The sequence below is a fragment of the Undibacterium sp. MH2W genome, from assembly GCF_049340215.1.
Taxonomy (GTDB): domain Bacteria; phylum Pseudomonadota; class Gammaproteobacteria; order Burkholderiales; family Burkholderiaceae_D; genus Undibacterium.
Genome location: NZ_JBMPPA010000002.1, coordinates 519044 through 576714 on the forward strand (window position 1 = coordinate 519044; position 57671 = coordinate 576714).

The 57671-nt window shown below is 49.7% G+C and carries 48 protein-coding genes and 1 pseudogene (2 of these 49 running past the window's edge); 28 read left to right on the top strand and 21 right to left on the bottom strand.

Translation table 11 applies throughout. The annotated features are described in order from the left end of the window. From ACO0K2_RS06580 to ACO0K2_RS06605, 6 genes are all read left to right on the top strand, one after another. A protein-coding gene (locus tag ACO0K2_RS06580; RefSeq protein ID WP_423016992.1) for an SPOR domain-containing protein crosses the window boundary here: on the top strand, positions 1 to 438 show its 3' portion. 243 nt of this gene lie to the left of the window's left edge; only the last 438 of its 681 coding nucleotides appear in the window; its start codon lies off the left edge, out of view; the stop codon is at positions 436 to 438. A gap of 38 nt (positions 439 to 476) precedes the next feature. After that, on the top strand, positions 477 to 1127 hold the full coding sequence (locus ACO0K2_RS06585; protein WP_423016994.1) for an alanyl-tRNA editing protein: 651 nt from the start codon (positions 477 to 479) through the stop codon (positions 1125 to 1127). Positions 1128 to 1192: 65 nt separating this feature from the next. After that, the gene (locus tag ACO0K2_RS06590; protein ID WP_423016996.1) at positions 1193 to 1627 is read left to right on the top strand and encodes a hypothetical protein; all 435 of its coding nucleotides are present in this window, start codon (positions 1193 to 1195) and stop codon (positions 1625 to 1627) included. Positions 1628 to 2156: 529 nt separating this feature from the next. Continuing rightward, on the top strand, positions 2157 to 2921 hold the full coding sequence (locus ACO0K2_RS06595) for an IclR family transcriptional regulator (protein ID WP_423016998.1): 765 nt from the start codon (positions 2157 to 2159) through the stop codon (positions 2919 to 2921). A 99-nt stretch (positions 2922 to 3020) separates the two neighbouring features. Beyond that, positions 3021 to 3836, top strand: a complete 816-nt coding sequence (hutG, locus tag ACO0K2_RS06600) for an N-formylglutamate deformylase (RefSeq protein ID WP_423017000.1) — start codon at positions 3021 to 3023, stop codon at positions 3834 to 3836. Next, positions 3833 to 5200: a formimidoylglutamate deiminase gene (locus ACO0K2_RS06605; protein WP_423017002.1), complete on the top strand. Its 1368-nt coding sequence runs from the start codon at positions 3833 to 3835 to the stop codon at positions 5198 to 5200. The genes hutG and ACO0K2_RS06605 overlap by 4 nt, the downstream gene beginning before the upstream one ends. Before the next feature lie 43 nt (positions 5201 to 5243). On the opposite strand, the gene ACO0K2_RS06610 is transcribed toward ACO0K2_RS06605, so the two are convergent. The 4 genes from ACO0K2_RS06610 to ACO0K2_RS06625 form a co-directional block, all read right to left on the bottom strand. Beyond that, positions 5244 to 6638: a hypothetical protein gene (locus ACO0K2_RS06610; protein ID WP_423017004.1), complete on the bottom strand. Its 1395-nt coding sequence runs from the start codon at positions 6636 to 6638 to the stop codon at positions 5244 to 5246. A 106-nt stretch (positions 6639 to 6744) separates the two neighbouring features. Next, entirely contained in the window at positions 6745 to 7593 is an 849-nt protein-coding gene (locus ACO0K2_RS06615) for an ATP-binding cassette domain-containing protein (protein ID WP_423017006.1), read from the bottom strand. Then, on the bottom strand, positions 7586 to 8002 hold the full coding sequence (locus tag ACO0K2_RS06620; RefSeq protein WP_423017008.1) for a GntR family transcriptional regulator: 417 nt from the start codon (positions 8000 to 8002) through the stop codon (positions 7586 to 7588). The genes ACO0K2_RS06615 and ACO0K2_RS06620 overlap by 8 nt, the downstream gene beginning before the upstream one ends. Positions 8003 to 8207: 205 nt before the next feature. Beyond that, positions 8208 to 9263: a 3-deoxy-7-phosphoheptulonate synthase gene (locus tag ACO0K2_RS06625; protein ID WP_423017010.1), complete on the bottom strand. Its 1056-nt coding sequence runs from the start codon at positions 9261 to 9263 to the stop codon at positions 8208 to 8210. Positions 9264 to 9620: 357 nt separating this feature from the next. On the opposite strand from ACO0K2_RS06625, the gene ACO0K2_RS06630 reads away from it, so the two are divergent. Beyond that, complete coding sequence (locus ACO0K2_RS06630; protein ID WP_423017012.1) at positions 9621 to 10373, top strand: phytanoyl-CoA dioxygenase family protein; 753 nt, start codon at positions 9621 to 9623, stop codon at positions 10371 to 10373. A gap of 115 nt (positions 10374 to 10488) precedes the next feature. Then, positions 10489 to 11007, top strand: coding sequence for a superoxide dismutase [Cu-Zn] SodC (sodC, locus tag ACO0K2_RS06635; protein ID WP_423017014.1), 519 nt, complete (start codon positions 10489 to 10491; stop codon positions 11005 to 11007). 91 nt (positions 11008 to 11098) lie between these two features. Here the strand turns inward: sodC and lysA are convergent, their stop codons facing one another. Then, positions 11099 to 12346, bottom strand: a complete 1248-nt coding sequence (gene lysA / locus ACO0K2_RS06640; protein ID WP_423017016.1) for a diaminopimelate decarboxylase — start codon at positions 12344 to 12346, stop codon at positions 11099 to 11101. Between the two features lie 133 nt (positions 12347 to 12479). Between lysA and ACO0K2_RS06645 the strand changes: the two genes are divergently transcribed. Together ACO0K2_RS06645 and ACO0K2_RS06650 are read left to right on the top strand one after the other, a co-directional pair. Further along, the gene (locus tag ACO0K2_RS06645; RefSeq protein WP_423017018.1) at positions 12480 to 12926 is read left to right on the top strand and encodes an Lrp/AsnC family transcriptional regulator; all 447 of its coding nucleotides are present in this window, start codon (positions 12480 to 12482) and stop codon (positions 12924 to 12926) included. A gap of 127 nt (positions 12927 to 13053) precedes the next feature. Then, a complete protein-coding gene (locus tag ACO0K2_RS06650; RefSeq protein ID WP_423017020.1) occupies positions 13054 to 13575 on the top strand; it encodes a TlpA family protein disulfide reductase in 522 nt (173 codons plus the stop codon). Between the two features lie 76 nt (positions 13576 to 13651). Here the strand turns inward: ACO0K2_RS06650 and ACO0K2_RS06655 are convergent, their stop codons facing one another. From ACO0K2_RS06655 to ACO0K2_RS06675, 5 genes are all read right to left on the bottom strand, one after another. Then, a complete protein-coding gene (locus tag ACO0K2_RS06655) occupies positions 13652 to 14776 on the bottom strand; it encodes a beta-ketoacyl-ACP synthase III (RefSeq protein WP_423017022.1) in 1125 nt (374 codons plus the stop codon). A gap of 344 nt (positions 14777 to 15120) precedes the next feature. After that, positions 15121 to 15756, bottom strand: coding sequence for a YitT family protein (locus tag ACO0K2_RS06660; RefSeq protein WP_423017024.1), 636 nt, complete (start codon positions 15754 to 15756; stop codon positions 15121 to 15123). 169 nt (positions 15757 to 15925) lie between these two features. Next, positions 15926 to 20350 carry a hemagglutinin repeat-containing protein gene (locus ACO0K2_RS06665; RefSeq protein ID WP_423017026.1) on the bottom strand — a complete coding sequence of 1475 codons (4425 nt, stop codon included), beginning with the start codon at positions 20348 to 20350 and terminating at the stop codon, positions 15926 to 15928. A gap of 83 nt (positions 20351 to 20433) precedes the next feature. After that, positions 20434 to 22068, bottom strand: coding sequence for a ShlB/FhaC/HecB family hemolysin secretion/activation protein (locus ACO0K2_RS06670; RefSeq protein WP_423017028.1), 1635 nt, complete (start codon positions 22066 to 22068; stop codon positions 20434 to 20436). A gap of 438 nt (positions 22069 to 22506) precedes the next feature. Beyond that, complete coding sequence (locus tag ACO0K2_RS06675; protein ID WP_423017030.1) at positions 22507 to 24516, bottom strand: site-specific recombinase; 2010 nt, start codon at positions 24514 to 24516, stop codon at positions 22507 to 22509. A 391-nt stretch (positions 24517 to 24907) separates the two neighbouring features. Here ACO0K2_RS06675 and ACO0K2_RS06680 point away from each other — a divergent pair, with 391 nt between their 5' ends. Both ACO0K2_RS06680 and ACO0K2_RS06685 read left to right on the top strand, forming a co-directional pair. After that, entirely contained in the window at positions 24908 to 26206 is a 1299-nt protein-coding gene (locus tag ACO0K2_RS06680) for a hemolysin family protein (RefSeq protein ID WP_423017032.1), read from the top strand. 29 nt (positions 26207 to 26235) lie between these two features. After that, positions 26236 to 29886 carry a bifunctional diguanylate cyclase/phosphodiesterase gene (locus tag ACO0K2_RS06685; protein ID WP_423017034.1) on the top strand — a complete coding sequence of 1217 codons (3651 nt, stop codon included), beginning with the start codon at positions 26236 to 26238 and terminating at the stop codon, positions 29884 to 29886. A 543-nt stretch (positions 29887 to 30429) separates the two neighbouring features. Here the strand turns inward: ACO0K2_RS06685 and ACO0K2_RS06690 are convergent. Then, on the bottom strand, positions 30430 to 31302 hold the full coding sequence (locus ACO0K2_RS06690; protein ID WP_423017036.1) for an MBL fold metallo-hydrolase: 873 nt from the start codon (positions 31300 to 31302) through the stop codon (positions 30430 to 30432). 210 nt (positions 31303 to 31512) lie between these two features. Between ACO0K2_RS06690 and ACO0K2_RS06695 the strand changes: the two genes are divergently transcribed. Beyond that, a complete protein-coding gene (locus ACO0K2_RS06695; protein WP_423017472.1) occupies positions 31513 to 32307 on the top strand; it encodes a sulfite exporter TauE/SafE family protein in 795 nt (264 codons plus the stop codon). A gap of 22 nt (positions 32308 to 32329) precedes the next feature. Here the strand turns inward: ACO0K2_RS06695 and ACO0K2_RS06700 are convergent, their stop codons facing one another. Continuing rightward, positions 32330 to 32989 carry a GntR family transcriptional regulator gene (locus tag ACO0K2_RS06700; RefSeq protein ID WP_423017038.1) on the bottom strand — a complete coding sequence of 220 codons (660 nt, stop codon included), beginning with the start codon at positions 32987 to 32989 and terminating at the stop codon, positions 32330 to 32332. A gap of 261 nt (positions 32990 to 33250) precedes the next feature. Between ACO0K2_RS06700 and dctP the strand changes: the two genes are divergently transcribed. From dctP to ACO0K2_RS06750, 10 genes and pseudogenes are all read left to right on the top strand, one after another. Next, positions 33251 to 34327, top strand: coding sequence for a TRAP transporter substrate-binding protein DctP (dctP, locus tag ACO0K2_RS06705; protein WP_423017040.1), 1077 nt, complete (start codon positions 33251 to 33253; stop codon positions 34325 to 34327). Further along, positions 34324 to 34887, top strand: a complete 564-nt coding sequence (locus tag ACO0K2_RS06710; protein ID WP_423017042.1) for a TRAP transporter small permease — start codon at positions 34324 to 34326, stop codon at positions 34885 to 34887. Before dctP ends, ACO0K2_RS06710 begins: the two co-directional genes overlap by 4 nt. After that, positions 34884 to 36233, top strand: a complete 1350-nt coding sequence (locus ACO0K2_RS06715) for a TRAP transporter large permease (protein ID WP_423017044.1) — start codon at positions 34884 to 34886, stop codon at positions 36231 to 36233. The genes ACO0K2_RS06710 and ACO0K2_RS06715 overlap by 4 nt, the downstream gene beginning before the upstream one ends. Continuing rightward, a complete protein-coding gene (mdcA, locus tag ACO0K2_RS06720; RefSeq protein WP_423017474.1) occupies positions 36233 to 37897 on the top strand; it encodes a malonate decarboxylase subunit alpha in 1665 nt (554 codons plus the stop codon). The genes ACO0K2_RS06715 and mdcA overlap by 1 nt, the downstream gene beginning before the upstream one ends. Positions 37898 to 37905: 8 nt before the next feature. Next, a complete protein-coding gene (gene mdcC / locus ACO0K2_RS06725; protein ID WP_423017046.1) occupies positions 37906 to 38220 on the top strand; it encodes a malonate decarboxylase acyl carrier protein in 315 nt (104 codons plus the stop codon). Then, positions 38217 to 39086: pseudogene (locus tag ACO0K2_RS06730) on the top strand (biotin-independent malonate decarboxylase subunit beta); the annotation flags it as partial. The gene mdcC and the pseudogene ACO0K2_RS06730, both read left to right, overlap by 4 nt. A 114-nt stretch (positions 39087 to 39200) precedes the next feature. Continuing rightward, positions 39201 to 39893: a biotin-independent malonate decarboxylase subunit gamma gene (locus ACO0K2_RS06735; protein ID WP_423017476.1), complete on the top strand. Its 693-nt coding sequence runs from the start codon at positions 39201 to 39203 to the stop codon at positions 39891 to 39893. Between the two features lie 24 nt (positions 39894 to 39917). After that, positions 39918 to 40643, top strand: a complete 726-nt coding sequence (gene mdcG, locus ACO0K2_RS06740) for a malonate decarboxylase holo-[acyl-carrier-protein] synthase (protein WP_423017048.1) — start codon at positions 39918 to 39920, stop codon at positions 40641 to 40643. Positions 40644 to 40647: 4 nt separating this feature from the next. After that, a complete protein-coding gene (gene mdcB / locus ACO0K2_RS06745) occupies positions 40648 to 41667 on the top strand; it encodes a triphosphoribosyl-dephospho-CoA synthase MdcB (RefSeq protein WP_423017050.1) in 1020 nt (339 codons plus the stop codon). Beyond that, positions 41660 to 42625: an ACP S-malonyltransferase gene (locus tag ACO0K2_RS06750; RefSeq protein ID WP_423017052.1), complete on the top strand. Its 966-nt coding sequence runs from the start codon at positions 41660 to 41662 to the stop codon at positions 42623 to 42625. The genes mdcB and ACO0K2_RS06750 overlap by 8 nt, the downstream gene beginning before the upstream one ends. A 27-nt stretch (positions 42626 to 42652) precedes the next feature. On the opposite strand, the gene infA is transcribed toward ACO0K2_RS06750, so the two are convergent. Both infA and ACO0K2_RS06760 read right to left on the bottom strand, forming a co-directional pair. Continuing rightward, on the bottom strand, positions 42653 to 42913 hold the full coding sequence (infA, locus tag ACO0K2_RS06755) for a translation initiation factor IF-1 (protein ID WP_423017054.1): 261 nt from the start codon (positions 42911 to 42913) through the stop codon (positions 42653 to 42655). 562 nt (positions 42914 to 43475) lie between these two features. Then, the gene (locus tag ACO0K2_RS06760) at positions 43476 to 46712 is read right to left on the bottom strand and encodes a fibronectin type III domain-containing protein (RefSeq protein ID WP_423017056.1); all 3237 of its coding nucleotides are present in this window, start codon (positions 46710 to 46712) and stop codon (positions 43476 to 43478) included. Between the two features lie 249 nt (positions 46713 to 46961). Here ACO0K2_RS06760 and ACO0K2_RS06765 point away from each other — a divergent pair, with 249 nt between their 5' ends. Continuing rightward, the gene (locus ACO0K2_RS06765) at positions 46962 to 47867 is read left to right on the top strand and encodes a creatininase family protein (RefSeq protein WP_423017058.1); all 906 of its coding nucleotides are present in this window, start codon (positions 46962 to 46964) and stop codon (positions 47865 to 47867) included. Between the two features lie 32 nt (positions 47868 to 47899). After that, the gene (locus tag ACO0K2_RS06770; protein ID WP_423017060.1) at positions 47900 to 49156 is read left to right on the top strand and encodes a hypothetical protein; all 1257 of its coding nucleotides are present in this window, start codon (positions 47900 to 47902) and stop codon (positions 49154 to 49156) included. Positions 49157 to 49227: 71 nt separating this feature from the next. Here ACO0K2_RS06770 and ACO0K2_RS06775 read toward each other — a convergent pair whose 3' ends face one another. From ACO0K2_RS06775 to ACO0K2_RS06785, 3 genes are all read right to left on the bottom strand, one after another. Next, positions 49228 to 49704: a hypothetical protein gene (locus tag ACO0K2_RS06775; RefSeq protein ID WP_423017062.1), complete on the bottom strand. Its 477-nt coding sequence runs from the start codon at positions 49702 to 49704 to the stop codon at positions 49228 to 49230. Positions 49705 to 49933: 229 nt separating this feature from the next. Then, positions 49934 to 50467: a Spy/CpxP family protein refolding chaperone gene (locus ACO0K2_RS06780; protein ID WP_423017064.1), complete on the bottom strand. Its 534-nt coding sequence runs from the start codon at positions 50465 to 50467 to the stop codon at positions 49934 to 49936. A gap of 49 nt (positions 50468 to 50516) precedes the next feature. Next, positions 50517 to 51155, bottom strand: a complete 639-nt coding sequence (locus tag ACO0K2_RS06785; RefSeq protein ID WP_423017066.1) for a glycine zipper 2TM domain-containing protein — start codon at positions 51153 to 51155, stop codon at positions 50517 to 50519. An 842-nt stretch (positions 51156 to 51997) separates the two neighbouring features. Between ACO0K2_RS06785 and ACO0K2_RS06790 the strand changes: the two genes are divergently transcribed. Then, positions 51998 to 52585, top strand: a complete 588-nt coding sequence (locus tag ACO0K2_RS06790) for a hypothetical protein (RefSeq protein WP_423017068.1) — start codon at positions 51998 to 52000, stop codon at positions 52583 to 52585. Positions 52586 to 52755: 170 nt separating this feature from the next. Here the strand turns inward: ACO0K2_RS06790 and lipA are convergent, their stop codons facing one another. From lipA to ACO0K2_RS06805, 3 genes are all read right to left on the bottom strand, one after another. Continuing rightward, positions 52756 to 53751, bottom strand: coding sequence for a lipoyl synthase (lipA, locus tag ACO0K2_RS06795; protein WP_423017070.1), 996 nt, complete (start codon positions 53749 to 53751; stop codon positions 52756 to 52758). A 33-nt stretch (positions 53752 to 53784) separates the two neighbouring features. Continuing rightward, positions 53785 to 54450: a lipoyl(octanoyl) transferase LipB gene (lipB, locus tag ACO0K2_RS06800; RefSeq protein WP_423017072.1), complete on the bottom strand. Its 666-nt coding sequence runs from the start codon at positions 54448 to 54450 to the stop codon at positions 53785 to 53787. A gap of 146 nt (positions 54451 to 54596) precedes the next feature. Continuing rightward, the gene (locus ACO0K2_RS06805) at positions 54597 to 54920 is read right to left on the bottom strand and encodes a DUF2917 domain-containing protein (protein ID WP_423017074.1); all 324 of its coding nucleotides are present in this window, start codon (positions 54918 to 54920) and stop codon (positions 54597 to 54599) included. Between the two features lie 187 nt (positions 54921 to 55107). On the opposite strand from ACO0K2_RS06805, the gene gcvA reads away from it, so the two are divergent. Next, entirely contained in the window at positions 55108 to 55998 is an 891-nt protein-coding gene (gcvA, locus tag ACO0K2_RS06810) for a transcriptional regulator GcvA (RefSeq protein ID WP_423017076.1), read from the top strand. A gap of 18 nt (positions 55999 to 56016) precedes the next feature. Here the strand turns inward: gcvA and ACO0K2_RS06815 are convergent, their stop codons facing one another. Further along, on the bottom strand, positions 56017 to 56817 hold the full coding sequence (locus tag ACO0K2_RS06815) for a DeoR/GlpR family DNA-binding transcription regulator (RefSeq protein WP_423017077.1): 801 nt from the start codon (positions 56815 to 56817) through the stop codon (positions 56017 to 56019). 532 nt (positions 56818 to 57349) lie between these two features. On the opposite strand from ACO0K2_RS06815, the gene glpD reads away from it, so the two are divergent. After that, positions 57350 to 57671, top strand: the start of a protein-coding gene (gene glpD, locus ACO0K2_RS06820; protein ID WP_423017079.1) for a glycerol-3-phosphate dehydrogenase. It continues 1193 nt past the right edge of the window; 322 of the gene's 1515 nt are visible here — the first part of the coding sequence; the start codon lies at positions 57350 to 57352; its stop codon lies off the right edge, out of view.

Sequence of the window (57671 nt, forward strand, 5' to 3'; positions counted from 1 at the left end):
GCGCCAAAGATTGAAGAGAAACTGAAAACACTGGCTTTGGGTGATCGCCAAGCTCGCTTGAATGTCAGCGATTCTGCCAGCCACATGGTGTTTATCCCGTCCCAAGGAAGCAAGGAAGGCGCTGATAAAAAGGTCGCTGAATTACGCCGCATCAACGTGACTGATTTCTTTGTGATTCAAGATGCCGGTCCTTTACGCTGGGGTATTTCTCTGGGCGTGTTCAAAACGGAAGAAGCGGCTAAACAGCATCTTGCGGCGCTCAACACCAAAGGCGTCCACACCGCTCGCATCATGCCGCGGACAGTCACGACAAATAAATTTTCTTATCAATTGCGTGCATTAACCAGCGAAGAAAAAGCGAAATTTGATGCCCTCAAAGTCGAATTCCCGACCCATGATGAACGCAATTGCCAGAATACGGCTTATGGGAAGACCTAGAGTAAGGCGCACTGGACACTACTTTCATCTCCTCCCCGATGACCACACAAAAAACTTTCTGGCTTGATCCCTACGCCACGCAACTCACTGCACGTGTTGTCGCCGTCAGCGGTCCGCATGTTCAGGTGGATCAAACTATTTTCTTTGCGTTTTCTGGTGGACAAGAAAGTGACCACGGTACCATTCAAGGCTGGCCTGTTATATCTGCAGAAAAGCAGGAACACGACATTATCTACACCTTGCCAGATGACCATGATTTGAAGGTAGATCAGTCCGTGTTGATGGAGATCGACTGGTCGCGCCGTTATCGTTTGATGCGTCTCCATTTTGCGGCTGAGTTGGTATTAGAACTGTTTTACACCGCCCTGAACGGTGTTGATAAAGTGGGTGCCCACATTGCAACGCATAAAGCCAGAATTGATTTTGTCTGGCCCGAAAGTATTGCCCCGTTACTTCCTGAAATCACCGATAAAGCAAATCAGATTATTGCGGCCGATCTGCCGATTCAGACGGGCTTCGATGATGAAGAAAATGAACGCCGCTATTGGGAAATCGCTGGTTTCTCTCGCGTACCATGTGGCGGTACGCATGTCCGCAGCACAGGTGAAATCGGTCCGATTCGATTGAAACGCGAGAAGAAAGCGAAAGGTAAAGAGCGGGTGGAAATTTATTTGGAAGATTCGGAGTGAGTGGGATATGTGCGTTTGAAATTGCAAACTTTTTTCTGAATACATACGTAGTACGCTGAAAAAATATGACAAAAAATATCGTCGTGTGGGTATGCCTCTGGTGCGCATGTTGTGCCAACGCTGAGGCGCTTATCGATCAAGAACAAATCGCATGGCGTAACGCAGCAAAGTCGGCCTTGACGATCATTGGATATCGTAACGACCAAGTGATGACTTACGGCGACAATTTGTCTATTCCTGCGGAGAACGCGCTAAAACAATGGGGCAAGATCTTGCCCGCACAAGCAGTTCCTGCGCCAGGCGACGATCGCATATCACCTCCCATTTTGCGTGTGAACCGGTTTGAGAAACAGGGTGACGAGTTTGAATTTGAAGCTACCAAGGGGGTAATTGGTGGTGACAATCATTTACGATGCGGTACAACTACCCGATTTCGGATCAAGTATGTAAGAGGGAAAGGGTGGCGGCAGGTAGGACCGACTTGGAACCGCGTTTGTTAATCGGTCTTTCCATGTTGTGAGGATTGTTCGCAATTGTGTTGAAGACTCAATGTTTTGGTAACGATCGTGAGTTTTTATTGTTGTTCCTCAAACTACCACCGCATCACTGGATTACCCGCCTTCGCGGGTAATGACGATCTTAATGAGTCAGTGTATTTGCGGTGCAACTGGATTACCCGCTTTCGCGGGTAATGACGATCGTGTTGAATCAGTGTATTCGTAGTGCTACTGGGATACCCGCTTTCGCAGATAACGACGATTTTCATCTCTTACCTCCCTCCATTTCGTCGCTCCCGCGGAGGCGGGAGCCCAGTGCGCGACAGCGCTTATTGGTGGCATATCCCAACACTGGTGATCACCGACGATGCCGCTCAAATGCTGACGTCTGTGCGTGAGCAAAAAAAGCGATTTTTATCATTAAACCTCCCTCAATTCTCACTCATTGAGAAAATTTACTTGAGCTTTCCCCATGAACTGCTAGCATGAACAGCATATTCCCATCCCAATTTGATTGTTGATCCCTTTTTTTATGCGCATGACTTCTGTAACACCCGTTGCGACTAGTGAGCGTGTCTTGTACGTGCTCGCGTGTATTGCGCGCCATGGGAAGGCAATGGCCGCGCGTGATTTAGTTGAAGAAACCGGATTGCCACTTAGCACCATTTATCGTCATCTCGGTGTTCTAAAAAAATGGGGATGGGTACAAGAGCACGCGCACAGTGGCATGTATGAACCGGGGCCGTTGGCGGTGCAGTTGGCGCATGGTTTCGATCAGCACTCATGGTTAATGCAGGCTGCGCGTGGCGAGATTGAGCAATTGGTGGCGCGTTCTGGTGAAAGTGTGGGGTTGCTGTGCTATGCCGATGGTCAAGTAATTTGCCTTGATATGCAAGAAAGTAAGCAAGCATTACGCTGTTCGTTTGCCAAAGGGCGGGCCAACTCTACCGTACGGGGCGCATCAGCCAAAGCGCTACTCGCATTTTTGCCAGAGGCAACGCGTCAGCATTTATTGACGCAGCATAATGAGAGCAGCGATGCGACGCTGCACAATACCGATAATGACGCATTGGCGGCAGTGTTAGCACGTATTCGTCAGCAAGGATTTGCCACAAGCGAGAATGAAATCGATGACGGTGTTTGGGGCGTCAGTGCACCGATTTTTTCGGGGAAGAATCAGCTCATCGCCACGCTGTCGCTGATGGCACCTGCACAGCGGGCGACAACACGACACAATGATTTTATCCATATGACCGTCGCTGCAGCGCATCGTGTTAGCCAGCAGCTACAAGAATGAGCACTGGCTAGATGCCATAGGAAATCACCTGATATCGTCGACCAATCAAGTAAGCGATAACGCGGCAACACAATACAAAAGAAAAACGGAGAATTTCACATGACGAAGACGTTTCATTTTAAAGCGGGCACGGCACCGCTGCTGATATCGATGCCACACGTGGGCACCAGCATCGCGCCAGAGATCGCATCACATCTGTTACCGATTGCTAACCTCAAAGCGGATACCGACTGGCATTTGGATTTACTCTATAACATGGCAGAGTCGCTGGGTGCTTCAACCTTGGTCGCTGAATATTCTCGCTACGTGATTGACCTCAATCGCGCGCCGGATAATGCGAATTTGTACCCAGGGCAAGATACGACTGGTCTTTGCCCTATTGATACCTTTGATAAGCAAGCCCTCTACGCCGAGGGTGATTTGCCTGATCACGCTGAAGTACAACGCCGCATTGCCACGTACTGGCAACCGTATCACCAGCAACTCAATGATGAATTAGAGCGCCTGCTAGCGATTCATGGACACGTGATTCTGTGGGATGCGCATTCGATTGCATCCGTTGTGCCGCGATTTTTTGAAGGCAAATTGCCGGATCTCAATTTTGGCACTGCCGATCAAAAATCCTGCGCATTAGGCCTTCAAGCAGCGTTAGAACAATGCCTTCTCACATCTGCTCATAGCAAACCTTATACCCATATCTTCAATGGGCGCTTCAAAGGTGGCTATATTACGCGCCACTATGGTCAGCCGCATCGACGAATCCATGCCGTCCAGTTAGAGATGTGTCAGTCAGTGTATATGAACGAAACAGCACCATTTGCCTATCGCCCTGACCTCGCACAACAAGTTCAACCGCTACTACAGCAATTGCTTCAGACTTGTTTGCAGTGGGCCGCACAAAGTGAGGCTGTATGAGTGCAGGGAGCTTATTTGCAAGCAACGCTTATTTGCCGCACGGTTGGGAAAGCAATGTACGATTACATTGGGATGCCGATGGTGCAATGACTGAGGTCGAGAGGGCGGCACAACCACAGCAGCATGAACCGCAGGCGGTATTTGTATTGCCAGGGATGACCAATCTGCACTCTCACGCGTTCCAGCGGGCGATGGCGGGGATGACAGAAATGGCTGGTGTATCCAAAGACAGTTTCTGGACTTGGCGCGATGTGATGTATCGCTATGCATTGCACATCACCCCAGAACAGTTACAGGCGATTGCCTCCCAGTTGTACATGGAATGTCTACGTCAGGGCTATACCTCGGTGTGTGAGTTCCATTATTTGCATCGGAATAGCGATGGTCATTGGTACGCGCGACCAGAAGAGATGGCGCAACGTCTCATCGCCGCCGCACAACACACTGGCATGGGGATGACGATGTTGCCTGTGCTGTATAGCTATGCTGATTTCAATGACCAACCCTTGCGTCAAGACCAGCGTCGCTTTCATACTGGTGTGGATGATATTCTGAGGCTCGTTGATCACCTCGCACCGCAACGAAGTGCACAAGTGGAAATTGGTGTCGCGCCTCATTCTTTACGGGCAGCCAGTATCGATCAAATTCGTGCCGTACATGCGGCGTTACCGGCAGATCGCCCTTTACATATTCATATCGCAGAGCAAACCAAAGAAGTCGATGCCTGCCTTGCTGCAACGGGACGTCGCCCAGTTGAATTGTTGCTTGAGACAGGCTTGGTAGATGAACGTTGGTGTCTAGTGCACGCAACCCATTTAACGAAAGAAGAAGTCCGCCACATTGCGAAGAGTGGTGCCGTCGCAGGGATTTGTACCACCACGGAAGGCAATCTCGGTGACGGATTCTTTGATTTGCCGGCGTACATTGAAGCGGGCGGTCGTTTTGGTATTGGTAGTGACAGCCATGTCTCGCAAAGTCCGGTCGAAGAATTGCGCTGGCTCGAATACGGTCAGCGCCTGCGTTTGCAGGGACGTAATATCGCCAGCACCGAACAGCAACGTAACGTTGGTGATTTTCTGTGGCAACAAGCATTGTCGGGCGGGGCACAGGCGAGTGGTCGCCAAGTCGGACAACTCACCAAGGGCTACCGTGCCGATTTCCTCGTCCTTGATGAGCATCACCCCAACCTCGCAGGCTTGCCAAGTAAAGCGGTGCTCAATACGTGGATGTTTGCGGGCAACGACAATTTGATAAAAGATGTGTATGTCGCTGGCAAACGCGTTGTTCACAATGGACAACACAGTGCGCAATCGGAGATCCAGCAAGCGTATGTGGAATGCATGCGTAGTTTAAGGGCGTTGTAACGTGACGTTGTTCATAACGAGGCCAAGTACGCCTCGTTATTGATTAATTCTTTACACGCATCAGCAGTAATTCACTACTCCATCGGCGATTATTGACGCGCATCAGCAGATAACTCAGCACCAGTAAACATCCTGCATAAATCGGCCCAGCATGAAAAAGCTGCGCATCTTTAAAATGAATCCCGAAATAAATCGTGATACTGATCGCAATCATCAGCATCACCACCTGTGCTACTGAAAGTTTGTTTGGTTTATTAAAGCTTGCTAAGTAAATAGCGAAAACATTTGCAAACAGCCATTCAAAGGGGAATAGCCAATATTGCGGTAACGAACCAAGAAATTTGAATAAGTGATCGTGGTCTACCAGAAGAGCGACGGCTTGATAGATGACGATAGCCGCCACGAGTAAGCTAAGTTGTACCTCAATTGATGATCGCAGGATGTTATTTGCGAAGAGTCGGACTTGACGCTTGCCAGGCTGAAGGAAATAGCGCCAGTGTACATCTTTCACGATTAAGAACGATGCTAACACCAAGCTATACACCGTAAAGACATAGAGGCTGTATGGCGTTCTTACTGGGCGTTGGGCTTCGACAAAAATATTGGGAAGAAACAGTCCGAGTTGCAGTGCCCCTGTGATAAGACTACTCATTGAGGCGACAGCGCCTTTTTTGAATTGTGTTCCCATCATATTTTCGACAGCGGAGTACCGTTGAATACGCTTTGTTAATTCGTTCCAAAGCTGAACAACGACGACTTCACGGCACGTTGGAATTCGAATATTGAAGGCCTGATAGACAGCCATTAAACTAAGTGGCCAGATCAGTGATAATCCGACTAGTGCCATCACCGATAGTTGATTGATCTGAACCATGAGTAGTGGAACACCTTGCTTGAAAATAGCGGCGGCGATGAGCGCGAACAGGATTCCGCTGATCCACGTGTATTTGCCAGCGGAGAAAAATCCATAATGCAGCAATGAAAGGCCAAGGGTCATACTACAGACGATAGCGATGACCACTGCTGGTACCAAGCATTGCCAAGGTGAATAAGGGAATAAAAAGCCTGTCACCAAGATACCGGTGGCAACGGTCGTATGTCTGATTAATTCGACGAGGATGCCACGGACGTTATCACGCCATATCCTGTGCGGTGCTTGCCGGTTTCGTAATACCCGTGCCATCAACGCGAGATGCCCTACTTGTCTTCTGACTTGAATCGCAAAGAGAACCGCCACGACACCTGTCAGAATTTGGGAGAAATCATAGAGGTCATCTGTGTAACGCGATTGCTGTGTGCTGATGAGCGCCGTTAATGTAACGATAAGCACCATGAGCGCAAATAATGCATACAACACAAAATTGCCAACGCTATTATCGGGACGAAGGCGAACAGTGTCTGCACTCAATTGTGTGGTGGGGATCGCGAAACTTTTCATATTTTTTCTAAAAATACGGAGTTAATATGTTCGGTGTATCACATGATCGGGGACTTGTCTGAGACACCGTGCACGTTGGCTCTCATGTGCTTTCTTGTGGAATCTCTCATGTGTTCAATTCGAGAAACAAGGCGTCGAGTGTGAGTGCCTTACCCCGTTGTATTATTGTTGGGTAATGGCGGGTATCGACGATATACGTGGAGTTGATCTCGTTTTTATGTACGATCATCGATGGGTCAATGGACACATCTGCTGGTACTAAGCGATAAAACTCCTGCATGGCATCCCAACTATCAAATACCTGCAAATGGCCATCACGCATGAACGCAACATGACTGACGACACGTTCTAGATCGCTCAGCAGATGACTTGATAGTAATACGGTCCGTTGACGTTCTGCTTGTTGTTCATTCCTCAAGTCACCAAACATCGCTAGCATTAATTCTCGACGACTAATGGCATCGAGGTGCGCTACAGGCTCATCGAGGATCAATAAATCAGGGTCATGTACGAGAGCCAGTACGAAGGATAATTTTTGCTGATCTCCACCAGACAATTTCCCCACTTGAGCTGTCAAAGGTAAGTTCATTTGTGCGGCGAGTCGCAGACATCGATCTTCATCCCAGTTTGAATATGCTCTGCCAATTTCGTGCAGATGTTCGTAAACGCTCATCCATTCAAATACGTCAGCTGTTTGCGCAACATATCCCAGCCGTTCACGTACATCGTCGCTTAGCGCTAGCGAAGAGCAGCCAAAGAGTGACGCACTACCACGATCTGGTTCACGCAGCCCTACGAGCGTTTGCAATAGGCTACTTTTACCTGCGCCATTCCGTCCTACCAAACCAACGACCGCACCAGCAGGAATGGCGAGATTAATACCAGCAAATATTACACCGCGTGGGTGAAACAGACTGAGATCTTTGGCGTCAATAACGATGTGCTGATCATTCATGGGATTCTCGTTTTTCATCTTGGTATGCGTCGACGTGCGTGTTTTGTAGACAGGCCAAAAATAAGGCCTGCGCTTCGGTTCTCGATATTCCCAATTGCGCTGCGACTTGCGCCGCTGCTTGTAATGACGGTCGCAGTAAATCCAATTTATCTTCAGTGCTGGAGACGTTTTGTTGATTGGCCACGGTCATACCTACGCCCCGTTTGCGGACGATATTGCCCGCTGTTTCCAGCATGCTGTAGGCTTTACTGACCGTCATGGGGTTAATCGCAAAGTGCAATGCCACCGCCCTGACTGATGGCAGGTCTGTGCCTGGTGGTAGTTGACCACTCGCAATCAGCCGCTGCACCTGCTCGACGATCTGTCGATAGATGGGGACGGGGGAAGATGTTTGGATATCGTATAACATGGTGTACAAGTGTATCACTACAATAATACACATCACAAGACTATGTCATTATTAAAATAGCATTTCGTTGTTTTGATGTCTGGGGGGGGGGCGCAGTGCGAGTGGTAACGATAAATATCCCCTCGTCGCCACGCGCTTTCCAGCCTAAAAATCAGCCAGAAAACGCATGAACGCGAGGGGATGGATTGTTGTAGCTGCAGGGAGTTTATTGAGCGCGCAGTCGTTCGGCGGCTTCGCGGAGCATGTTTTCTGTTGTTGCCCAGTCGACGCAGGCGTCGGTGACGGAGCAGCCGTATTTCAGTTGTGAGAGGTCGGCGGGGATGGACTGATTGCCGGCGACGATGTTTGATTCAATCATCACACCGACGATGGCGTCATTGCCATTGGCGATTTGGTTAACGACGTCCGCCATGACCAACGGTTGCAATTCGGGTTTTTTGTAACTATTGGCGTGGGAGCAATCGACCACGATATTGGGTGGTAGTTTTGCTTTGATCAGGGCTTGCTGTGCCATGGCGACGGAGACGGTATCGTAGTTGGGGCGATCACCGCCGCCGCGCAATACCACGTGACCGTATTGATTGCCGCTGGTACGGACGATGGAGACGCGTCCCTGACCATTCAATCCTAAAAACGAGTGCGGATGTGATGCAGACAAAATCGCATTGATCGCAATGCTGATATCGCCATCGGTGCCATTTTTGAACCCAACAGGTGTTGATAAGCCTGAGGACATTTCGCGGTGTGTTTGTGATTCTGTGGTGCGAGCGCCAATGGCGGTCCAGGCGATCAGATCGCCAAGGTATTGCGGGCTGATCGGATCAAGGGCCTCGGTGCCAGTCGGTAATCCTAATTCACAGACATCCAATAAAAACTGACGCGCTTTTTCCATTCCTTCATCGACGCGGAAAGAGTCATCCATGTACGGATCGTTGATGTAGCCTTTCCAGCCCGTGGTAGTACGTGGTTTTTCAAAATACACCCGCATGACTAAAAACATGACGTCGCTGACTTCTTCTTGCAGGGCTTTTAAGCGACGAGCATAGTCGAGACCCGCTACTGGATCATGGATGGAGCAGGGGCCAACGACGACAAATAGGCGCTTATCTTTGCGTTCGAGAATATGGCGCAAGGTTTCGCGGCTTTGTTCAACGACGTCACCGGCGAGTTCGCTTAATGGCAAACGGGCGTGCAGTTCTTCCGGTGTCGGCATGGTGTCAAACGAGGTGACATTGATATTTTCTAAAATGGTGTGTGTCATAGTGAAGTCGGCAAATTCGGTATGCTGGGAATTCCGGAGGTTGATTGGCGGGTCAGTTGCAGAGTAGGGGTACTACCCGCAGGTGCGCCAGATAGTGGGCACAAGATGACAAACAGCAAGCTCGTGGTAACGAGGCGCTACGATGATCAACTCCACGGAATGGGTTTCCACGTCATTATGCCGTATTTTGCGGGATTTTTGATGCGCTGCAAAAACATGGGAGCGCCGGTCGTCCTTTTGCCTAGACTTTTTGTGCATCTGTTATGGTTGATGCAAGTCATCTGTCGCGGATCTGTTCTCCATCGAGTTTCCCAGAGCGTGGCACAATAGCGTTTTATGCTTTAACGAAACATCGTCATGCTCAGTGCTGCCCAGATTCATGCTTTTCAGACGCAGGGTTTTTTAATCCTGCCCCAAGCCGCTTCGGCTGTTTTTTGCGAACAAGTGATTGAGTTTGCACAGCAGCAACTCACGGCACATTGTTTGCCAATCGAGTATGAAGCCGATACCCGCTACCCAGGCGCACCTGCTTCCCGCGAGGCTGAAGGGGGGCAGACGGCACGTCGCTTGTTGCAAGCGTATGCCCGCGACCCTATGCTGGCGCAGTGGGCGACCGGCGAAACGCTCGCTGCACCGTTACGACAGTTACTCGGTGATGGCGCGTTGATGTCCCAGGTGCACCATAACTGCATCATGACAAAACAGCCGCAATACTCCACGGCAACAGGCTGGCATAGGGATAGCCGCTATTGGCAATTTGAACGCGCAGAGCTGATTTCATCGTGGCTTGCATTGCGCGATGAAACGGTTGAAAACGGCTGCTTGCTGGTGATCCCAGGCTCCCATCGCATGACGGTGGAGGGGGAACAATTGGATGCAGCCCAATTTTTACGAACAGATCTTCCGCAAAACCAGGGCTTGTTAGCGCAAGCGGTGCCAGTGGCACTGAAACAGGGGGACGTATTGTTTTTCCATAGCAATTTGTTCCACGCCGCTGGGAAAAACCAAACGAGTGCCACGAAATTCTCGATGGTCTTTACGTATCGCGCCGTTGATAACCTCCCGATCCCTGGATCGCGCTCAGCAAGTTTGCCGGAAAAAACGCTTTAATGAAAAACAGGTATAGTGATTGTTAGCAAAAAATCTGGAAGCGAAAGCGACCGATCATTGCATGTAGATCATGTCTCACGTTAGGTAATATCTCACCTCATTTTCAGGAGTAAGCATGTCAATTTCGTTCAAACTATGTATCGCGGCAAGTGCTTTTGTTGCGGCGTTCGCGCAGGCACAGACTGTCGAATTACAATTTGTTGATGCCAATGGCGTTCAAGGCTCAGCCGGTAAAGTGACGTTGGAAGATACGCCGTACGGTTTATTGATTACACCCGATTTAAGCGGTTTGCCTGCAGGTATTCATGGCTTTCACGTTCATGCAAACCCATCCTGCGCACCTGGCCTCAATAACGGTGTACCAACAGCAGCATTGGCCGCAGGTGGTCACTGGGATCCAGAAAAAACCAATGAACATCTCGGGCCTTACGGCAAGGGACATAAAGGCGATTTGCCAGCATTGGTGGTCAATGCCGATGGCAAAGCGACGTATCCATTGCTCGCACCACGTTTAAAGGCGGCTGATTTGACTGGTCATGCGATCATGGTGCATGCAGGTGGCGATAACAACAGCGATCATCCTGCTCCACTCGGTGGTGGCGGTATGCGGATGGCATGTGGCGTGGTGTCTTAATGGTGTGACGGCATTGCTGTTCATCGAGGTATAAAAAAAGAGGCAATCAAGATTGCCTCTTTTTTTGCTCAACGACATGAACTACGTTGGTTTATACCTCAAGCGCAATCAACTCTTGGATCGTCTGACGGCGACGGATTTGTTTGATCTGTTCGCCATCCACCAACACTTCCGGAATCAAAGGGCGTGAGTTGTAGTTGGATGACATACTCGCACCGTAGGCACCAGTGTCGTGAAATACGTATAAATCACCGACTTCACCCGCTGGCAAATCCTGACTAGTCAAAATACCGCCTTCTTCTTGCGTGAAGACGTCACCCGATTCGCATAACGGTCCGGCGACCACCGTTGCTTGTACGCCGGTTGTGCGCGGTGTGCCATCTGCAGCGTGGACGCTGATACGGTGGAAACTGCCGTACATCGCTGGACGGGCGAGGTCATTAAAGCCGGCATCGACCAACGTAAAAAAGTTACTACCGACTTGCTTTTGGGCGCGCAATTCCGAAATCATGACGCCAGATTGGGCAACGAGGAAACGACCGGGTTCAATTTCCATACTGATGGTGTGCCCCAGATGCGCCTCTATTTCTTTACGTGCTTTGTCCCAGATCTGGAAATAATGCGCTGTATCGACGAGATCATCTTCACCGCGATAAGGAATCGACAGACCACCGCCAATCGAGATCGCCTTGAGATCGCGTTGTGCGAGTTTGACTTGCGTAATCATGGCATCACACACGCTTTGCAAATGATCGTAATCCACACCTGAACCGATGTGCATATGCAGACCCACCAATTGCAATCCGTACTGATCGATTAACTTGTAAGCTTCAGGCAACTCTTCATGCCAGATACCGTGTTTGCTTTGTTCTCCGCCGGTATTGGTTTTGCGGCTATGGCCGTGGCCAAAGCCAGGATTGATGCGTAGCCACACAGGATGACCGGGATGCACTTCACCTAGCTGGCGCAACATGTCGGGAGAGCCGCAATTGACCGGGATATTGAGTTCAACGACTTTTTTCAGCGCATGACGGTCTAACAAATCTGCGGTGAATACGATCTGTGCGTGCGTCTGGTCGACGTCAGGTGTTGGCGTATATCCTGCGATTAACGCACGTTCTACTTCGCCCAAGGACACAGAATCCACCATGACGCCTTCTTCGCGCATCAGACGCAGTAAGTGCACATTGCTAGACGCTTTCTGTGCAAAACGGATCACATCAAATTGCTTTAACAGCGCGATTTGCTGACGAATAACGTCGGCGTTATACACCCAGCAAGGTGTCTGAAATTGTTGCGCAATGGCGGCGATCTGGGCGTTACTGATTGGAGTAGCCATAATGATTCTCTGATAGTCGGATAAGTTTGGTGTAAGCTCTACTTTAACAAGCTGTTTCTTGCGAATGAATAGCGTTTCATAAGCAATTGAGAAGCAGACGATGGTTTTCAATTGAAAATGACGATAAATCCTTATGAATCCCAAGATCGATCAATTTGATCAGAAAATCCTGCAATTATTGCAACAAGATGCACGGATGTCCCATGCTGAAATTGGCCGGCAGGTGCATCTCAGCCAGCCTGCCGTCTCGGAGCGCATTAAGCGCCTTGAGGCTGCTGAGGTGATTCGTGCCTATCGCGCCGATATCAATCCCAAAGCCTTAGGCTATCAGATCACTGCCATGATACGCTTATCAACGCAGCAGGGACGACCCTATGCGCAGTATGTGGCGACTTGTCCGGAAATTATCGATTGCTATACCGTAACAGGCGAAGACGGTGCGGTGATGCGGGTGTTGGCGACCGATGTCGAGCATTTGCAGCGCATTATCAATGAATTAAATGCCTTTGGTTCGACCTCAACGGCGATTGTCCTCACCACCCATGTGGCTGGCAAAACAATCACCGCCCCATCGAGCTGAGTGGATGCTGAGTGGATATCTCGTGCGTGGCATCGATGTTTGTCGATGCGCAAGCATCATCCGGTTTGAACTTTTATAATATGCTTCGGTTAGTTGGCGCTTGTGTGCCTTTGTCAGAAAGAAAACGATGCTAGAACCTGCTTCTCCCCGAAAATTCAAACTGTTTGCTTTTGTTGCGGCGATCGCCTTGATCACGCTGGCGGCTCTGTTCTATCAATCTCTTTCCGCCAAGACAACGATTCCTGATGTCACTTTCACGAATCTCAAAGGTGAAAAGATCTCAGCACAAAGCCTGCGCGGTAAAGTGGTGATGGTGAATTTTTGGGCAACATCTTGCGCGACTTGTGTCGCGGAAATGCCAAAGATGATCAGTACGTATAACAAATACCATGCGGCGGGTTTGGAGTATGTCGCTGTTGCGATGAGCTATGACCCAGCAAATTATGTACTTAATTACGTTGAAACACGTCAATTACCATTTCAGGTGGCCATTGATGCGGATGGTGGTCTAGCGAAAGCATTTGGCGATGTCAAAATGACGCCGACGACCTTTGTTATCGACAAACAAGGAAATGTACTCAAGCGTTATCTTGGTGAACCGTCGTTTGACGAGTTGCATGGTCTGTTAGAAAAAGCACTGAAAACCTAAGAACTCGCGCTTAGCAAGACAAAAAAAACGCCTTACACCAGAGTGGTCTAAGGCGTTTTTTTATGTGAGTTGCGTGTTAGCCTAATTTTTTCACCACGACACAACCGATCGAATACCCTGCACCAAACGAGCAGATCACACCGATCGCGCCTGCTTCTAAGTCATCTTGGTGTTTGTGGAAAGCAATGATGGAGCCTGCAGACGACGTGTTGGCATACGTGTCGAGAATCGTCGGTGATTCTTCTGGTGTTGCATCACGACCCAAAATCAGACGCGCGATGAGCAGGTTCATGTTCAGGTTTGCCTGATGTAACCAGAAACGGCGTACATCAGTCACCGCCAATGAGGCACCGGTGACGGTGCTCGTGATCGTTTCAGCAGCCATGGGGCACACTTCTTTAAACACTTTGCGACCCTGTTGACGGAAGAGTTTGTCTGGCTTGCCGATACCTGACTCGTCTGCACGATTCAAGAAACCAAAGTTATTGCGGATATTATTGGAGAACTGGGTTTTCAGTTTTAAACCAACAATTTCAAACTGATGCGCAGAGGTCGCCAAGTCAGCACGTTCGACCAGAATCGCCGTACATGCATCGCCAAAAATAAAATGGCTGTCTCGGTCACGCCAGTTCAGGTGGCCACTGGTGATTTCAGGATTCACGACGAGAACTGCGCGTGCCTGTCCGCTTTGGATCGCTGTTACGGCCGCTTGAATACCGAAGGTGGCGGAAGAACATGCTACATTGATATCGTAGCCAAAGCCATCAATTCCCAACGCACTTTGAATTTCAACGGCCATTGCGGGATAGGCACGTTGCATGTTACTTGCTGCGCAGATGACCGCATCCACATCTGCTGCCGTACGACCAGCGCGGGCTAACGCTTGCGTCGCCGCTGCAACAGCCATCTCGCACATGACGGAAGGTTCCTCATCACTACGCTCTGGGATACGAGGTACCATGCGATTGATATCGAGAACACCTGCTTTGTTCATCACATAACGTGATTTGATACCGGACGCTTTTTCAATAAACGCAACACTGGATTCTTCCAATGCACTGACTTCGCCAGCCGCAATCGCAGTTGCGTTTTCTGCATTAAATTGCTGGACGTAGCTATTGAAACAAGCAATCAGTTCTTCATTGGAAATCGATTCAGACGGAGTGAACAGGCCGGTGCCGCTGATGACTACTTTGTTCATCGTTTTACTTTCTGTGTTTGGCCACGGGGTTGCCATTTGTCGCGGACACAGCGGAATGCATCCGAAAAAAAGTGGTGGCGTCGTGCCCAGATGTTGTGTGTGAGTTGCGCAAAATGCGCGACCTTGTCGCTCGATTTTACACAATAAAGACGACCGTTTCTTATTTTTGCTTCAGAAATAGAGTGCTTATTCCACACGCTATCGTAAGCAATGCGCCTGTTGCAGTGCACACAAAACGAGGTCATGTTTTCTTTGCAAGTGAATAAAATTGATTGTAAAGAATATAAAAAAACTACCACCATGATCGCTCGTCTATACCGTGCTGATGGGCGTGACGCACCGCACTATGCGGACATGTATCTTCCAGGTCTGTGGTTGAGACTAATGGCGAGATTGAGCGCAAAGGCACCGAGGATAGAAGCAATGAGTGCCATTGGTGTGACCACTGTTAACGAGGCGAGAACGATGATGATGTCGAGACCCATTTGCAGTTTCCCAGCGCGAATTCCCCGCGTTTGCTGCAAATATAGAGCCAGAATATTGATGCCGCCCAGACTCGCTTGATGGCGAAACAGGACGACAAAGCCGACACCCATTAATAGTCCTCCGATGAGGGCGATGTAAAACGGTGTCCAGAGCGTGATATTGATCAGTTGCAGGAAATGAGAATGGTAGCCGGATAACAAAGAAACCAGTGCCACGCAACAGAATGTCTTGAGGGTAAATCGCCACCCCATACGGCGCCACGCCAACCAATAAAACGGAAGATTAATCAAAAAGAAAATTCCCCCAAAGCTGATGCCCGTTATGTAGTGCAACAAAAATGCGAGCCCCGCCGTACCACCAGTAAGAAGCCCGGCCTGATTGAACAGCGCAATGCCGAGTGACACAAACAAGGTGCCAGTCACAATGGCCAGTGCATCTTCTAACAAACTGTGCGGTACAAAACGTTTTGACAAAGAGGGCGATGGCTTGTTCATGGCAGGGTGTGAAAGCGGAGAAGGGGGTAATCATTGTACGCTCCCCCTACTGTGCTTTCACAACGCCGCTAAGCTTGTTGATGTGCATCAAACTGCGTTGGTACACATCCACAATGCGTTAAGTCATTACTAATCAGCGTTTAAATCAGCGTTTAAATCAGCGTTTAAATCAGAGTTTCAAGTTCACCTCGCTGGTGATCAATGCATCGCTCCAAGTCGCGTCCCCTTGGATCCAAGGCGTGGTTCCGTGGTCAATGGCATAGATGCCTTGTTGTACTGTTTTAAAGACATTCGTACTGACGTCAAATGCCAATGACAATCGATGATTTTTATCGCGGTGGGATGCCGTGGTGATTGGGGCACCGCCAAATTGTGCGCCACCTCCAGACAAGATTGTGGCGGCATCGACATCGACTTTGCCACCGACGGACAAGTTCAGCCTGTTCATACTCAGCAGACTTTTTTCGGTATGTAAGTAGTCAATCAATTGTCCATCAAATTTTGCATGCGGAGAAAAACCAAAAATATCACCATTGATAAGATTCAAGCGAACGGCATTGGCCCCCTTGATGAGTGTGTCAATTGGTTTGGATGACGCACCGATACCAAAATCAACAAGAAAACGGAACTTGTTATCACGCTCAACTGCGGACGCAATCATCATGTCTTTTCCAACGCTGCCCGATACCGTGTCGGCAAAGACGCTGGTACCTTGCAATGTCAAATTGTTCCCTGCGGTCATCGTGAGATTTTTTGCAGTAATTGTGCCGACATCGCTTGTATGTTCGTTCTCGAAATTGAGATCGACCCGCGCGCCCATTTGGACATTCTCTAAGCCTTTATTGGCAACGCCAATACCGAATTTAAATCCGCCGCCAAAATCAGCCACGTAGCCATCTCCTTGCGCAGCGGTGATGCTGATATCGCCGGCTCTATTCATGACAGAGACATTGTCTGCCGTGATTTTTGTTCCGGCTAATAACGCGCCACTTCCTTGCGCATTGGCAAGAATAGTCATGTTATGAGCAGTGACGGTACCACCATGACCGACAGTACTATTTTCATCGATGAAATCCAGATCGCCGCCAACGCCTACTTTAAAGTTTTTACCTATTTGAAATTGAAAGTCAAAACTACCATCGATCGCAATGCCATCTGCATGATGCGTGTCGAAATCGCGGTCGTACCAAGCACGAGCGCCGATGAGATTAACGTCATTGAGTGCATTGATATTGGCACCTTGTACCAGTGCTTCATTACCACCAGAAATCGTCACGGTGTTGCCAGTAATATCCGCAGCGACAGCTTGTGTGTCCGCGATTTTTTTATAGTTAAAGCCACCAGAAAGACCAATGATTGGTACAGGAATCACGCCACCAGGTCCGTCGAAATAGAGATCAACACCCAAGTCAATACTTGCATTAAACCCGCCATCGTTTTCCCACGAGCGGTTAGTAGCGAAGTTAACATTGGTCAAATTATTGGATAATAATTTGACACTGTCTTTGGTCGTGATATCCGCCGAGCTTTCGAGATTGTTAGAGGCATTGATCAAGAGGTTGTTGGCGTTGAAACTCGCTTTGGCTGCCTGTGCAGTCCCTTTGTCCGTATGGTTGAGTTGACCGGAAACGATGCCTTCAATCGCAACGTCATCAAACGTCGTCGTGTAGACCTGTAGCTCCAACTTTCCTCTGGCGAGGTCATCGGTGTGCAACTGCACGTTTTCAGCGGCTTTTGCGACATAGTTGACGGTATTGATCTTGATGTTGCCAGGTGCTTTGTAGCTGCTGCCGGTATCGGTGATGGCATTGTTTGCCGTCACGGTGATATCTGCACCTTCCATGCGACTTGCAATGGCGCGTGTATAGGCATCGCGCTTGATCTCGAGATCGCCAAATACGGCGGCGCGTCCACCGACCTTCGGATCAAGACTGGCAAACACTTCGGCCTCAAGTCCGAGATCTGCTAACACCTGCGTACGCAGGAGGAGATCATTGGCATTCGTGTTGTTGATCTCGCCAGCATTGATGGTCAGTTGATTCCCTGCGACGATGGCAGCGCCTTGATTATTGATACGTTGTAGGCCTGTGAGTTTCGTGTCACCACGACTTTGTATGACACTCACCTGCGCGTGATCATTTTCTTCTTTGGTATTATTTTGGAAGGTGACCATATCCACACCGACGCCGATGCGATCAAGACCAAAGGTGAAATAAGGGCCGATACCATTCGTCTTTTTATTGTCCTCATGGATCACGGTATCGTGTTCTGCGGTGAGTGATATGGTTTGTGCGGTGATTGTTGATTGTCCCGCATTGGCTTGTAGCGTACTACCAGCGACATTGAGTTGATCTCCGCTGTAGATATTCACAAGTTGATTTGCCACGATTTGGCTACGATGGCGGTTAATCGTTTTATCGACGACCTCATGGGTATTGCCGTCAAATCGCGCTCCGATGCGCCATTGCCATCCACCGCCTTGATTTTTTAGCATCTGCGCTAGCTCGGCGAATGTCGTTGGCATATCAGTAGAGACCTGTGGCGTTGCACCATCAGCGACGAGATAGGAATCAAATGAGGGTGACCAATCCGTCACGACTCTGCTATGTACTTCATCGGCACCCTGCATAGACGTCGAGTTGGAAGTGTAAATATTTGCCTGACGACCAGCAGTGAGTGTCGTTCCAGTTAGAGAAAATTTTGAACCATTCACATTCACATCACCACCAATCGATGTGATTTCCGAAGGCAATGCCGTTTCATTGAGTGTGTTCGTGGAATACGCATATTGCGGTGCGTTGAGCGAACCGTTAGTGTGATGTGCATCACCCGACTCGACGCGACTGACAGCTTGATCAAACGCGATAGTTGTTCCGGACAACAGCACTGCGCCGCCTTGCAATTTCGCACCAGACGCCGATATCGCATTGCGCCCATTGATCGCCAAAATGCCGCCCGCAGCAGTCAGTGAGGTGCCATGTTGGGTTGTCTCGCGATTTACATGCGTATTTTGTTGCTCACTATTGACGGCGAGCAAGAACATTGAATCTGCTTTTTGATCAGCCACATCCGATTTGTTGGTGGCCTCAGTGAGCAGGTTGATGTTCTCTGCGTTGACCGACATTCCTACACGAGACAACAGTTTCGCTCCCGCTAGCGTAACCGTACCGTTTGCGCTGATATCGATGTTGTCAGCGGTAATGATGGTAGCGCTATAACTGTCTTCGGCATGTGAACGAGTGATGTAGCCAGACAAATTATCTGCAGTTTCATGTTCAAATTTTTCTTCGTGTGATGCACTGTTGGTGGTCGTGATACCTTTCAGCTTGACTTGTTGCGCACCATCCAATATCAGGTGACCCGCATTGATAGTGGCGCCGCTGATTTCAAGGGTGCCGTTGCGTGCCCGCAAAGTGAGATCGCCCGTGGTCGTGATATTGCTATTGATCGCCGTTTGATTTGTTGCGCTTTCAGTGGTGTCGTGAGTCCAGTGCGTGAAAATATCACGATAGCCGTCCTGACGGTCTTGTGATTGATTCGTCGTTGTATTGATGATGGCACCAATCGCAACGTCACCAGCTTGTAAAGAAGCACTGCCCGCTTGAAGCTGACTACCTGATATCGCCAGCTTGCCATTGATATCTGTCGTGATGAATTCTCGACCAGTTAATTGCGCTTGAATGAGTGTCGTTGCCGCACTATCGAGGTTATACAAGCGGATACGACCCGCCTGCAGACGACCGAAGATACTTGCATCTAACACTTGTGACGGTACATTGGCGGGCGAAGAGACGGGTGCTGGTGTGGTGACGGTTTTGCAGAAGACCAGTAAGAAACATGTCGTTGTCGTTGTTGGTGCAGGTGCTGGTGGCGCTGGTGGCTCTGTTAGCGTTTTGATGGCGATCGTATCATCTGCATTGAGCGCGATGTTATTTCGGCCCGAGAAAACGTTGATCGTTTGGTCGGCATTGAGATTGGCAGAGATCTGAATTTTTGGTGCAACTAAATCGAGGATGTTGCCAGCGGTAACATTCCCTTCAACGGACAGTGTCGCATTTTTATTCGCACCAGCACCGACGGACATGTCATTCAGATTGCCGTTCGTCAGGTTGGCAGAACCAACGACCAAGGAAGCGCGTGGCGTGTTGATGAAGCCGCAATTGTTGCAGGTAATTCCGTTCGGATTGGCGAGGATATAATCCGCAACAACACCAAAGACTTCTTGCTTACCCAATAGTAATGAAGGGTTCTGGCTAATGACCTCATTGAGAATCACTTTGGCGGCGCGTCCGTTCAGATTGTTGTTGGATGCTAATTGTCCGGCTAATTGGGATTGTCCAGACTGTAATGCATTATTTAACACAGCCCCTTGTGTGCTGACGTTATATTGATTGTATTTGTTATGGGACAGCCCCTGATTATTTGGTGCTGCAATGTTCACGATATCTACGCCATTCTGGTTTCTGATGGATGTGTTTCCAGTAGGGACGATTTGTGCGGATGCCGGTTGCATACTGAGACAGGCGAGCCCCACTAAAATGGCGGCGCGACTGGCTGGGGATAATTTGCAAGGGACCCTCGATGTGGCTTTCACTGACTTACTCCAAGTTTGTTTTATAGTTAATTTACAACGGCTCTGAAATACCGAGTATCGACACGCGTATTGATGCGTCGATCTCAGAACGACCACGAGCCAGTGGCCGAAAATGTGTTGACAACGGTAGGCATGAGCGAGGCTTTTCCTCGTGCATAATCCAGATCGACTGTGAAGGTGTGCCACTGCACGCTGATGCCTACGCTGCTACTCACTGCTTTTTGATAGTGAGAGTGCGTACCGGTATTCCATGTGGCTCCCAGATCAAAGCCTAGGCGTGGCTGCATAGGGATGCCGAAGGTGGTGAGGGGCATCGAGAGTGTGTTGTGTAAGGTCACGCCATTGTCCCCCGCGACACCCCAATCACTGAGACCGCGAACACCAGAGCGATCTGTAACATTGAACTGTTCAATAGCGTATAAGCGTTGCCATGCATATTGCGTGGAGAGCTGATGCTCATGGATCAACCACTGATTCTGGACCGTGGTGTGACCTGTCCAATTGGCAGCGAAGAGCAATTTGTCGAATTGCGCATGAGGATAGTCAGGCGAGATGACCGCGATGTCGCTCGTTGCGTTGAAGAGATTGAGACCGTGCTGCCACTCCATGGTGGTTGTGAGTGATGCGTCATTGAATTGTCTTGTTTGTGAGATGCCGACATGCGACTTACTCATCACCGGACTTTGCACATCGATCACACTTCCTGAAAGCTCGCTGCGTGTGTTCGTGCGCGAGAGCTGTCCAAATAGTTGGGTGACACCCTGCGTGTCGCGTTGTATCGTCCGTTCAACGCGCCATGTAATCTGCGGCGTTTGACCGCGTTGTTGCGCACTGTTATTGGTGAGCTGCACGAGGGACTGATAGTGTGAGCGACTAACCGTGCCACTGAATAGCCAGTAGCCAAACGGGACGTTATAGGACAACAACGCACTCCGACTATGCTGCGACTGACTACCACTGACAACGACCGCGTCCGATAAGCCAAGAGGACTATCGATAGAAACAGTGGCATGGTGAACAATTTTGCCTGTACTCTTCTGACCATTGTCATCGATCGCGAAGTTGCCGTGAAGTCGGCTTTTTTCTTGGTTATTCAAATGGACGATGACGCTATGGGCTGTGCCAGGGTAGATCTCGATTTGTGCTTGGTTGCAAGCCAAGCGATTTATTTGTTCTAAGCCTTGGTCAAGATCATGGATGTTCAGAAACGGGTGCGTTTGATGACCAGGAAAAAGAAAGTCTGGATAGATGGTGGTGCTCGTGCCAGTGATACTCTCAATGCGCACCGGTTCGATATGCAATGCAATGACGTTCTTTTTATCCGTCGGGACTTGGATCATGTCGATATTCAGATAGCCGGCGTCGATAAATTGTGCCGTCACAAGTCGAGAGAATGCCGCTAGCTGCGTTTGATGCAGACATGTTGGTAAATGATTGATGATCTCTGCACGTGCCTTGGCAGATAACAATTCGAGTCCCGTTAATTGTAGTTGTCGGTGATCCGTACAGTCGCTCTCCTGTTCGCGAAAAGCAGAAGTGGTGATGGCACTTTCTTCTGTCGGTGCCGAAAGGGAGTCGTTGGTCTCAGCGATTTCCGTGGTGACGCCAGCGTGTGCTTGGTTGGCAATCAGAAAAACGATCGTAAAAATGGTTGAACGAATATTGCTGATGAAAGTGTTGTAATTCTTGGTGATCATATGTTGGGTGCTAGACTGCATTGAACGCACTCGACCGTACTTAAACGCATTTAAAAAATGGACATCCGATGTCAGATGTCGCGCAGCAAAGCGTTTCTTATAGAGAACAATCCCTACACGCATTGATCAGTGCGCTATTCAATGTCAGCTGCTGTACGTACGCATTGACGTGCGGATGAGGAGGAAGACGAGTGGCAAGCCATCGACATCGTTCGTTATCGATGGGCTGTGAGTGGTGCGGTCATTGAGTTGTCCATCGACGCATTTTCTATGCAGATGGAAGAGGTAAAAGACGTATTGTAGAGAGCGAAACTGTTGTAAAACACCACTATCAGTGACAACTTATCGTCTTTAACTGCCAAAAATGTTACTAGTTGAAAATGCTGCGAATCAGCGACGGGGGAGGGGAGAGAGAAGAAAGGGATTTTTTGCGTAGGACAAAAAATCCCTATTGGTGATTTAGGTGTGGGAGGATGAAGCCTTGTCATCGATTTTCGCTGGCAAGAAAAAATCACGCGTGCCAGATAAAAAACGACGCATAAGAAGCCGTACTAAATGGCTGCCGTAACCAAAACTGACGCGACGGGAGCGCAGCGCCACCAAGAGCGCAAGACTAAAACTGACGGTGAGATTCACGAGCCCAATGAGCAGAATGCCAAACAAAGAATAGGCGGCGAGTTGCCAACTCATGTGATTATCCATCCCTGCCAGTGCGAAGGCGAAGTTGGCGCTGGAGAAGGTGATATGGCGGATATCAACGGGTAATCCAAAAAATTTTCCGAGCTGCCCGATCGTGCCAAGCATGATCCCGAAAAAGAAATTACCGGCGAGTGCTCCTAAGTTATTGCCAATGTAGTCGGTCATTTTAAATAATCGCTGCTCACCAAGCAGCTTGCGTAACCAGCGCAATTGACGTAACCGCGCAGGAATATGTGAATAACTCGCTTTGTTATCGTAATAGCCCGAGATGAGTCCCGATAAGAATAAGCAGACACCAGCAATGGCGGCGTGTGGCAGAGCCAGACTACCAAATGGATCGAGTTCGTGTAACAGATGCTGGGCTTTTTCAGGGCTCACCAAATGTTTGCCGTCAACCGCGTACCAGACCCACGCAATTGCAAACGCGGTCGGCATTGCCAGCGCGATATTGCCCACAATCGCAATAAACTGAGAACGGAATACCCGCACAATCAATTCCACTAATTCATCGAGCTTTTGATGCCCTTGATCAATCGCCTTCGCGATGAGGGCAGCCGTCATGGCGGGTTGTTTTGTTGCAATCGTGAAATGCAAGACGTGCACGAGCATAAAGCCAAAGGAATAATTGGCGCTATACAGCAATGCGTACCCAAATGGCGCGAGCGCCATGGTGCCGAATAGGATTTTCACCATCGCCATAAAGCCAACGATAAAGCCCGCACCCAAGGCAGAATGCAGCATCTCAAACCATTCGCTGCGGGTGTTGGTCACGTAATGCTCGCCACTTTTTCCGGCGCGTTCCGTGACTTGCAATGACAGTAATTCGGTATTGCTCTGCATGAGCTGCCGCAGACTATGGCGCTTGTTGTCCGCCGCAACAAGATCCTTAAACAAGCCCGTTGCAATCTGAACGCTGACCGAGGTGTCGCGACTATCAAGCAGGGCTAACAGTGTCCGCATCCGCGCCATACTTTGATCAAGACGCAGAAGTAACCGCGTCAGACTGACAGAAACACCCTCTACGGCAGCCGTGCGGCGAATACGACTGGTAATGTCTTTGCATTGCTCAAGCAATACGTCGATGTGCTTACTGTCTTCGCGTTGTATGTCTTGATCTGTGAGCCATTCGCGATACCGGATCACGTACTCATTGATGCTATCGTTTTGGCGCAAAAAGGGTGATTCAAATTTTTCGATATCAGGATAATTGCGCACTAGTTCTGCTTCGAGACCGATATTGGTGATCCTGTAAGACAGTACTTGAATTGCATTCAAGACTTCGTTCGCGAGTGTTGCATGGGTGTGGCGTGCTCGTTGGATGCGGAACCCAATGGCGCGCGCCAAGTCATGCCAAATCTCATCGGCAACAGCATTCACCCAGAGATGGTCGGTGGTCTTATCAAATACCTGACCAAACACATCTTTCACATAGTCATCATTGACGAGGGGCGGCAGAAATTTACTCATCAAACGTTCAGCACCCGCGCCCCAAAAGCCATTATTGAGTGTGATACCCGTGTCTGTGAGGAGATGAACCAACTTGCGGGACGTAATGACCTGAATCAGGTAATGACGAAAACTTTTTCTCCAGGCGGGATGCCGCCGTAAGACGTAACACAAGGCGCGCAGGTTATCGGTAGCGCGCTGGGTGTCCGTAGCCCGTTGTGGGCGTATCTCGGCGATTAACGCGCGCAGATAACGGATGTCATTACAGGTCGGGTTGGTCGTCAGACTGAGGTTAATGTCAGTCAGGATGGCGTCTAAAGACAAGTTGCACTCCTTTCAGGACGTAACAGGCATGATCCACCTTGCGATCATGGTGATCCTGTCGGATCGATGATTTCACCATTGTCTCATTATCATTCGCGGGTACTTTTCTTTGCGTACCTACCACTACACGCTAGGATGCTGTCGTAAGCAAAAGGTTCTAGGCGTTTTATGAGTGATAACCCTATATGGGGACGTTTTCATCAAAAACATCATTTATTTGCAATTTAAGCAATATTGCAATGGAGATGTGATGATGTTGACACAAAATGCTCATAAAATATGCACTGAAGCATCAAAATTAGGTCTCGCATTGAGGGTAATCGGCCCAATAACGAGCATGATGATGCAATTTAGTCTAAAGTGTTGTGATGTTTGTTACTAGGGTTTTGCGTTGAATAACTTTTTTCTGGTCGTTGCCGCACTGTTATTGGTTTTACTGAATGGGTTTTTTGTTGCGGCAGAATTTGGTCTCGTTAAGCTGCGGCAGACGCGAGTGCGAAGCATCGCCAAGAGCACAGGGTTGCGTGGACGACTGTTACTGAAAGTCCATCAACATCTCGACAAATACCTTTCAGCCTGCCAACTCGGTATTACCCTCGCCTCATTGGGCTTAGGGTGGATTGGCGAACCAGCGTTCGCACGATTACTGCTGCCGGTCTTTGACATGTTCAACGTCACGTCAGCGGATGTGATTCACGGTGTTTCATTCTTTTTTGCCTTTTTCGTTATTTCGTTTTTGCACATCGTTGTTGGAGAACTGGCACCAAAATCGATGGCGATTCGCATGCCGGAGCGCGTGTCATTGTGGACTGCTCCTGCGTTGTATGCGTTTTATTGGACCATGTATCCTGCCATTTGGTTCCTCAATACAAGCTCCAATAAAGTATTGAAATGGGTCGGTTTGGATGTGGCGCATGGCAGCGATAGTCATTATTCACCGGAAGAATTAAAGCTGATTCTGCGCGGAAGTCACGGTGGTGCGAAAGAAACCCGGGACGAGTGGAGCATCATGGCGCAGGTGCTGGACTTTGGCGGCTTGGAGATCTCCGATCTGATGCGTCCGATTAACGAAGTGGCCGCTATGTATAAAGGCATGTCGCTGGAAGAAAACATGAATACGGCTTCGCGTAACAGATTTAGTCGTTACCCGTATTTTGATGAAGATGAAAAAACAGTATTGGGCATGTTGCATCTGAAAGATTTGTTCTTTGCGCAACAAGCTGGTAAGGATCTGGACGATTTGAGCAAACATCTGCGTCAGGTGGAATATGTGCCACCGACCATGCCCGCGTTGGAATTATTTCGTCGTTTTAGAAAAGGCGCGCCGCATTTTGCGATAGTTGGCCACAAAGGCAGTAAACCTGTCGGTTTTTTGACCTTGGACAACCTGTTGAGTGCTTTGGTGGGGCAGATTAGAGATGAATTCCGTCAAAATGAAAATGACTGGACGTTGCTGGATGATGGGACCCTAATCGGGAAAGGCAGCCTGCCGCTCTACACCTTAGGGATGGCCTTGGGCTTTGATCTCGATAGCGATGAGGTGGAATCCATTGGTGGATTGATCATGCAAAAGCTGGGTGATTTACCCGTTGAGGGGCAGAAAGTTGCATTTGAGCATTTTGATGCTGTTGTAAAAAAAATGAATGGTCCACGCATTATCTTGGTGAGAATTTATCCCAAGAAGTCCTAAAGACTGTTATACCCATAAGGGGGTGTTGAGTGGCGCTGAAACCGGCACATCGTAGTTTGTTTGCTTACACCCGTAGCTTTTGGTGGCTACTGGTTACGATGTTGTCGTTCGCGATTGTGTTGGTTTTCTACTTACGATCAGAGTCACAGGTAGATCGTGCCGAAGCGCAACGTAATGATTCCTACCTTCTTTCTGAAGAGTTAAGACAATCCAGTGACGATCTGACCACGATGGCGCGTAGCTATGTTGATACTGGAGATGGTCGTTATCAACATTACTATCAGAAGATCCTCGATATCCGCGACGGAAAAGAGGCTCGTCCTCAGACACATCATGTCAATTATTGGACGTTATTGCCGGCGCATCGCACGCCGGTCGATGATCGCGCCGTGACTGCCGCTGCCGGTGGTAAAAAAATATCCTTGCTGGATCTCATGCGGCAGTCCGGATTCACCGATGAAGAATTCTCACGGCTGGCAGAAGCAAAAAACGATTCTGATCTCCTGACGGCGACGGAGCGCAAAGCGATGCAACTGTTCGATGCGTCCGCTCCCGATACACAAGAACGTGTCCTTGCCCGCAGTATGTTATACGACGATGATTATCTGCGCGCCAAAGCCTCCATCATGCATGCCATTGAGGAGGTGCATCGTTTAATGGATCAGCGTACCGCGCAAGCATTGATCGAGACACAGCAACTCAATCAACGTTTGCGCAGCTGTTTTATTTTCTTCGGCGTCGCGTTTTTGGCATTGCTTTGGCGGGCGAAGCAGGCGCTGACCCACACGCTCGGAGCCCCATTAGAAGATATCTATGCGATGCTCGCACAACTTGGCAGCGGTGAGTTTTCTCATGAAGTGCCGATCTCTGATGATCAGGATGGCAGCATTAAGAGCTCGATTGCTTTGACCCAAAATAAGCTAGCGAAAGCAGAGCAACGACATCAAGAAATTAACGAAAAAAATCGCCGCTTGACCGGCTTATATAATGCGCTGAGTCAGTGTAATCAAGCGATTGTTCGCAGTCATTCTGAAAAAGATCTTTTCGGTAAGATATGCCACAGCGCTGTGGTCTTTGGCGGCATGAAAATGGCATGGATTGGCATGCTCAATGAAGATGATCAGACGTTTGAGCCGGTCGCCTATTATGGTACCGACGGGCAAGCGTATATGGACGGTATCACCATTTCAAGAGAGCCGGACAGCAATGGTCAAATTGGTCCAATCTCTTGTGTATTGCTCAACGATGAGCCGATGTGGTGCCAGGATTTTTTACACGACGTGGCTGATTACCACTGGTATGAGCGCGGTGCGAAGTACGGGTGGCGATCGATGGCGATTTTGCCACTGCATAAAAATGGAAAAATTGTCGGCACTTTTAATTTGTTCCTCGATCGTGTCAATGCATTTGATGAAGCGTCCCGTCAATTGTTGCTCGAAATGACGATGGATGTTAGTCACGCGCTGACCCGCTTTGAGTTAGAAGAAGCCCGCTTGCATTCGCGTCAGACAGAGGCGCTTCGTAGCTACATGCTCGAAAAAATTACCAGCAGCTTATCGTTGCCGGATATTTTGCGCGATGTGGTTTTGCGGTTAGAGATGATCATTCCAGATAGTATCTGCTCGATCATGCTTACCAGTGAAGACGGGCAGCGCATGCGCATCGGCGCTGCGCCGCATCTACCGGCTGCCTATTGTGCTGAAATTGATGGTTTAGCGATTGCGCCTGAAGTTGGTTCTTGTGGTAATGCGATTGCCACCGGGAAGCGTACGATTGCCGAAGATTTGCACACCCACCCATTTTGGGCTGCCTACCAGCCCATTATCGAAAACGCAGGTTTAGGTGCGTGTTGGTCAGAGCCGATTTTTTCGTCGACCAATACCGTGCTCGGTGCATTTGCGATTTATCATAAAAAACCCGCGACACCGCAAACCTTTCACTTCCATCTGCTACAGATGGCAGCGCACTTTATTGCCATTGCCGTTGAGCGTAAGAAATCAGAAGGCACGCTGCGTAAATTGTCGCAGGCTGTTGAACAAAGTTCAAACGCCATTATCATTACGGATCATCGCGTCAATATTGAATACGTCAATGCGGCTTTCTTAAAAAGCAGCGGTAAATCACTGGAAGAAATTATCGGGAAACGTCCTGATTTGCAGCAAAAAAATTTACCTTCCGCATCCAGCTATAAAGCAATGCTGCGCACCCTGCGACAGGGGCGAAGCTGGCATGCCGAGCTGACCCACGTTGATCGTTTAGGCATCGAGCGCACTGATTTTATTCAGGTGTCGCCGATCCGTGATGAGATGGGACAAGTACGCCATTTCCTGTTTGTGCAAGAAGACATCACTGAGAAGAAACGTAGCGAAGAGCGTATTCAATACCTCGCCCATTTCGATGCCTTGACGGGCGTAGCAAACCGGACCTTACTCGAAGAACGTGCACGATTTGCATTAGGTAGAGCAGCACGCTCGAAAGAGGCACTGGCGGTGGTATTTTTCGATATCGACCATTTTAAAGATATCAATGATTCTCTGGGACACAGCTTTGGTGACGCGCTCCTTGTCGAGCTATCCAGACGCCTCGTGGCGAATTTACGCGCGGAAGATACGATTTCTCGCCTCGGCGGTGATGAGTTTGTATTACTGTTGCCTGGTATTGATGCCGCTGGTGCGGAAAAGGTCGTTCATAAATTAATGGAGTTGATTAAGCAGATTTATCGTATTGGTGAAATCGAGCTGAACGTGACAACGTCGATGGGAATTGCGGTCTATCCAAACGATGGCAATAATTTAGAAACCTTATCGAAAAATGCGGATGCTGCGATGTACCGGGCGAAGCGTGAAGGTCGTAATACCTTCCGTTTCTTTACGCCTGAAATGCAGGCATGGTCAGCGCGCCATCTCGAGTTAGTCAATGCTTTGCGTCATGCCCTCGAACGAAATCAACTATCGTTGCAATATCAGCCGCAGGTATCGATTGCGACCGGCGAAGTCATTGGTATGGAAGCGCTACTGCGTTGGCATCATCCTGAACTGGGTCATCTTTCACCGAATGAGTTTATCCCGGTCGCCGAAGAGACAGGACAAATCCTCGCCATTGGGGAATGGGTTATCCGCACAGCGTTGATGCAATTAAAGACCTGGCATCAACAAGGCTTAAAAGACTTGCGCATGGCTGTGAACTTATCGGCAGTCCAGTTCCGGCACGGTGACTTACCAGAGTCGATCAATCGTATTTTGCAAGAGATCGATATTAATGCAAAGTACCTCGAACTTGAGTTGACTGAGAGTGTCGCGATGAACGACCCAGAAGGTGCAATCGAGATCATGAATAAGTTGTATGAGCGCGGAGTTCGGATGTCTATTGATGATTTCGGAACAGGTTATTCATCGCTGAGTTACTTGAAGAAATTTAAAGTCTATAAGTTGAAAATCGATCGTAGTTTTGTACGCGATATTCATACTGACCCCGAGGATAAAGCGATTGTGAGCGCCGTGATTGGCTTGGCGAAGAGCCTCGGCTTAAGAACGATCGCCGAAGGGGTCGAAACCGCTGAGCAGCTTGAATTTTTGCGGCAGCAAGGGTGCGTCGAGGTACAGGGATATTATTTCTCGCGTCCTTTATCGGTAGTCCAGTTTGAGGAATTCATGCGGTCGCGGGAACAGTTGTTGACTTAACGCTGTGGATAAGCGCTGCCGCGCACTGGATCCTCCGCTTTCGCGGAGGATGACGGAGAGTGGGGGCGGACGACGGGGCTTTAGGTAGGATGATGGGAATAAGGGCAGACGACGGGGCTTTAGGTAGGATGATGGGAATAAGGGCGGACAAAGGAAATAGGAGCCGACGACGGAAATAGCAAGCCCCGACAAATCAACGGACAGACCCCATACACCGTCGCTCCCGCGAAGGCGGGAGCCCAGTGGCGCGGTAGCGCCTTTCAAGCTGCGAGTTAGTTGAAAATGCAAGAAAGCGCTGACGCGCACTGGATCCTCCGCCTTCGCGGAGGATGACGGTATTTGTGGAGGATGACGGTAATTGTGGGGGATAATGGTATTTGTGGGGGATGATGGTAATTACGGAGGATACCGACTTAGTGTTCGCAATATCATGACGTACTTACTTCGTCACCCAATTCCTACTTCATCACCCCTCACGCTATCACTGCGTAGTCATTTTGTTATCCGTCGCTCCCGCGAAGGCGGGAGCCCAGTTGTTGGCTATTACAGGTGATTCAGCGGTATCTTCAAATACGCCACGCCATTTTCTTCTGCCTTCGGAAACTGCCCAGCACGGATATTGATTTGAATTGCTGGCAATAACAGCACCGGCATCTCCAGACCACTGTCACGTTTTTTGCGCATGGCGACAAAGGCGTCTTCGTTGATGCCATCGCGGACATGGATGTTGTGCGCTTTTTGCTCTGCCACCGTTGTTTGCAAAACAGGGGCGCGGTCGGTGGGTGGATAATCGTGGCACAGGAACAGACGAGTTTTAGGGGGGAGTGCCAATAACTTCTGAATAGAAGCAAATAATTGATGCGCATCGCCACCAGGAAAATCGCAACGTGCCGTACCGACATCGGGCATGAACATGGTGTCGCCGATAAAGACCGCATCGGCGCTGTCATCAACAATTAAATACGCCATGTCCGCTGGCGTGTGTCCTGGAAGGTAGAGGGCTTTCGCCTGTAGCTGACCAATCATAAACACTTCGTTGTCATCAAATAAATGGTCAAATTGCGAACCATCGGTCGCGAACTGTGGCTCGAGATGAAAAAGCGTTTTAAAGACCGATTGAACTTGGCTGATGTGCTTACCGATCGCGATTTTCCCTCCGACCTGTGCCCGCAGATAATAGGCGGCGGTGAGGTGATCGGCATGGGCATGCGTTTCCAAAATCCAGCTTAAACGCAGTTGATGCGTCTGTAAGAACGCGAGGACTTCGTCTGCGTGCTGGGTCTTCGTTCGTCCGGATTTGGGATCGTAATCAAGCACCGGATCGATGACCGCAGCGTGGCCGCCGATCTCGTCATACACAACATGGGTTGCGGTGCAGGTTACTGGGTCAAAAAAACTCGCTATCTGTGGATTCATATCAGTCAATGAAAAAGAGCCTCAGGGTAGGTAAAACATACGCCTGTGGGCGGAAGTTGACCAGCCAATTGTTGCCGTCTTTGGAACGATTCTGAAGAAAAATACAGGCAAGACGACCTCAACCTGGCGATTTCAACGTATTATTATGCATTAAATGAATAAGCTTATGTGTTTTATGTATAAGGAGATCTGCAGGTGGTATCGTTTGCGTTGATGCTGTTGATGCTCGCTGGCACGGTGGTGGGGCTCGTGATGGGCTTAACCGGTGCTGGTGGTGGCATTCTCGCTGTGCCAGCTTTGGTGTATAGCCAAGGGTGGACGATGCAGCAGGCGATGCCTGTAGCGTTGCTGGCCGTCACGATTGGGGCGATGATCGGTGCGGTGGAGGGGTTCACGAAGAACCTTGTTCGTTACCGTGCGGCTTTTTTGATGGCGCTTGCCGGGAGTTTTCCGACATGGCTCGGGATTCGCATCGCCAAGCATTTGTCGCAAACTTGGCTTATGGGTGGCTTTGCGTGTGTACTGTTATTTGTTGCTCTGCGCTTGTATTGGCAAGTGAGAACACACTCGTCGGATGACGATCATAAGAAATGTCTTGCGCAAGTCAATCGCAATACGGGGCGGTTTGATTGGAATATCAAATCAGCGAGCGTGATTGCGAGTATTGGTGGTTTGGCTGGCTTAAGCTCTGGGTTGTTGGGCGTCGGCGGGGGATTTATTATTGTTCCGATGTTGCGTCATTTCACCAATATCAGCGTTCATGGTGCGGTGGCGACGTCTTTATTTGTGATTTCATTAGTCGGTACGATGGGCGTCGGGATGGCCGTCGCTAATGGTGCTGATCTTCCGCTGTGGTCATCGGTGCTGTTTTCAGTGACAACGGTCATCGGCACCATCGTCGCGCGGAAAATAGCCGCACGGCTGCCGACCAAGGTGGTGCAATCGGTGTTTATATTGCTCTTACTTGGCGTGGCAGGAAGTATGCTGGTCCGCGTGATTTTCTGATGGTATTCCCAAGGGGTAGCGTCTAGGTGTCACTTTGGAGTTTTTTCAGTGAGGCAATGAGGTCGGCAAAGCGCTCGCCCTGAATGATGATGTGCCCACGAAGCAGCTGTGCCGCCAGTTCTCCATCACCCGCCATAATCGCTTCAACGACTTGATCATGCTCGTGAAACGACATTTTCACTCGATCACGTACCCGTAATTGCAGACGTCGGTAAGGGCGCAATCGACGATGCAGATTCATCGCCTGTGCCGACAAAAATTCATTGTGACTACCCTGATAGATCAGTTGGTGAAACTGTTCATTTTGATAAAAGTAGTCATCCGTATCGTCAGTTTGACTGGCGGCTTTACATGCGAGATGGGCTGCCTGCAATGCCTGCATTTCGGCTTTACTCATTCGTCGCGCGGCCATTCTTCCGCACATGGCTTCAAATTCTGCCATCACTTCAAACATTTCCACGAGTTGCTGCGGGCTGATGGTGGCCACTTGCGCGCCGCGTCGAGGACGCATATCGATGATGCCCATTGAGGCCAGTTGGATCAGTGCTTCACGGATGGGTGTACGTGAGACGCCAAATTGCGTCGCCAGCTCTGTCTCATCCAAATGATGACCGGGCTGAAGCTGACCCATAGCGATCATTTCTTCGATTTCTTCCCGCAGGCTGGTGGAGCGATTTTTCATTCTGTGATCCCTGTGCAACTTGAATATAAGCGTTGCTAGTATATATTACTGTTGACTTTGAATGCAAAATAAACGATCTTGTATACAAGAATTCAGGATCACGTATTCATTATCGTTGTTCGGTGTTGTTATTTGGTCATCTCAATGACTGTCATACCACCCTGAACGTCCGCATGCAGAAGACGTGATATCTGAACAAGAGAGGAGCATCATTGAATAGCTCCCGAGATAAGTTTTACGACATTAAACTTAGGAGACAACATGGCTAACCCATTCACCAAAGACAGCGTATCCACTGACGCAACGCAACCCCACACCAACAAACACAGAAGAACTGCGCTGCACGCTCTAGGGCTTGCTCCGCTGGCGGCATTGCTGCCAAGCGCCGTGTGGGCACAAAATCAAGTGTTCAAAATTTCGCATCAATTCCCAGGCGGGACGATCGATAACGGCGATTTTCGTGATCGGATCTGCCGCCAGTTTGCAGCAGAAGTCGATAAGCGCAGCAACGGTAGTCTTAAATTTGAGATTTATCCTGGCTCTTCGTTGATGAAAACGAATGCGCAGTTTTCTGCCATGCGCAAAGGCGCGTTGGATTTGTCGCTCGTACCACTTTCTTATGCGGGTGGTGAAGTGCCAGAAGTGAACATTGGCCTGATGCCAGGGCTCGTGCCCTCGTATGAGGTGGGGGCTGCATGGAAAAATGCAGAAGTCGGTAAAGAGTTAGCGCGGATTCTCCAAGAAAAAGGCGTGATCATCGTCAGCTGGATTTGGCAAGCGGGTGGCGTCGCTTCGCGGACCAAAGCGGTGTTAGATCCAGAGGATGTCAAAGGCATGAAAATCCGTGGCGGCTCTCGTGAAGTGGATCTCGTTCTAAAAGCCGCGGGTGCAGCGGTTGTCTCATTGCCTTCAAATGAAATTTACGCGGCGATGCAAACTGGTGCGATGGAAGCGGCCATGACTTCATCAACCTCGTTGATTTCTTTCCGATTAGAAGAAGTTTCTAAGTTCTTAACCAGCGGCCGCGGTCAAAGTTACTGGTACATGCTTGAACCATTGATGATGTCGAAAGCGAGTTTCGATAAGCTGACCAAAGAACAGCAAACGCTGATCATGACCGTGGGTGCGGAGATGGAAGCGATCGCAACAAAAGCGGCCAAACAAGATGACATTACCGTCGCGACCGTCTATGAAAAGAAAGGCGCCAAGGTCGTTGATCTCACTGCCGCTACCGTCAAAAAATGGCAGGCGATTGCACGTACCACAGCGTGGAAAGACTTTGCCGATCGTAATGAAAGCTGCGCAAAACTGATTAAGCTGGCGGAGAAATTGTTATGAGCCATGGCTTTGAACCAGTCACAGCGCAACTACCTGCCTTACCCAAGCAACCGTGGTTGCGTGCACTCGTGATGGCGATGAATTTCTTGAATCGACAGATCGTGAACGTATCGATGGTCGGTATTTTTATCACGACGCTGGTGCTGACTTACTCGGTGGTGAGTCGTTATTTGTTTCAGGTTCCCACCGATTGGCAGGATGAGGCCTGCGTATTTATGTTGATCGGGATTAGCTTTTTCTCGGCAGCGTACGTGCAGTCTTATCGTGGCCATATTGGGATTGAAGTCTTGTCATCGCTACTACCCGCCAAGATCAACGCGTTTCGATTGATTTTGGTTGATATCGCGAGCGCTGCATTTTGCCTCTTCTTCTCGTGGAAATCGTGGACGCTGTTTCATGAAGCGTGGACGGAAGGACAGACGACATCCTCCACCTTCGCACCGCCGCTATGGATCCCGTATTCGATGATGGCATTGGGGATGAGTTTGTTGTCGTTACAGATTGTCTTGCAAGTACTGAGTGCGCTACTGCCCCAGAATACAACAAAGGAGAACGCATGAGCCCTCTCACTTTAGGGATGTTATACGGCGTTGTGACACTAGTCGTGATGTTTTCTGGGATGCCGATTGCATTTGCACTAGGGATCGTCGCTAGCACGTTTATGTATTTTTTTATGCCGCCATCATCGTTAGATACGATCACGCAAAACGTCTACGAAGAAATGGCATCGATTACGCTCTTGTCGATTCCTTTGTTTATTTTAAAAGGCGCGGCGATTGGTAAATCATCCGCAGGCAAGGATTTATATTCGGCGATTCATGCATGGATGCACAAAGTACCGGGCGGCTTAGGAATTGCTAATGTCTTTGCCTGTGCGATGTTCGCGGCCATGGCGGGATCGTCACCTGCAACGTGCTCGGCGATTGGTTCTGCTGGCATTCCAGAGATGCGTCGTCGTGGTTATTCACCAGGATTCGCAGCGGGCATTATTGCAGCCGGTGGCACGTTAGGTATTTTGCTTCCACCATCGATTACGATGATTTTGTATGCCGTTGCAGCAGAACAATCCTTGGGTCGTTTGTTTTTAGCGGGTGTCGGACCTGGCGTTTTACTGGTGCTCTTATTTGCAGGCTATGCGGTGTTTCGTGCGCGTAAAGAATATGCGATTGCTTATGAGGCGTATCAAAAAGAAGGTGTCCAATCAGCGTATCTTGAAAAGGAACACTTCAGCCTGAAACAAAAATTAGAAATGTTGCCGCGTGTCTTGCCCTTTGTGATTTTGCTCATTGGTGTGATGGTCGCATTGTACGGCGGCTATGCCACCCCTTCTGAGACGGCAGGGCTAGGAGCATTATTGGCGATGGGACTCATTGCGATTGTTTATCGGGTCTGGCGGCCCCGTCAGATGGCACCTTTTATCTCAGCGACGATCAAAGAATCGACGATGCTCTTGTTTATTATTGGCATGTCGTTGTTGTATTCGTATGTGATGAGTTACCTCAATATCAGCCAATCTGCTGCCCAGTGGGTCGTTGGATTGCACTTGAGTAAATGGCTGTTGCTGATGGTGATTTTGGCGATGGTGATTGTGTTTGGATTTTTCTTGCCGCCGGTATCGATCATTTTGATGATGTGTCCGATTATTCTTCCTCCACTGAAAGAAGCAGGGTTTGACTTGATCTGGTTCGGTGTTGTGATGACGATCGTCATGGAGATGGGCTTGATCCATCCACCTGTGGGACTCAATATTTTTGTGATTAAAAATATTGCACCAGATATTTCGTTGAAAGAGATTGTCTGGGGTGTTTTACCTTTTCTGGGACTGATGCTATTTGCGGTAGTGTTGCTGTGTGTTTTCCCGCAAATCGCGACTGCGTTTCCAGATAGTTTGATGGGAGTGAAATGATGGCCGCCACTGGTCGCTGGAATACGTTGCAACACAACCGACTGCAACGCCTAGAGCGTGTGGGGCAGGTGTTGGGCAACGATTTACAAGGCAAGATTTTGCCCCACACCCGCATCGGCGATTTGTTGCATGCGGCATTGGAAGTCGGTGATCGGGTGTGTATTGAAGGTAATAACCAAAAGCAAGCAGACTTTTTATCAAAAGCCTTGACGCAATTGGACCCGCAGCGAGTTCATCATCTTCACATGCTGCAGTCGGTGCTCGCTTTGCCTGAACATCTGGATATCTTCGAGCAAGGCATTGCTTCTCGGCTCGATTTTTCGTTTTCTGGCCCACAGTCTGGGCGTTTGGCGAAACTGGTCTCGGCAGGCAAACTCGATATCGGTGCGATCCACACCTATCTCGAATTATTCGCTCGCTATTTTGTCGATCTCACACCACGAGTCGCCCTTGTCGCGGCACAGGCAGCGGATCGCCATGGCAACTTGTACACGGGCCCGAATACAGAAGATACGCCACCGATCGTCGAAGCCACGGCATTTAAATCCGGCATCGTGATTGTGCAAGTCAATGAGATTGTGGACGTGTTGCCTCGTGTCGATATTCCTGCTGATTGGGTAGATTATGTGGTCAAGGCACCGACACCGCATTACATCGAACCCTTGTTCACCCGTGATCCAGCGTTGATTTCAGAAATTCAGATTTTGATGGCGATGATGGCCATCAAAGGCATCTATGCCGAGTACGAAGTGAAACGACTTAATCATGGTATTGGCTTTGATACCGCAGCGATCGAGTTGCTATTGCCGACGTACGCTGCATCATTGGGACTCAAAGGAAAAATTGCGAGTCACTGGGCACTGAATCCGCATCCCGCCCTGATTCCAGCGATTGAAGCGGGGTTTGTCACGTCGGTGCATTCGTTTGGTTCGGAATTAGGGATGGAGGAGTATATCCGTGCCCGTTCCGACGTCTTTTTTGTGGGACCCGACGGTTCGATGCGGAGTAACCGTGCGATGAGTCAGGCGGCAGGCCATTATGCCTGCGACATGTTCATTGGCTCGACATTGCAAATTGACTTGCAAGGGAATTCATCCACAGCAACGCTGGGTCGCATCGCGGGCTTTGGTGGCGCACCGAACATGGGTGCTGATGCGCGAGGAAGGCGGCACGCTAGCCCAGCATGGTTAAAAGCAGGACGTGAATCCCGTGACGGACGGTTTGCCATGCCACGGGGGCAGAAGTTGGTGGTGCAGATGGTCGAAACGTTCCGTGAGCACATGCAACCCGCGTTTGTGGAGAAACTGGATGCGTGGCAGTTGGCAGAGCAAGCGAAGATGGAGCTACCACCGGTGATGATTTATGGCGAAGATGTAAGCCATATTTTGACCGAAGAGGGAATCGCTAATTTGTTGCTGTGTCGTACGGATGAAGAACGAGAGCAGGCGATTCGGGGTGTGGCCGGCTATACACCAGTTGGGCTTGGTAGAGATCAACGGATGGTCGACAACCTGCGTGATCGAGGCATCATTAAGCGCCCTGAAGATTTAGGTATTGATAAGCGTGATGCCACGCGTGATTTATTGGCAGCAAAGAATATGAAAGATTTGGTACGTGCTTCAGAGGGCTTGTATCAACCACCAAAACGTTTCAGAAACTGGTAAGGACGCGTATGGAAACTTTAGTATTTCGTTTTGAAAACGGCACCCGTCACTTACCCAGCCATCCGCAACTGGTGGGCGTTGTTAGCTCGGGGAATCTCGAAGTGCTGGTCAACCGTGCTGATTTACAGTCTGCCTGCGAAATTGAGATCCATACTGCAGCGATTGGCTTTGCTGCTATTTGGGAAGCGGTGATGAAAGATTTCCACGCGCGTTGGCAATTAGCCAATGTACGCATCGCCATCAATGATATGGGAGCGACGCCGGCCGTCGTGAGTTTACGCCTCGATCAAGCCATCGAAGCAAGTCTGGAAGCGACAACATGAAGAGTTATATCGAAGCCACCGCGCGGCAACGTATTCACGCGCTGATAGATGGTTTTACAGAATTTTTACCACCGTCAAAGCAATGGACGAGTCCCCATCTGCCCCAACTCAATGCACCCGTCTCGTTTGATGACGGCGTCATTATTGGTGTGGGCCACTTGGGCGGCCATCGTGTTTTTGCCGCCGCCCAAGAGGGGGGATTTATGGGAGGCGCAGTAGGTGAGGTGCACGGTGCCAAGTTAGTTGGGTTGATGCGCCGTGCGGTCCTTGAAAAACCAGCCGCTGTGGTATTACTGGCAGAGTCGGGCGGTGTCCGTTTGCATGAAGCGAACGCGGGGCTGATTGCCGTGTCCGAAGTCATGCGCGCCGTCTTTGCGGTACGTGCGGCGGGGATTCCTGTCGTTGTCATTAATGGTGGCAGCAACGGCTGTTTTGGTGGCATGGGGATTGTTGCTCGTTGTACGAATGTCGTCATCATGTCGGAAGAAGCACGGTTAGCAATGTCCGGCCCAGAAGTCATTGAGACGGCGAATGGTGTCGAAGAATTCGACTCAAAAGACCGTGCCCTTGTATGGCGAACCACGGGTGGTAAACATCGGTATCTGATGGGAGACTGCCAGATGTTAGTGGCGGATGATGTGACTGAATTTAAAGAAGCAGCGAAGTCCGCCATCGATAAACTCGTCGGCAAGGATGCTGCCTCGGTGTCACTCAGCTTAGCCGGACTTGAACAAGAGCAGGAAATGATGGCGCAACGGATCGCGGCGTTTGGTGATTGCCGTGAGCCGATGGATATCTGGAAGAAATTAGGGATCGCTGCGCCAGAACAGATCGCCATGCTTGATGCTGCTGCATTTCGGGAATTGGTGGCTGCGCAAGTACCACCACAGCATCCTCAACCAAGCGGCGCACCGGTACACCTTAGTACGCCTGTTGCGAAAGACGAGGTACATCAGGATCAGCCTGCTTATTGGCGTGAGATAGCGTTACAGCTCTTCCCACAAGGTCATACGATAACTGAATCCGCAGACTTTTTGTCCGGTACCGCGGAAGTTGGTGGGGTGACGATCAACGTGGTCGGGACGACAGCCCATACGCCGATTGGTGTCGAAATCGCGCTTCGGCAAGCGCAAGCGGTGTTGGAAACGATCCGTGCATTTCCACAACGGCCTCTGTTGCTGATGGTGGATACCCAAGGTCAACGCTTGCGCCATCGTGACGAAATGTTGGGCATTAATAGTTATATGGCGCATTTAGGCAAATGTCTGGAGCTGGCGCGGCAATTGGGTCATCGGATCATTGCGCTCGTTTATGATCAAGCCTTATCAGGTGGCTTTATTACCAGCGGCATGATGGCCGATGCGTGTTACGCCTTACCCGCCGCCACGATTCGTGTGATGGGATTGCCCGCGATGGCGAGAATTACCAAAGTGCCCGAAGAACGGATCACTGAACTGGCGAAGGATAATCCGGTGTTTGCACCCGGCCCTTTAAATTACGAACGGATGGGTGGTGTTGAGGCAGTGTGGGAAGGGCATTTAGCGACCCAACTGCAATCTGCGCTTGCTCATGCCAACCCCGTCGATCAGCGAATTGCCACAGGCGCAACACGTGGTGGCCGTTCCATGGCACAAAAAGTGGTGAATGCCGTATTATCTGAACCTGTTTCGTGATCAGGACTGGAAGATGAAGGCGGTGTGGAATTGGATCAGGTAGCGCACTTTCAACGACATGATCTGGTGTGGTTATCGCCAGAGGCGTGGGCGAGTGTTTTCTCGCAACAAATGGCGCTGGTACCGAATGAGTTCACAGGGGTGACCTTACAGGCCTTGCACCGCTGGCAGCAAGAGGAGTGGCCGGCGGTTGTTCGTCGGCGTGATGCGGATGCCAAAGAAGATGAAGTATGTGTGGGCTTTGCGCTCGCGCCAGAGACGGGACCGAATCCACGTAAGCCTCGGATCTCTGCCCGTATTCACGTACAGCATATTCTTGAACACCAGCCGTCGCTGGCTTTATCGACCGTTATGCCATTTGTCGCTGCGCGTTGGCAGCAAGAGTTGAAGTCGTTTAATAACCAAGGAAGTGCGGCAGGTATCCGATGGCGCGTGTATGGCTCATTGGTCTTTGAGTTCCTCACTGGACAGCAATACGTCAACGAGCAATCTGATATCGATATTTTGTTCCGTCCGTCAAGTCAGGAGCATCTCGTGCAAGGACTTGCCTTATTGCGACAATTTCAAACGCAGCTTCCGCTGGATGGCGAAATTATTTTCCCGTCGGGTCAGGCGGTTGCGTGGAAAGAATGGTCCTTATCGGACTTGGTACCTGCGCCCAGTCACACGCAACGCTTGTTGGTGAAGGATAACCAACAGGTCAGACTGGTATCGAAACTTGAATTGCTGCAAAGCTTACCTCCGGTCTGATCTTATGTCTGCTTCTTATCCTTATTCTGCTCCAATGGCGCATGCGGTACTGCACCCGAGACCGTCAACGATGCCGACTCGCCATCAGAATGGAACATCTTTCGTTCAGCATCAACGTATCGCGGCACAAGTGGCACGTTTAGCTGTGCGCAGTTTATACGCTGAGTTAGCCCTCTATCCCAAACCAGGGTTGGTATCGCTGCGTGACAACGGCAGTCATACGGATATGACGGCCGAAACGTTTTTACGAAGTCTGTTTTCTTTGCGTCATTATTTTCGCGAGATGGCCTTGGCGGGTATGGCTGGTGCGAATTTTCAGACCTTAAAGCAAGGCGGCATACGCGCAGAGCAGCGCATGTTACGGGCAACGAAGGGAATCAACACGCACCGTGGCGCGATTTTTTGTTTGGGCTTGTTATGTGCGGCGCTTGGCGCCTGTCTTGGTCAAATGAGCCAGACGCCAACGATATCAGTACAACGGATATTAGTACAACGTTTAAGTGCTGATCAGGTACGCGCCGCTTTATTGGACATGTGGGGGGAGGAGTTAGTTGCCCATAGCGCGGTTGCTCTGCAAGATGCGACGACTGCGCCTGACCATGCCCTCAGCCACGGCTTGCAGGTCGCACAACAATTTGCCATCAGTGGTGCAAGAGAAGAGGCGGCACGAGCATACCCTTCTGTGTTTGCGCTTGCGTTGCCGCACTTGTCACAGCGGATTGCGGCTGGTGCAAGCACAACGGCAGCGCAAATTGACACCCTGTTTTTACTCATGGCGCACATGCACGACACCAACGTCTATTACCGTGGCGGCGCAGCGGCAGCGACGTTCACACGACAAACTGCCCAAGATTTTCTTTCTGCAGGCGGGACACTACAGCACGATTGGTTTGCACAAGCTGAGGCATGTCATCATGCGTTCGTACAACAACGACTGTCTCCCGGCGGTGCTGCTGATTTATTTGCAGCGACTTGGATGATGCACTTAGCGCAATCGACATCCTTTAGCGTTTGCCATGCGTAAATTTGCTTTACTGTGCCCCGGGCAGGGTGGGCAACATGCCGACATGTTTTCCCTTGCTACGACATCACCTCAGGCTGCCGCTTTATTGGCGCAGATCGCGTCTGCTGATGTCCTCGGTCAGCCTCTAGCGCCGTTGCTGGCATCGTCCACGCATTTATTTGATAACCAGTTCGCGCAACCGTTGATCGTGGCCGCGTCGCTGTTAAATTGGATAGCCTTGTGGGCGCAACCTGAGATGGAGGCGCTTCAGCCTACGCTGGTAATGGGGTATAGCATCGGCGAACTCACTGCCCATGCCATTAGCGGAGAAATGACCGTGCTGCAGGCCGTGACGCTTGCTCGACATCGCGCAGTCGCGATGCAGGCATGTGTCACACCAGATCAACTGCATCGCATGCTCGCAGTGAGCGGCCTTTCCCTTGATCGTCTGCAGGCGTTTTGTTTGGCGCATCGCTTGTATGTCGCTATCGTGACAGGCGAGAGCAACGCCATTATTGCGGGCCTCAGTACGGATGTGACTGCCGCAGAACCGCTTCTGCGCCACTATCCCACAGTACCGATCAGCGTGACGGCGTTACCTGTACATATTGCTTCTCATACCCCGTTGATGGCGGGTGCCCTTACTGCGTTTTCTGATACCTTGGAGGCTCTCTTTCCGCCGCAGACAAGCCCACTGATTACCCCTGTGGTTGCAGGCGTGAATGCACAGAAGATCACGAGAAGTCAGGACAGCAAGCAGACTTTACTTGCGCAAATGACGCAAACCATTCGTTGGCATGAATGCATGGATACGCTGGATGAAGCCGGTATCGACGTCACTTTAGAGTTGGGCCCTGGATCGGCATTATCGAAGATGCTTCAGGCGCGTCATCCGCGGATGGTATGCCGCTCTGTTGCGGATTTCCGGAGCTGGTCCGCAGTGGCAGAGTGGATGAAGCGACAGGTCGTTACCGACTAGGCAGGGATAACGATGAAAGCGATTTGCTTAATAACGACGACGTGCTTGACCGCCACCGCCATTTTGTTTTTCGATATGGCGGAAAGTAATCCGACCTTTACTCAAATCATACGGTGACATTTCTAATGTCACTTTGTCACCCGCAAGAATACGGATGTGATGCTGACGCATCTTGCCTGATGTATAGGCAATCAACTGATGTCCATTTTCGAGGTTAACGCGGAAACGGGAATCCGGTAACACTTCTTCAACCATACCGCTCATCTCTAAGAGTTCTTCTTTTGCCATTGTATTTTCACATTCATATAAAGTGTAACTGGGGATAAACATCGCCGTGCACAGCACAGGCGGATCATGCCAACTAGTGAGCAATATCACCGGTCGGGATTGAGTCGTTGATTCTTGGCGCCCGTGGCTTACACGAATCGTGTGTAATGGCGCAAAAATGATACGTTATGTAGGCTGTATCTGCGGTACTGAAAAGCAGCAAGCAAAGACAGTGCGTGAGATTGAAACGAGGTCAAGGTCACCACAAGAACCAACCAGAGGGTGTCCAGATAGAGTCACAGATGCAAGAGAATCTGTTCGATTAAAAGAAAACCGGGCTACAAGTTGGGGATTATACCTTGATGCGGGGGATTAACCGATAATCTTTGAGGAATTTGAAAAAATAATGCCGCGATCAGAAAATCTGCTAAGAAGAGCAGGTGAGGCATTGTTTTTTTGATCATTTATTTGATCATTTTTTTGATCATTTATTTGGAGATGTGTTGATCGAGCACACAAAAAAACATGCCGTGGTTTTCGTCACGGCATGTTTCTGGTGCAACGTCACATCGCTTGGGAGCGTTTAGCGCGTGCTTGAATTGGCGTTTGAGCTCGTACTCAGCGGTTGTGTTTTTAAAATACTGTTGAGTCCATCACTGAGCGATATCTGAATACTGCCATTCACGGATAACTGGCCAAGATTGATCGTCACATCACCGCCAGTCGCCCGCATGGTGAGTGCGGTATGGCTGCCGTCGTTTCCGATATAGATGGCAGTGAGCCATGGATAACGGACATGATTCCAGAGCAGATGCACGGATTTTCCGGACACTGTCATCGTTGCCGTCTCTGGCAAGGATTTCACAGAGGTACTGGTCGGTTGTCCACTGCTCTTGATTGCGGACGATGTCGTCGATGCGTTTGTTTTAACCGAAGTTGGCGTGGCTTTGGGTAAGAGTTTCCCGTCTTTCATGACATCAATACTGACGATGCCAGGAATCGCGGGCATGAGAACAGAAATATGCTGTTCGGCAACATGATCTAACGCGGCTGGCATGAAACTCCGGTAGGTCGTTTTGCCATCCGAACTCACAATGCGCAATTGATAGGAACCACTTTCCGCATCGGCCTGATAGCCCGTGCCGAGCAACTGTACGGGATCAAGGCTCACTGCGCCCTCCGCAGAAATACTGCCCGATACCAGCAACACAGAAGGCGAAGTTGATACTGCACCGACGCTCGCCGTTTGCGCTTTATCTGCTAAGACGGCGACTTGATAGTTCGTTTTGCCACGGATGTAATTCGCAATTTTTTGATAGCTATATTCGGAGAACCATGTACCTCCGCAATACCCCATCAGATCCGTCGTTCTTGACCCTGCTGCTCCCGGTGAGGACAAGACGTTGGTTTCTTGGTTATACAACGGTGCCGCAGTGAGTTGTGCGGTATCCGAGTTCGCCCAAGGTAACGGTGTGGTTGAAAAATACGGATCAGGACTACCGGCACCGCCACATGGCGCGTGGGACAGGCTGAGATTGTGTCCTACCTCATGCACGATGACATTGTGCAATGAATAGTTGCCGCCGCGCATGTCATTACCGACGGCCGCAAGCCCTGGCACATAGCCCAGACCGGCGGTGCCGTTATAGACGACGGCAGGAACCATCGCGTAATAGTGGGTCTGGCTGTTTTCTGTGACCCGAAGTTGATTGACTTGACCTAACACATTGCCATACTCACCTGTCGCCGTCAGTCCATCAGAGAATTGCCCATTCGGTGCCCATGGTGCATGGAAATTCACAACCACACTGGCTAGAGGCATGACTTGTTTAAACGCACTCACCAGTTGCGCATTGGTGGGCACATTCGCAGTGTTGGCATTGATGATCAACGGCACAATGGTCAGATGCAGCGTATTGCTGGTGTTGACGACAGGCGTTACGCTCAGACTCTGACCGTCTGTGGTGGCGATATCGAGAATCATACCGGGTTGCACCTGACTTCCTGGGATCGTTGCATAGCATTGATCACTTAAGTTATAGGAAATGTTGATATCGCCATCATACAACGGCAGTGCCGCCGGACAGGTCATGGTGATGGGTGTCGTGCTTCCCCTCACTTGAACCGAAACTACAGGTGGCGCGGTCGCACTGCTTTTCACAGCATACATGTAAGCACGAATAAGTGCATCGCGACCTGGCGTTAATATTTGGTAGAGCGCAGCAGGCCGTTGTGCCATGCTTTGCGCTAATTCAATGTGCGCGAGTCGCGTGTTTGCGGTATTTGGTACCACGGTGAGCGTATAGGTGGCGCTGGTCGCGGTGTATTGATCTGACGGTAAACTGGCTGAGATCGTCGTTGTGCCTACTTGCAATGCATTGACTGCACCACTGACCGCATCGACCGTCGCCACCGCTGGATTGCTACTGGCGTAACGGATTGCTGTTGTCGGTAATACCGTACCAGCATTATTTTTTGCTTGCGCCACTTGCAGCATGTTGCCGGAAATTTGTACCGGCATTGTTTTTGTTGATGCAGCAAAACTCAAACTCGCCGCACTTTGGCAATTGATGTTGATCGTGACTGATGTTGTTCCAGCGATGCCTGTGGGATCAGCCAATGCACTGTTACAGGTCTGACCATTGGCTGGTTGTTGCGTGACGTAACCGCCGTAACTTCTGGTGCTTTGGGTTTGCACAAAGCTTGTGATCTGACCATTGTGTGTCAGCGTCTCAATACCATAGACACCGCCGCTGTCACGCCAACCATTGACCCTAAAAGAGATACTTGCGCCGGAGGTGGTGTCGAACCCAGTCACATTTAAGAGAATGCTATCGACGGCATTCGTCGTTGCGCTGGCCGCCGTACTCGCTGCGGAACACGTTGTCGCGTTACATGCAGCTACTTGATAGCTATAAGCCGTGTTAGGCGACAAGCCTGTGTCGATAAAGCTCAATGCGGTTAAGGTGGTACCGCCGATATCAACGCCATTGCGTGTCAACACATATCGGCTCGCGCCCGTTACACTCGCCCAAGAGACCGTCACGCTGCTGCTATTTTTTGCTAATGCCGTTGGTTGCCCAGGAACGGCGGGGCCGGTTGGTGTTGGTGGGGTTGGTGTCGGTGGCGTCGGTGTCACTGGTGCCGCAGCCGTTTGTAATTGACTCACTGGACTCCAAGTAGAGCATCCTGCGCTGTTACATGCTTGAACTTGATAGGCATAACTGGTTGCTGGCGATAATCCGGTATCGGTGTACGTGAGACCCGAAATGGTCGCTGCGTTAGCAATCTGAAATCCATTCCGTTGTAACTGATAACTGGACGCACCAGACACACTAGCCCAGTTAAGAACGATTTGTGTGGTCGTGATTGTGCCTGCTGTCGGTGCTGCAGGTGCTGCTGGGATGACAACAGGTGGCGCACTCGTGGTCACGGGGAGATCAAGATTGCCGCTACACCCCACATTGGAGCATGCGAGAAGACGATAGACATACGCTGTTGATGCGGTGAGACCGTTATCGACGAATGCATTTGTCGTGACATTACCCAAGGAGGTAAATGTATTCGCGGTACTGCCGCTGGCCAGACTACGCAAGACTTCGTAATAACTCGCGCCGCTCACTGCCGGCCAGGTCAGACTCACGCTGGTGGCGGAACTACTTTGAACACTCGCCCCCGTAATAGTCGCTGGTGGCGTCGCGCCGGCGTTATTGTTTGACGAAGACGTCGAACTTGACGTCGTTCCCCCGCCTCCGCCACCACACGCAGTGAGTGATACGACGGTGGCAAGAATCAGGGAGAGGCTGCGATTCACATTCATAGAGTGTTCCATTGCGCAAAAAGAGTGGCAGGCTTTATCGAGACCATCAAGGTCGAGTTTGAAGCGTAATTACTTTATTGAAAGCGTGGTATTGTACTTTGGTGCAACTAATTTTATAAAAAATACAATTTTACAGATGTTTTCATTTTGATCATGTCTATTTTTATTCATCTTAGTCGGTGATGACGTGAATGGTATTTTTTTATGATGCTTCGCTCTTTTTTTGCTTTTCGGCGTCATAATTCGGGTATGAATTCTTTAACAAAAAGCAGGCACAATATCGCTCGTGCCACGCCACATTCCATTCTTCCGCATCGCACTCAACAGTTCGTTCGTCGCGTAACGTATGGCATTGCGTTGTCATTCATTGCGCTGATGACGTGTGTTGTGCCAGCAACGACTTGTTTTGCAGCAACGCCCGAGGTCGAACTCGATAACATGACCTGGACAGAGGTGCAGCATCGACTTGCCAATGGTAGTACCACGGTCCTTGTTCCCATTGGTGGAACGGAACAGAGTGGTCCCTACGTTGCATTGGGTAAACATAATGTCCGTGCCTATTTACTCGCCCAACAAATTGCGCAACATCTGGGTAACGCCGTAGTGGCGCCGGTGATTTCTTATGTTCCTGAGGGAAGCATTCATCCACCTGCAGGACATATGCGATTTGCTGGCACTATTTCGATTCCGGATAGCGCGTTCGAAGCGATGCTGGAGGGGACTGCACGTAGTTTTAAGCAGCATGGATTTAAGCAGGTCATTTTTTTGGGAGATCATGGCGGATACCAAAAAAATATGCAAAAAGTAGCGAACCGACTTGACCGTGAATGGTCCAATGACCCTTCATGTCGCGTTGTTGCATTGAATGAGTACTACCAAGCTGTTTCAGTGACTTACGTCAACACCTTGCGGAGTCGTGGGTTTAGTATGGCGGAAATCGGCTTGCATGCCGGATTAGCAGATACGGCATTGACCATGGCGCTAGACCGCTCGTTAGTGCGTACCGATGCGTTATCCCATGCCGCAAAGCCGACCGAAGCAGATGGCGTGTATGGCGATCCTCGCCATGCCACTGAAGAACTCGGACAGCTTGCAGTTAAACAGATTATAGATGCGTCAGTCACCGCGATTAAACGTGTGTCTGCCGCCCGATAAATAAGATCACATTGAAGTAATGAGTCATTGGTATGTCTTTTAAATTAAAAAATAGTATTCGTACTGGTGCAGCTATCGCACTAGGTCTTGCAGGTCTTTATTTTGTGGGAGCGCGCGCGACACCAACTGTGCCTCCAGTCACCAAAATCACCACCGTTCCTGGTATGCCAGCCGTGGTGGATGCGCGTAATTTGTATAGCGAAACTGGCTCCACACACTTGAGTCCGCAAGTCAAAGACGATCTGGAACGGGTGTATGTTCCCAATTTACGCTCCAATGATGTCTCGGTGATTGATCCGCGTACGCTTAAAGTTGTCGATCGTTTTAAAGTTGGCAAGGCACCGCAACACATTGTGCCCTCATGGGATTTGCGTACCTTATGGGTCGCTAATAATGCAGAACGTCTCGATTCTGGTAGCTTAACCCCGATTGATCCGCGCTCTGGAAAACCTGGAAAAGCAGTCCCCGTTGATGATCCGTATAACTTGTACTTTACACCGGACGGCCGCTCCGCCATTGTTGTTGCCGAAGCCAAGCACCGCCTTGATTTCCGCGATCCGCACACGATGGCTTTGCAGTATGCGATTTCAACGCCGCAATGTGGTGGTATTAACCATGCTGATTTTTCTATTGATGGCAGTTATGCGATTTTTACATGCGAGTTTGATGGCAGTATCGCTAAGATCGATCTGAAAAACCGCTCTGTTGTTGGTTACCTCAAGTTGGCGATGCCTGCTACTCGTTTCAAAGATGTTCCTAGTCTCACGGGGCCTGGTGCGACAGAGATTTGTTCTTCTAAAAAGGGCATGCCGCAAGACATTCGCATCTCACCCGACGGCAAACGTTTTTACGTGGCTGACATGGAAGCCGATGGTGTTCACATCATCGACGGTGATGCGTTTAAAGAGCTTGGTCTCATTCCAACCGGTGTCGCTGCCCACGGCTTATATCCAAGCCGCGATAACACGAAACTGTATGTCGCCAACCGTGGCTCACATCTGATTCACGGCCCACGTAACGGCAAAGGCAGTGTCACGGTGATTGACTTCGCGAGCGGTAAAGTCGTGGCGCAATGGCCGATTCCTGGTGGCGGTAGCCCAGATATGGGCAACGTGAGTGCAGACGGACAATTTTTGTGGTTATCTGGACGCTACGACGATGTGGTCTACCGCATCGATACAGCCAGCGGTGCAGTGAATAAAATCGCCGTCGGTCAAGAGCCGCACGGATTAACGGTGTGGCCGCAGCCAGGTCGCTACTCGTTAGGACACACAGGTAATCTGCGCTGAGACAAGCGCTTTGCAGATGAAAAAAAGCCGGCAGAAGCCGGCTTTTTTGTGGGTGCTGCATCAGATCTCAATTATTTTTTACTTGCGACTTCGGTTGAAGCGTGTGGTGGAGTCACTTCACCTGCTTTGAAATCACTACGGTCAAAAGTTAAACTTTGACCAGATACCAAACGGATCCATTCTGGATAGTTGTATGCCGATCCATTGGAGTGATCAACAATCGCGCCAACACCGCCACCCAAAAGAATGTTACCGAACATGCTACCTGCGACGCGTGAGACCACGGTTGCGGATGCAGGATCATTGCCGTCTTTCTTGCAAATCACATTCAAATTAGAGCTGGAACGGTGGACGATGATACTGCCTGGTGTCGTGACATTGACACTTCCGGAATCGTTAGTCAGGCTGCATTGCGCACCTTCAACTGGCGTACCGTTTGCCGCCACGGTCTCTACGCGGATTGCTTGCGTCGTGCCGTTTGAAACAGATGCACAACCAACTAATTGTAATCCGATAGCCCCTACCAACCCCAATGTGATGAGTTTCATAAATTTTTCTTTTCAATTAATTATAAAAAATAAGACCTGTTTTTCAGGCATCTTATTGTTATAGAAATAATTTGACATTGCAATATATGAAACTATAAATAGCAATAATTTCTTACGAAATGTTACCCAAACTGTTGTTTGTTGATGTTGCTCTATCAACGGATGTAGAGAAGGCCATCACAAAAATCCCCGGTTGCAGACCGGGGATAATGAGGGAGGAATGAGACGATTAATTGGCTGGCGTACTTGGATGATCAGCATGACTATCTTGATGCCAATCGCGGTGATGATGGTGATGCCAACCATGATGCCATCTTCTATGCTCATGCATCGCCATCATATGATGTGCAATCTCGTCGAATTTTTTACGTTGTTCAACACTGAGACTCGCTTGGAGTTTGCTGGTGGCGTCTGCGAGTGCTGCAAGCCTTTTCGCATGTTCTGCGGCCATATCGGCGTGGAAACGAGCGATGGTCGCCGCATCGGCGGTGGCATCAGGATGCGCTGCTGGTGTTGGTCGTGTCATTAAGACGGCCGTATATGCTTGCCAGTCTGCATCCTGTGATGCATTGATACCGATGTGGGCGGCCATTTTTTTGAGGTGTTCAGCGCGCATTTCTTCGTGGTGCTTCATCCACTCTTGCCGCATCGTTTGAGAGGCGCTAGTGTCTGCGGCAAATGCAGAACCTGAACAGTTACTTGCGATGGCAACACCTATCGCTGCTGTTGCCACTAAACGGGAAAAAACAGATTTTATTTTCATGAGAAAACTTTCAGTTAAATGCTGTTAAGAACAACTTTCGTCATTGGCATTACCAGCGACGGTGACCATAAAAACCAAAGCCGAGACCAACGCTGACTCCAATCGGAGGGGCATAGTAGTAAGGGCGTTGAACATAAACGACATCTGGATTGGCCTGTACGATGACCGTGTTGGGCGCAACATTCACATTGTTTGCCTGCAGAGTTGGAATCGCTGGGAATGCGCCTTGATCTGTCACATGAACTGGTACCCAATCACCTGGATCGTTGCTCAGGCTCGTGTTGTATTGACGCCCTGCATATTCATAATTCACGTTATAACCAATGATGCGGTTCTGCATGACTTGTTGAAGATGGCAGCGTTGCACATTTTGCGTCACGGGCACCGCATTTTTACTTTCAACATTGTCTCCAACGATGCTGCCAGCAATCGCACCAGCGACCGTTGCAGCCGCTTTACCGCTTCCGCTTCCAACCGTATTTCCGAGCAGCCCGCCAGCAACCGCGCCAATGACACCACCTGCTCCAGAATTGACTGGCTGTACCTGAACCGTACTATTTTCACAGACCTGCTGTTGGGCTGGAACGGTTCCCATGATTTGCGTTTTAGAAACGACATGGGCAAATTCCTGTGCACTAGCCATCTGCGCTGCGCAAGCTAAAGCAACTAAACTCACAATCAATTTCATGATGATTTCCTTCCAAACAAACAAACCCAAACCTTGGTAAGTGCGTATCTTCGTGCAGCAATTCTTTTGCTGTTGATCGCATCATGCCGTCTGATTGTTTCTCAGGAATTTCGTAACGAATGTGAATGTAACCTAGCGTACAGAGGCTGAAATAAACGAGGATGGAAGTGCTTCTCACGTTACAAACAGCGACGAGAGGCATGCACTTCTATTTGTTGTTGTGACGTCCTAATTCGCGTCATTGCGCTAGGTAAATGAATATCCCCAAAAAAAATGACAGTCTTCGCGGAGAGACTGTCATTAAAAGGAACATGCCAATGATGGACAAATTGGCTAAGTCATCTTAGCTCACATCCAGCTACATTTTTATCGCTTTAAATTGGCGTCATCAAGTCCAATTCTTTAGCTAGTAGGATTTTTGTCGTTACGTCTGATGATCTTGTTTAGCGCTTCGTTGGATGGAGTTGCGTGAGGCATGTCCGGAAACATCGTGACATCGGATTTTGTTATCTGCACTTATCGATGTTTTCTACCAAGAATGCTGTGAAGCGATGTAAGACCATGGAGAAATAGGAGCAAGTGAATGGATCGTTACAACTATCAACGCTATTTAATTTAAAACAACGAGAATAAGTAACGCATCTTTGTAACATGAGTTCTGGGTGATACGTTCATTACCCAGATACAAAACGTTGAAAAGATGGTTCTTTGACGAAGCTGAGTGTTAGCGATTTCTTTTCATGACGTTTTTTCCCTTTTAGCTACCTTGGATCGAAGTCATGCCTTTTCCGTTTCAGAATTTTCTCAAGAAAATGTTCAGTAACTTTCGGCGTATTGCTCGCATGACTAAAAACGAACATTCGGTCGAAGATCTACAAAGTGAATCTTGGATCATTGCGAATGAGATCAGCGATCAGCGTGGGTTTCAGATTGATTTTTCGAATGTCGAGGATGAACAGTTGCTGATGCGCTCTCTGTTCGTGAAACATGTCAGGCGTGGCGACTGGCGCTTAAGAAGGGCTGTTCGTATTGATCAAGAAAGCGTTCACAATGATACTGAGCTCGATTGGGTCAATCTCTTACCGGCTGAAAAATCGTCTGATCCACTCGTCTCTTTGATTGATCGAGAAGAGGGGTTTGAACTGAATCAAATGCTATACGCCAGCTATTCGGAAGCGACTGCCTATATCAAGATCTTCGACGTTTTTGATTTTGATCGTCAGAAAATCTGTCGCCATTTATTGGTTAGCAACGAGACCTTACTAAAACGTTTCAGGCTTGCCGCGAAAGTAGTCCGTATTCAACCTTCTTTATTTGATCGGGTAGAATCGATTCCTGATGATTTTCGTGTAATGCCTGGTAAAGCATTTCGATCCGACGTCGATAATGATGCTGGTCCAACTGTCAAACAGCTCGCGTGGACATTTTGAAACAAAGAACTTCGTTTTGAAAATGATGAATGTTTTCAGTTTATATCGTGTTGATGTTTGAACGAAAACTGAGCGCTCGTTGATGTCACCCAAACGAAGCGCATAAAGTGGTCGGCCAGCTAGCTCGGGAGCATGCATTTCCCGAGCTAGTGACGTTAAAGGACGTTGATTTACTCGCCAATCCCATGGGCTTGCTGATCAGCATGGTAGCTAGAGCGAACCATGGCGCCGACGGCAGCGTGGGCGAAGCCCATTTTGTAGGCTTCTTCTTCGTACATTTTGAAAACGTCAGGATGGACATAGCGACGTACTGGTAAGTGGTGGCCACTTGGTGCGAGATACTGGCCGATGGTCAGCATGTCGACGTTGTGGGCACGCATGTCGCGCATGACTTGCAATACTTCTTCGTCTGTTTCTCCGAGTCCCACCATGATGCCGGATTTGGTTGGTGTGTTCGGGTGCATTTCTTTGAAGCGTTTTAACAGATTCAACGAGTATTCGTAGTCAGAACCTGGACGGGCTTCTTTGTACAAGCGCGGTGCTGTTTCCAAATTGTGGTTCATCACATCGGGCGGTGCCATGTTCAGAATTTCTAAGGCACGGTCCATGCGACCACGGAAGTCAGGCGTCAGAATTTCGATGCGGGTATTTGGTGACAATTCGCGGATTTTGCTGATGCATTCGGCAAAATGGGCTGCGCCGCCGTCACGCAGATCATCACGATCAACGGACGTAATCACAACGTAACTCAGTTTGAGGTCTGCAATCGTTTTTGCCAGATTCGCTGGTTCATTGACATCGAGTGGATCTGGGCGGCCATGACCGACGTCGCAGAATGGGCAGCGACGGGTGCACTTATCACCCATGATCATGAAGGTGGCGGTACCTTTGCCAAAGCATTCGCCGATATTCGGGCAAGAGGCTTCTTCGCAAACCGTCACGAGATTGTTTGCACGCAGAATATCTTTGATTTCATAAAAGCGCGTCGTTGGGGAACCTGCTTTGACGCGAATCCAGTCTGGTTTCGGTAAGCGCTCCATGGGCACGATCTTAATTGGAATACGCGCAGTTTTACTCGCGCCTTTTTGCTTTTCAGTCGGATCGTAAGCGGCTGTGGCCGCGTTGCTGGTATCAGCGGGAGAGACGGGAGTATTTTCGGTTGTCATGGTACGGAGCGGTATCGAAAAATTCAGAAAAATTCAATCGGTTGCAGACAGTAAGTCTTGCAATTGTTGTGCGAGGGTCTGTTGCACGTCAGCCAGTGGCACCTGGATGCCCAGTGTTTTCATATCTACGGTCGCAAGGCCTGCATAGCCGCAAGGATTAATCCACGAGAAGGGCGCCAGGTCCATATCGACATTGAGCGACACCCCGTGATAAGTACATCCGTTGCCGCGCACCTTCAGGCCCAGTGCGGCGATTTTTGCGCCTTTAAATGGCCCGTGACTTACATAGATGCCTGGTGCGCCCTCTTTGCGTTCACCGTCCAGATTATACGCCGCCAGGGTGTTAATGACGGCTTGTTCAATCTGGTGAACGAATTCGCGGGCAAACAAGCGTGCTTTGGGATGGCTGCGGCGTAAATCCATCATGAGATAAATAACAACCTGGCCTGGCCCATGGTACGTGACTTCTCCACCACGGTCGGTTTGCACGACAGGAATATCGTGGGCCGCTAATACATGCGACTGATCCGCCCCGAGACCCAGTGTAAATACCGGCGGGTGTTCGACGATCCAAAATTCGTTAGGCGTGTTGGCATCGCGGGCATCGGTAAACGCGCGCATCGCATCGAATGTCTGCTGGTAAGGCTCAAGGCCACGGTGCAGGACGAGGGGTGTAGTGGAAGAAGTGCTGGTTTGCATAGACCGCTAGTTTAACATTCCTGACCTACGGATGTCGTTTTTCCTGCGGGATATCTTGTGGCAACAGCTGAAATTCGACGCCAATCAAAGATGGGCATTGGTTGGCGTCGTGTTATCTGAACAACCTTGCTGATTGCCTGATGGTATTAAGCGAAAGCGTGGGACAGCTTGTGGGTGAGCTTTTGAAAGTAAGCGCCCAATGCAAAGTCGTTTTGTTTGCGCATTGCTGGTGCAGTCACTGTTTGAAGTTCAATCAGACTCGTTTGCTGATCTGCCTCTACGACGACCATGCGATTTGCTGGGATGACAACTGTATCGTCGTCATTGAGCCAGAAATCAGATTCATCTCCAGCGATGGTCAGCCAAACACGGCCGGATACAACGCGAATTTTACGGTCCACTGGGGAAACGCCTGAGAGTGCTTTGCCAGTAGTGATTGTGTACGATTGGTTTGCGAAATTATTTGTCATTTCCATGCTCCTTGTATGTGCAGCAAAAAATCACACATTCGTGATCTCCAGGGGGAAAATCCAATGCTGCATTGCGATGTTCACATTGTAGGTGCTTGTGAAAAAGAAACAAAACGAGAAATTTTGGCTTTGCTTGCTAATAAAATTAGCATTATTATGCATAGAGTTAATGACGGATATATGAAAAATGGATATCAGAAAATTGCCTAATTTAGCAGCACTGCGCGCCTTTGAAGCAGCGGCCCGCCACCAAAATTTTTCGAAAGCGGCCGAAGAGATCCATTTAACGCACGGTGCTGTCAGTCATCAAGTAAGGGCGCTGGAGGAAGAGCTTAACGTGGAGCTGTTTGCGCGCCATGGCAAGCGTCTCGTGTTGAATGCTGAAGGAGAGCGCTATGCCGCAGCGATACGTCTTTGCTTACAGAATCTCGTCGAAGCAACGGAACAGTTGCAAAAACGCAATCAACAAAAGCGCCTTGGGGTGACTTCATTGCCGTCTTTTGCTGCCCGATGGTTATCGCCGCGTCTGGGGCGCTTTATTGAGCATTATCCGGACTTAGAGGTCAGTTTACAGTCGAGTAATCAACTTGCCGATTTCTCGCGTGATTCGATTGATATTGGGATTCGTTTTGGATTGGGTAACTATCCTGGTTTGGTGTCCGAATTTTTGATGGGTGATACGTATTACCCTGTCGTTAGTCCTCGCTACCATGGCGGGCAATTGCCGCAAAGCCCGGCAGAACTGGCCGCATCTCATTTACTGCGTTGCGAGGAAGAACCGTGGGAGCCTTGGTTCCGCGCGGCTGGCTTGGATAACGAAGAGCCGACTAATGGCTTGGTCTATCAGGATGCGTCGATTCTCGCTCGTGCTGCGGTGGATGGACAAGGGATTGCGCTTGGACGTCATGCGATTGTGCAATCCGATATCGAAAGCGGCCAGCTCGTTCGCTTGTTTGATATTGATATTCCGAGTCCTGTTTCTTATCACTTGGTCTACCAAGAGCAAGCATTGCAGAAGCCACAAGTGAGAGCGTTTCGTGAATGGCTCTTGAACGAAGTGGCGATGGCAAAACGTTGATTGTCGATGACTTACTGCTTACGCAATCATGACCCGCGTTTTGATTTTTTCCAAGGTTGCTTGCATCGCTTCGGGCAGGGGCTGGTCTGTAAATAAGGTATCGATTTGAGACATATGACCCAATTTGACGAGCGCAGGGCGGTCAAACTTCGAATGATCTGCCGCTAAAAAGACGGTTCTTGAATGCTGAATGATGGCGTCCGAGACGCGTACTTCGCGATAATCAAATTCGCGTAGAGTGCCATCCATTTCGATCCCAGAAATGCCGATGATGCCGAAATCGACTTGGAACTGTTTGATGACATCCACCGCAGCTTCCCCCGTCAACCCGCCATCTTTCGGGCGAACAACACCACCCGTCACAATGACCTCGATATCTTGATAGTTGCACATGATACTGGCGACGTTCATGTTATTCGTAATGACGCGTAAGTGGCGATGATTAGACAATGCACGCGCAATCTCTTCCGTCGTTGTACCGAGATTAATAAAGAGCGTTGCGTGATCGGGGATATGCTTTGCCACCAGCGCTGCGATACGGCGCTTTTCTTCTGGAAGCAAGGTCTGGCGTGCTTTGTACGCCATATTCTCCGCACTCGACAACAAGCCCGCACCACCATGAAAGCGGCGCAGCAAGTTCATATCCGCCAACAAATTAATATCGCGGCGGATTGTTTGCTGCGTGACGCGGTATTGCGCTGCCAGTTGTTCAACCGATGCAAAGCCATCTCGCTGTACGCCGGCCAGTAATTCTTGCTGACGCAGATTCAACGATGGAGTGAATGACTGGTCATATGGCGTGGATGGCGGAATAGACATGGGCAAAGTTCCTAGCGCGACAAAAAAAGTAATGGAATGCAAGGCTGGAATATACATGATGATCGGATGAATATTCAAATTGAAACGTGTTCACGCACGTATAAATCGGATCCTTTTCATCCTGTTGTCATCCCGTTGTCATCGTGCCTGATGTTTGAGGCGCAATAGGACGTGAAGCGGCGAGGGGTGGAGGCATTGGTATATTTGCTGAAGCAATTGCACTCAATGTTCGAAAGCGAACTTGAAAATATTCGTTTGATGATTTATGATCGTTTTAAAACATGAAATGAGATCATGAATCGCAATTAACGCGGTTGCACGTTTGATGAACAATCGGATGCGCTGTCGAATTCGCTATCGAATTAGTTATCGATATGGGCATTGATAAGACGCAATGAATGCTGACGATCAGCGAACGAATGGCGTGGATTCATGAGCGTAGAATGGCGTTCATCTTCGTAGTCGTTCTGGGTTTCAATCTTATTTCCCTCTTCTTAATGATTTTTCTTAATGGAAATGGTGGTTTGGTGTCATGACGGACGATCTGCATTACGATTTGCTGGTGGTGGGCGGTGGTATTAACGGTGCTGGCATCGCGCGCGATGCCGCCGGCCGTGGATTGCGTGTCTTGCTGTGTGAAAAGAATGATCTTGCTGGTCATACTTCCTCGGCAAGTACCAAGCTTATTCATGGGGGATTACGCTATCTGGAATACTACGAGTTCGGACTCGTACGTAAAGCACTGAAGGAGCGTGAGGTACTGCTCCGCGCTGCGCCGCACATTATCTGGCCGTTACGTTTTGTGATGCCGCATGTGCCCCATTTGCGTCCGGCGTGGATGATCCGTCTCGGTC

Bases quoted from the DNA above. Each gene is read 5' to 3' on its own strand.
- ACO0K2_RS06815 (WP_423017077.1), bottom strand. From the start codon at position 56,817: ATGTCTATTCCGCCATCCACGCCATATGACCAGTCATTCACTCCATCG.
- sodC (WP_423017014.1), top strand. From the start codon at position 10,489: ATGTCAATTTCGTTCAAACTATGTATCGCGGCAAGTGCTTTTGTTGCG.
- ACO0K2_RS06700 (WP_423017038.1), bottom strand. From the start codon at position 32,989: ATGAAAAATCGCTCCACCAGCCTGCGGGAAGAAATCGAAGAAATGATC.
- ACO0K2_RS06770 (WP_423017060.1), top strand. From the start codon at position 47,900: ATGTCTTTTAAATTAAAAAATAGTATTCGTACTGGTGCAGCTATCGCA.
- ACO0K2_RS06785 (WP_423017066.1), bottom strand. From the start codon at position 51,155: ATGAAATTGATTGTGAGTTTAGTTGCTTTAGCTTGCGCAGCGCAGATG.
- ACO0K2_RS06750 (WP_423017052.1), top strand. From the start codon at position 41,660: ATGCGTAAATTTGCTTTACTGTGCCCCGGGCAGGGTGGGCAACATGCC.
- ACO0K2_RS06630 (WP_423017012.1), top strand. From the start codon at position 9,621: ATGCTCAGTGCTGCCCAGATTCATGCTTTTCAGACGCAGGGTTTTTTA.
- mdcC (WP_423017046.1), top strand. From the start codon at position 37,906: ATGGAAACTTTAGTATTTCGTTTTGAAAACGGCACCCGTCACTTACCC.
- ACO0K2_RS06620 (WP_423017008.1), bottom strand. From the start codon at position 8,002: ATGTTATACGATATCCAAACATCTTCCCCCGTCCCCATCTATCGACAG.
- infA (WP_423017054.1), bottom strand. From the start codon at position 42,913: ATGGCAAAAGAAGAACTCTTAGAGATGAGCGGTATGGTTGAAGAAGTG.
- lipA (WP_423017070.1), bottom strand. From the start codon at position 53,751: ATGACAACCGAAAATACTCCCGTCTCTCCCGCTGATACCAGCAACGCG.
- ACO0K2_RS06780 (WP_423017064.1), bottom strand. From the start codon at position 50,467: ATGAAAATAAAATCTGTTTTTTCCCGTTTAGTGGCAACAGCAGCGATA.
- ACO0K2_RS06610 (WP_423017004.1), bottom strand. From the start codon at position 6,638: ATGAAAAGTTTCGCGATCCCCACCACACAATTGAGTGCAGACACTGTT.
- ACO0K2_RS06650 (WP_423017020.1), top strand. From the start codon at position 13,054: ATGCTAGAACCTGCTTCTCCCCGAAAATTCAAACTGTTTGCTTTTGTT.
- lipB (WP_423017072.1), bottom strand. From the start codon at position 54,450: ATGCAAACCAGCACTTCTTCCACTACACCCCTCGTCCTGCACCGTGGC.
- ACO0K2_RS06655 (WP_423017022.1), bottom strand. From the start codon at position 14,776: ATGAACAAAGTAGTCATCAGCGGCACCGGCCTGTTCACTCCGTCTGAA.
- ACO0K2_RS06710 (WP_423017042.1), top strand. From the start codon at position 34,324: ATGAGCCATGGCTTTGAACCAGTCACAGCGCAACTACCTGCCTTACCC.
- mdcA (WP_423017474.1), top strand. From the start codon at position 36,233: ATGGCCGCCACTGGTCGCTGGAATACGTTGCAACACAACCGACTGCAA.
- ACO0K2_RS06715 (WP_423017044.1), top strand. From the start codon at position 34,884: ATGAGCCCTCTCACTTTAGGGATGTTATACGGCGTTGTGACACTAGTC.
- ACO0K2_RS06790 (WP_423017068.1), top strand. From the start codon at position 51,998: ATGACTAAAAACGAACATTCGGTCGAAGATCTACAAAGTGAATCTTGG.
- ACO0K2_RS06615 (WP_423017006.1), bottom strand. From the start codon at position 7,593: ATGAATGATCAGCACATCGTTATTGACGCCAAAGATCTCAGTCTGTTT.
- ACO0K2_RS06595 (WP_423016998.1), top strand. From the start codon at position 2,157: ATGCGCATGACTTCTGTAACACCCGTTGCGACTAGTGAGCGTGTCTTG.
- gcvA (WP_423017076.1), top strand. From the start codon at position 55,108: ATGGATATCAGAAAATTGCCTAATTTAGCAGCACTGCGCGCCTTTGAA.
- ACO0K2_RS06690 (WP_423017036.1), bottom strand. From the start codon at position 31,302: ATGAATCCACAGATAGCGAGTTTTTTTGACCCAGTAACCTGCACCGCA.
- ACO0K2_RS06775 (WP_423017062.1), bottom strand. From the start codon at position 49,704: ATGAAACTCATCACATTGGGGTTGGTAGGGGCTATCGGATTACAATTA.
- ACO0K2_RS06670 (WP_423017028.1), bottom strand. From the start codon at position 22,068: ATGCAGTCTAGCACCCAACATATGATCACCAAGAATTACAACACTTTC.
- ACO0K2_RS06805 (WP_423017074.1), bottom strand. From the start codon at position 54,920: ATGACAAATAATTTCGCAAACCAATCGTACACAATCACTACTGGCAAA.
- ACO0K2_RS06625 (WP_423017010.1), bottom strand. From the start codon at position 9,263: ATGACACACACCATTTTAGAAAATATCAATGTCACCTCGTTTGACACC.
- ACO0K2_RS06590 (WP_423016996.1), top strand. From the start codon at position 1,193: ATGACAAAAAATATCGTCGTGTGGGTATGCCTCTGGTGCGCATGTTGT.
- ACO0K2_RS06585 (WP_423016994.1), top strand. From the start codon at position 477: ATGACCACACAAAAAACTTTCTGGCTTGATCCCTACGCCACGCAACTC.
- lysA (WP_423017016.1), bottom strand. From the start codon at position 12,346: ATGGCTACTCCAATCAGTAACGCCCAGATCGCCGCCATTGCGCAACAA.
- ACO0K2_RS06660 (WP_423017024.1), bottom strand. From the start codon at position 15,756: ATGAACAAGCCATCGCCCTCTTTGTCAAAACGTTTTGTACCGCACAGT.
- ACO0K2_RS06605 (WP_423017002.1), top strand. From the start codon at position 3,833: ATGAGTGCAGGGAGCTTATTTGCAAGCAACGCTTATTTGCCGCACGGT.
- ACO0K2_RS06645 (WP_423017018.1), top strand. From the start codon at position 12,480: ATGAATCCCAAGATCGATCAATTTGATCAGAAAATCCTGCAATTATTG.
- ACO0K2_RS06765 (WP_423017058.1), top strand. From the start codon at position 46,962: ATGAATTCTTTAACAAAAAGCAGGCACAATATCGCTCGTGCCACGCCA.
- dctP (WP_423017040.1), top strand. From the start codon at position 33,251: ATGGCTAACCCATTCACCAAAGACAGCGTATCCACTGACGCAACGCAA.
- hutG (WP_423017000.1), top strand. From the start codon at position 3,021: ATGACGAAGACGTTTCATTTTAAAGCGGGCACGGCACCGCTGCTGATA.
- mdcB (WP_423017050.1), top strand. From the start codon at position 40,648: ATGTCTGCTTCTTATCCTTATTCTGCTCCAATGGCGCATGCGGTACTG.
- ACO0K2_RS06760 (WP_423017056.1), bottom strand. From the start codon at position 46,712: ATGAATGTGAATCGCAGCCTCTCCCTGATTCTTGCCACCGTCGTATCA.